42 protein-coding genes and 1 pseudogene are annotated in these 45,007 nt (G+C 67.5%); 28 read left to right on the top strand and 15 right to left on the bottom strand.

Going from position 1 to position 45,007, the window contains the following annotated elements; all coding sequences use genetic code 11:
- Positions 1-137 precede the first annotated feature (137 nt).
- Complete coding sequence (locus tag EX88_RS0116390; RefSeq protein WP_031373074.1) at positions 138-1,091, bottom strand: hypothetical protein; 954 nt, start codon at positions 1,089-1,091, stop codon at positions 138-140.
- A gap of 70 nt (positions 1,092-1,161) precedes the next feature.
- Between EX88_RS0116390 and EX88_RS0116385 the strand changes: the two genes are divergently transcribed.
- The 5 genes and pseudogenes from EX88_RS0116385 (at position 1,162) to EX88_RS0116365 (ending at position 6,761) form a co-directional block, all read left to right on the top strand.
- A complete protein-coding gene (locus EX88_RS0116385) occupies positions 1,162-2,133 on the top strand; it encodes an aldo/keto reductase (protein ID WP_031373073.1) in 972 nt (323 codons plus the stop codon).
- A 271-nt stretch (positions 2,134-2,404) separates the two neighbouring features.
- Positions 2,405-2,512 (top strand): annotated as a pseudogene (hemP, locus tag EX88_RS27165) (hemin uptake protein HemP); the annotation flags it as partial.
- Between the two features lie 350 nt (positions 2,513-2,862).
- Positions 2,863-5,163, top strand: coding sequence for a TonB-dependent hemoglobin/transferrin/lactoferrin family receptor (locus EX88_RS0116375; RefSeq protein WP_430536917.1), 2,301 nt, complete (start codon positions 2,863-2,865; stop codon positions 5,161-5,163).
- Between the two features lie 3 nt (positions 5,164-5,166).
- Entirely contained in the window at positions 5,167-5,739 is a 573-nt protein-coding gene (locus tag EX88_RS0116370; protein WP_051885201.1) for a hypothetical protein, read from the top strand.
- 62 nt (positions 5,740-5,801) lie between these two features.
- Positions 5,802-6,761: a DUF6607 family protein gene (locus tag EX88_RS0116365; protein ID WP_051885200.1), complete on the top strand. Its 960-nt coding sequence runs from the start codon at positions 5,802-5,804 to the stop codon at positions 6,759-6,761.
- Positions 6,762-6,876: 115 nt separating this feature from the next.
- On the opposite strand, the gene EX88_RS0116360 is transcribed toward EX88_RS0116365, so the two are convergent.
- From EX88_RS0116360 to EX88_RS0116350, 3 genes are read right to left on the bottom strand one after another with little or no spacing between them, the layout of a single operon-like run.
- Complete coding sequence (locus EX88_RS0116360) at positions 6,877-8,094, bottom strand: PDZ domain-containing protein (RefSeq protein WP_031373068.1); 1,218 nt, start codon at positions 8,092-8,094, stop codon at positions 6,877-6,879.
- 28 nt (positions 8,095-8,122) lie between these two features.
- A complete protein-coding gene (locus tag EX88_RS24665; RefSeq protein ID WP_051885199.1) occupies positions 8,123-9,154 on the bottom strand; it encodes a hypothetical protein in 1,032 nt (343 codons plus the stop codon).
- Positions 9,147-9,770 (bottom strand): RNA polymerase sigma factor, encoded by a 624-nt coding sequence (locus EX88_RS0116350; protein WP_223619824.1) that lies wholly within the window; start codon positions 9,768-9,770, stop codon positions 9,147-9,149. Before EX88_RS0116350 ends, EX88_RS24665 begins: the two co-directional genes overlap by 8 nt.
- A 108-nt stretch (positions 9,771-9,878) precedes the next feature.
- Between EX88_RS0116350 and EX88_RS0116345 the strand changes: the two genes are divergently transcribed.
- From EX88_RS0116345 to EX88_RS0116310, 7 genes are all read left to right on the top strand, one after another.
- Entirely contained in the window at positions 9,879-10,841 is a 963-nt protein-coding gene (locus EX88_RS0116345) for an SPFH domain-containing protein (protein ID WP_031373065.1), read from the top strand.
- 3 nt (positions 10,842-10,844) lie between these two features.
- Positions 10,845-11,285 carry an NfeD family protein gene (locus EX88_RS0116340; protein WP_031373064.1) on the top strand — a complete coding sequence of 147 codons (441 nt, stop codon included), beginning with the start codon at positions 10,845-10,847 and terminating at the stop codon, positions 11,283-11,285.
- 4 nt (positions 11,286-11,289) lie between these two features.
- Positions 11,290-11,817, top strand: coding sequence for a hypothetical protein (locus tag EX88_RS0116335; protein ID WP_152566314.1), 528 nt, complete (start codon positions 11,290-11,292; stop codon positions 11,815-11,817).
- 319 nt (positions 11,818-12,136) lie between these two features.
- On the top strand, positions 12,137-13,258 hold the full coding sequence (gene gcvT / locus EX88_RS0116330) for a glycine cleavage system aminomethyltransferase GcvT (protein ID WP_031373062.1): 1,122 nt from the start codon (positions 12,137-12,139) through the stop codon (positions 13,256-13,258).
- A 14-nt stretch (positions 13,259-13,272) separates the two neighbouring features.
- Positions 13,273-13,908, top strand: a complete 636-nt coding sequence (locus tag EX88_RS0116325; protein WP_031373061.1) for a 2-hydroxychromene-2-carboxylate isomerase — start codon at positions 13,273-13,275, stop codon at positions 13,906-13,908.
- A 103-nt stretch (positions 13,909-14,011) separates the two neighbouring features.
- Entirely contained in the window at positions 14,012-14,407 is a 396-nt protein-coding gene (gcvH, locus tag EX88_RS0116320) for a glycine cleavage system protein GcvH (RefSeq protein ID WP_031373060.1), read from the top strand.
- Positions 14,408-14,936: 529 nt separating this feature from the next.
- The gene (locus EX88_RS0116310) at positions 14,937-15,227 is read left to right on the top strand and encodes a hypothetical protein (RefSeq protein ID WP_152566313.1); all 291 of its coding nucleotides are present in this window, start codon (positions 14,937-14,939) and stop codon (positions 15,225-15,227) included.
- A 401-nt stretch (positions 15,228-15,628) separates the two neighbouring features.
- Here the strand turns inward: EX88_RS0116310 and EX88_RS0116305 are convergent, their stop codons facing one another.
- The gene (locus EX88_RS0116305) at positions 15,629-15,826 is read right to left on the bottom strand and encodes a hypothetical protein (RefSeq protein WP_057917171.1); all 198 of its coding nucleotides are present in this window, start codon (positions 15,824-15,826) and stop codon (positions 15,629-15,631) included.
- A 267-nt stretch (positions 15,827-16,093) separates the two neighbouring features.
- Here EX88_RS0116305 and EX88_RS0116300 point away from each other — a divergent pair, with 267 nt between their 5' ends.
- Positions 16,094-16,555, top strand: a complete 462-nt coding sequence (locus tag EX88_RS0116300; protein ID WP_031373057.1) for a hypothetical protein — start codon at positions 16,094-16,096, stop codon at positions 16,553-16,555.
- A 551-nt stretch (positions 16,556-17,106) separates the two neighbouring features.
- Complete coding sequence (locus tag EX88_RS0116295; RefSeq protein ID WP_051885197.1) at positions 17,107-17,640, top strand: SRPBCC family protein; 534 nt, start codon at positions 17,107-17,109, stop codon at positions 17,638-17,640.
- Positions 17,641-17,805: 165 nt separating this feature from the next.
- Here the strand turns inward: EX88_RS0116295 and EX88_RS0116290 are convergent, their stop codons facing one another.
- Both EX88_RS0116290 and EX88_RS0116285 read right to left on the bottom strand, forming a co-directional pair.
- A complete protein-coding gene (locus EX88_RS0116290) occupies positions 17,806-19,221 on the bottom strand; it encodes a serine hydrolase domain-containing protein (RefSeq protein WP_051885196.1) in 1,416 nt (471 codons plus the stop codon).
- Between the two features lie 232 nt (positions 19,222-19,453).
- Complete coding sequence (locus EX88_RS0116285) at positions 19,454-21,046, bottom strand: GMC family oxidoreductase (RefSeq protein ID WP_031373054.1); 1,593 nt, start codon at positions 21,044-21,046, stop codon at positions 19,454-19,456.
- Between the two features lie 256 nt (positions 21,047-21,302).
- Here EX88_RS0116285 and EX88_RS0116280 point away from each other — a divergent pair, with 256 nt between their 5' ends.
- On the top strand, positions 21,303-22,691 hold the full coding sequence (locus EX88_RS0116280) for an NTP/NDP exchange transporter (protein WP_051885195.1): 1,389 nt from the start codon (positions 21,303-21,305) through the stop codon (positions 22,689-22,691).
- On the top strand, positions 22,688-23,578 hold the full coding sequence (locus tag EX88_RS0116275) for a metallophosphoesterase (RefSeq protein WP_051885194.1): 891 nt from the start codon (positions 22,688-22,690) through the stop codon (positions 23,576-23,578). Before EX88_RS0116280 ends, EX88_RS0116275 begins: the two co-directional genes overlap by 4 nt.
- Before the next feature lie 142 nt (positions 23,579-23,720).
- On the opposite strand, the gene EX88_RS24660 is transcribed toward EX88_RS0116275, so the two are convergent.
- Positions 23,721-25,067 carry a hypothetical protein gene (locus tag EX88_RS24660; RefSeq protein WP_051885193.1) on the bottom strand — a complete coding sequence of 449 codons (1,347 nt, stop codon included), beginning with the start codon at positions 25,065-25,067 and terminating at the stop codon, positions 23,721-23,723.
- A gap of 11 nt (positions 25,068-25,078) precedes the next feature.
- Positions 25,079-25,753 carry a hypothetical protein gene (locus tag EX88_RS0116265; protein ID WP_031373050.1) on the bottom strand — a complete coding sequence of 225 codons (675 nt, stop codon included), beginning with the start codon at positions 25,751-25,753 and terminating at the stop codon, positions 25,079-25,081.
- 431 nt (positions 25,754-26,184) lie between these two features.
- Here EX88_RS0116265 and EX88_RS0116260 point away from each other — a divergent pair, with 431 nt between their 5' ends.
- The 3 genes from EX88_RS0116260 to EX88_RS0116250 all read left to right on the top strand — a co-directional run bounded on the left by EX88_RS0116260 (position 26,185) and on the right by EX88_RS0116250 (position 29,215).
- The gene (locus tag EX88_RS0116260; RefSeq protein ID WP_031373049.1) at positions 26,185-27,546 is read left to right on the top strand and encodes an NTP/NDP exchange transporter; all 1,362 of its coding nucleotides are present in this window, start codon (positions 26,185-26,187) and stop codon (positions 27,544-27,546) included.
- A complete protein-coding gene (locus EX88_RS0116255; protein ID WP_031373048.1) occupies positions 27,543-28,679 on the top strand; it encodes an NAD-dependent epimerase/dehydratase family protein in 1,137 nt (378 codons plus the stop codon). Before EX88_RS0116260 ends, EX88_RS0116255 begins: the two co-directional genes overlap by 4 nt.
- A 185-nt stretch (positions 28,680-28,864) precedes the next feature.
- The gene (locus EX88_RS0116250) at positions 28,865-29,215 is read left to right on the top strand and encodes a DUF1304 domain-containing protein (RefSeq protein ID WP_031373047.1); all 351 of its coding nucleotides are present in this window, start codon (positions 28,865-28,867) and stop codon (positions 29,213-29,215) included.
- Positions 29,216-29,281: 66 nt separating this feature from the next.
- On the opposite strand, the gene EX88_RS0116245 is transcribed toward EX88_RS0116250, so the two are convergent.
- Positions 29,282-29,941, bottom strand: coding sequence for a polymer-forming cytoskeletal protein (locus EX88_RS0116245; RefSeq protein ID WP_152566312.1), 660 nt, complete (start codon positions 29,939-29,941; stop codon positions 29,282-29,284).
- A 260-nt stretch (positions 29,942-30,201) separates the two neighbouring features.
- Complete coding sequence (locus EX88_RS0116240) at positions 30,202-30,429, bottom strand: hypothetical protein (RefSeq protein ID WP_031373045.1); 228 nt, start codon at positions 30,427-30,429, stop codon at positions 30,202-30,204.
- A 303-nt stretch (positions 30,430-30,732) separates the two neighbouring features.
- Between EX88_RS0116240 and EX88_RS25375 the strand changes: the two genes are divergently transcribed.
- Both EX88_RS25375 and EX88_RS0116230 read left to right on the top strand, forming a co-directional pair.
- Complete coding sequence (locus EX88_RS25375; RefSeq protein WP_081931107.1) at positions 30,733-31,107, top strand: hypothetical protein; 375 nt, start codon at positions 30,733-30,735, stop codon at positions 31,105-31,107.
- Between the two features lie 196 nt (positions 31,108-31,303).
- Positions 31,304-32,386 (top strand): serine hydrolase domain-containing protein, encoded by a 1,083-nt coding sequence (locus tag EX88_RS0116230; protein ID WP_051885192.1) that lies wholly within the window; start codon positions 31,304-31,306, stop codon positions 32,384-32,386.
- Here the strand turns inward: EX88_RS0116230 and EX88_RS0116225 are convergent.
- Positions 32,383-32,592 (bottom strand): hypothetical protein, encoded by a 210-nt coding sequence (locus EX88_RS0116225; RefSeq protein WP_031373043.1) that lies wholly within the window; start codon positions 32,590-32,592, stop codon positions 32,383-32,385. The two genes, EX88_RS0116230 and EX88_RS0116225, sit on opposite strands and share 4 nt — an antisense overlap.
- Positions 32,593-33,031: 439 nt before the next feature.
- Between EX88_RS0116225 and EX88_RS0116220 the strand changes: the two genes are divergently transcribed.
- Complete coding sequence (locus tag EX88_RS0116220) at positions 33,032-34,207, top strand: MFS transporter (RefSeq protein WP_031373042.1); 1,176 nt, start codon at positions 33,032-33,034, stop codon at positions 34,205-34,207.
- A gap of 61 nt (positions 34,208-34,268) precedes the next feature.
- Here EX88_RS0116220 and EX88_RS0116215 read toward each other — a convergent pair whose 3' ends face one another.
- From EX88_RS0116215 to EX88_RS0116205, 3 genes are all read right to left on the bottom strand, one after another.
- Positions 34,269-34,646 carry a hypothetical protein gene (locus EX88_RS0116215; RefSeq protein WP_031373041.1) on the bottom strand — a complete coding sequence of 126 codons (378 nt, stop codon included), beginning with the start codon at positions 34,644-34,646 and terminating at the stop codon, positions 34,269-34,271.
- 77 nt (positions 34,647-34,723) lie between these two features.
- Complete coding sequence (locus tag EX88_RS0116210; protein ID WP_031373040.1) at positions 34,724-35,200, bottom strand: hotdog fold domain-containing protein; 477 nt, start codon at positions 35,198-35,200, stop codon at positions 34,724-34,726.
- Between the two features lie 327 nt (positions 35,201-35,527).
- Positions 35,528-38,008, bottom strand: coding sequence for an acyl-CoA dehydrogenase (locus EX88_RS0116205; protein WP_031373039.1), 2,481 nt, complete (start codon positions 38,006-38,008; stop codon positions 35,528-35,530).
- Between the two features lie 358 nt (positions 38,009-38,366).
- On the opposite strand from EX88_RS0116205, the gene EX88_RS23865 reads away from it, so the two are divergent.
- The 6 genes from EX88_RS23865 to EX88_RS0116175 all read left to right on the top strand — a co-directional run bounded on the left by EX88_RS23865 (position 38,367) and on the right by EX88_RS0116175 (position 44,811).
- Positions 38,367-39,020, top strand: coding sequence for a TetR/AcrR family transcriptional regulator (locus tag EX88_RS23865; RefSeq protein ID WP_051885191.1), 654 nt, complete (start codon positions 38,367-38,369; stop codon positions 39,018-39,020).
- Between the two features lie 57 nt (positions 39,021-39,077).
- Positions 39,078-40,883 (top strand): phosphoenolpyruvate carboxykinase (GTP), encoded by a 1,806-nt coding sequence (locus EX88_RS0116195; RefSeq protein ID WP_235186326.1) that lies wholly within the window; start codon positions 39,078-39,080, stop codon positions 40,881-40,883.
- A gap of 327 nt (positions 40,884-41,210) precedes the next feature.
- Positions 41,211-41,774, top strand: a complete 564-nt coding sequence (locus EX88_RS0116190; RefSeq protein WP_036149175.1) for an RNA polymerase sigma factor — start codon at positions 41,211-41,213, stop codon at positions 41,772-41,774.
- Positions 41,771-42,376: a hypothetical protein gene (locus EX88_RS0116185; protein WP_051885190.1), complete on the top strand. Its 606-nt coding sequence runs from the start codon at positions 41,771-41,773 to the stop codon at positions 42,374-42,376. The genes EX88_RS0116190 and EX88_RS0116185 overlap by 4 nt, the downstream gene beginning before the upstream one ends.
- An 18-nt stretch (positions 42,377-42,394) precedes the next feature.
- Complete coding sequence (locus EX88_RS0116180; protein ID WP_081931105.1) at positions 42,395-43,357, top strand: DUF4097 family beta strand repeat-containing protein; 963 nt, start codon at positions 42,395-42,397, stop codon at positions 43,355-43,357.
- A gap of 191 nt (positions 43,358-43,548) precedes the next feature.
- A complete protein-coding gene (locus EX88_RS0116175; RefSeq protein ID WP_031373033.1) occupies positions 43,549-44,811 on the top strand; it encodes an aspartyl/asparaginyl beta-hydroxylase domain-containing protein in 1,263 nt (420 codons plus the stop codon).
- Positions 44,812-45,007 lie beyond the last annotated feature (196 nt).

Genomic DNA, 45,007 nt, shown 5'->3' with positions numbered 1-45,007 from the left:
AGAAAGTAACCCGCCGCTTTAGTGGCGGAAGCTTTTGGCGTTTGATCTAGATCTTGATTTGGTTAGAGCGATGCGCCCCAAGCCATCGCGGCGCCTATCCATGTCGGCGTCAAATGCACCGACCGCAACAAACGCGGTCACTGCGAACACGGGCTCTCGACGTTCTCGTCCGCATACAACGAGGCGAAGCCGGCCGGCATCACGCGCGGCATGCGTTGCAACGGCGGTTTCAGGGTCGGGAAGTAGTCGCGCTGCCATTGCGCGGCCAGGGCGACGGCGGCCGGTTCCAGCGCGGCATGGCGCGCTTCCGGGCGGTCGGCGGGCTTGCCGGAGAGACGGCCGATCAGCAGGCGCATGGCGCGGGCCTTGGTCGGGTCGTTCGGGATCAGGCCGGTGATCGGCGAGGAGTTGTCGCTGTAGCCGACCATCAGGTCGAACACCGAGGGCAGGTAACCGGCTTCGAACGAGAGCTGCATCATGTTGCCGGCTTCCGCGCGCCAGCGGTCGAACTCGGGCGTGCCCATGCGCGAGTAGTCGATCAGCACCGAGTCGCCGCGGGCGTAGCGGTACATCGCTTCGGGTTCGCCGGCGAGGGCGGCCTGGCGCAGGTAATGGTTGCCTTGTTTCCAGGCATCGGCAGGCGCACTGCGGCATTCGGCGACCATGTGCCGCGCGCGGTTTTCGAGTTTGCTCATGTAGGCGCGTTGCTCGGCCGGCATGTCCGGACGGGCGTTGTCGTCGGCCGCGGCCAGCACCTGCTCGGCGGCGGACAGGTCGGTGCAGCGCAGCAGCTCCATGCCGAGCTGGCAGGAGGCGCGGCTGTCGCCGGCGTCGGCGCGGTTCTTCAGCTCGGCCAGGGCCGGGTTGCGGTAGTCGCCGGCGGCGGGCTGGATCTTGCGCGGCGTGGCGGCGGCCGGTGCGGTGTCGGTCGCCTCGGGCGCGTCGTCGGCGATATCGGCCTGGATGGCGTCGGGTTCGGGCATCGCCGGCGCCGGCGTGCGCAGGCGCCATAGTTGCCAGGCCAACAATGCGACCGCGATCGCGATGAAGATCACGATCAGGCCTCGGGTTTTCAGGTTCGTCGTCGCCACATGCAGTCCTTTGTCGCATCGTCCAGGGGCGTAGCATGACCGCAGTCACCGCTCAGATTGGAGTGCATCCATGCAGTACCGTCGCCTCGGTTCATCCGGCCTCCAGATTTCGGCGCTGTCGTTCGGCGCCTGGGTCACCTTCGGCGCGCAGATCGGCCGCGACACCGCCCGCGAGCTGATCGCCGCGGCCTGGGACCACGGCATCAATTTCTTCGACAACGCCGAAGGCTATGCCAACGGCGAGGCGGAGCGGGTGATGGGCGAGGCGATCGCCGATCTTCGCCTGCCGCGCGACGGCTACTGCGTGTCGAGCAAGGTCATGTTCGGCTCGGTCGAGGAGCCGGGTCCGACCCAGAAGGGATTGTCGCGCAAGCATGTCACCGAAGCCTGCCACGACGCGCTGCGTCGGCTGCGTGTCGAGCATCTCGATCTGTACTACTGCCATCGTCCCGACCCGGACGTGCCGGTCGAGGAAACCGTGTGGGCGATGGATGCGCTGATCCGCCAGGGCAAGGTCTTGTACTGGGGCACTTCGGAATGGCCGGCAGCGCTGATCCGCGAGGCGCACAAGGTCGCCCGCGCTCATCATCTGCATGCGCCGACCATGGAGCAGCCGCAGTACAACCTGCTGCATCGCGAGCGGGTCGAACTGGAATACGCGCCGCTGTATGCGGAACTCGGCCTCGGCACGACGATCTGGTCGCCGCTCGCCTCGGGCTTGCTGACCGGCAAATACCGCGACGGCATTTCCGCGCAAAGCCGGCTCGGCCAGGCCGACCAGCAATGGTTGCAGCGGATCGTGCTCGGCAGCTCGGACCAGCGGCGGCCGCAACGCGCCGACGCCTTCGTCGCGGTCGCGCGCGAGCTCGGCGCGGAGCCGGCGCCGTTGGCGATCGCCTGGTGCCTGCGCAACCCGCACGTCTCCAGCGTGATCCTCGGCGCCAGCCGCACCGAGCAACTGCTGCAGAACCTGCAGGCGCTGGACTGGGTCGATCGCATCGACGAGGCCGGTTGGCAGCGGGTGGAGCGCGCGACGGCCTGACGCGGCTTGAGTTGGGTGAGGGGCGGACCGCGCATGACCGGGGTCGCAGAACCGGCGGTTGGGGTGTTGACTGTCAAATGAGAATCATTATCATTCTTGTCGAGCCCACCCCCAACGAGCCACCGTCATGTCTCTGCGCAATCCGGTGCTGCAATTGAAACCCCGTAGCGATCGTCCCCTGGCTGCCGTCGCGGCGCCCGTCGCCGTGCCCTCCATCGCTTCGGCCTCGGCGGCCTCGGCCGTCGTCGCCGCCGCCCAGGGCGTCCTGGTCGAAAGCACGGCCTTGCTTCGCGGCGCGCGTGAAGTGTTGATCCGCCATGGCGGCGAGGTCTATCGCTTGCGTCACACCCGCAACGACAAGCTGATCCTTACGAAGTAATCCTGCGATGCAGTTCCGCGTAACACCGCGATCGGCGTAATCCAAGTAACCCGGCGATTGGCGCGGTCCAGCCAAGCCCGTCCCGCCCCATCCGTTCTTTGAATGGGAATGGCGGATCGATGTTTGGATCGATGTCTGGACCTATGGGTCCATCGACAGTCCCAGGCCGATCGCAACGCAACGCCCGCGTCATCCGCCATACCGCGCTCCCGGCAGGAGGGCGGTATGGCGCGTCGGCTCCGGCCGACCCGCCAGCACCTTCTCTCTCAAGGCTGCCAGCCCTCCGCTTTGCACAGTCGTTGCAACGGACGCCCGCTTGCCTCGGCCAATCCATTACCGAGTCCGACCGAATGTCCTGCGTTCTTACTACTGCTGTGCCCGCTCGTTCCACTTCCCCGTCCCTGCGCGTACCGGCGCGCTGCGCGCTCGCCCTGGCCTTGTTGCTGGCTCTGCCGGCAGTCGCCGCCGCGGCCGATGCCGCCGACAGCGCCGACGTCAACGAACTCCAGCGCGTCGTGGTCAGCGCTACCCGCACCGAGCGCGCCGTCGAGGACGTGGCGGCGACAGTCAGCGCGATCGACCGCGAACGCATGAACCGCGAGCTGGTCCGCGACCTGAAGGACCTGTTCCGCTACGAACCAGGCATCGAAGTCGGCGCCAACAGCGAGCGCTTCGGCCTCGGCGACATCCGCATCCGCGGCCTCGGCGGCAACCGCGTGCGGGTGTTGGTCGACGGCATCTCGGTGTCCGACAGTTTCTCGATCGGCAGCTTCTCCAACGCCGGGCGCAATTTCGTCGACCTCGATACAGTCAAGGAAGTCGAGGTCGTGCGCGGCCCGAGCAGCGCCCTGCACGGTTCCGACGCGCTCGGTGGCGTGGTGTCGTTCGTGACCAAGGATCCGGCCGACTACCTCAAGGACGGTGCCGGCAGCTACTTCGGCCTCAAGGCCGGTTACGACGGCAAGAACGAAAGCCTGTTCGGCGGCGCCACCGCGGCGTTCGGCGGCGAGCGCTGGTCGGGCCTGGTCGTGCTCAATCATCACCAGGGCGAGGAGACCGGTAACCAGGGCGGAAACGCCGCGCTGGACGCACGCCGCACCCGCCCCAACCCGCAGAGCAACGAAGGCCGCAGCCTGCTGACCAAGCTGGTGTACGCGCCCAGCGACCGCCAGCGCTTCCGCCTGACCGTGGAAGGCAGCGAAGACCAGACCGATACCCAGGTCTTCAGCGCCCGCGGCACCGCCTTGTCGATGCCGGGCGCGCCGCAGGTGCGGGTGTTGTCGCAGACCGGCGACGACCACCAGACCCGCGCACGGGTCGCGTTCGCGCACGAAATCGACAGCCTCGACAGCGTGCTGGCCGATTCGCTGCGCTGGCAGGTCTATCGCCAGGACAGCGAGACCACCCAGCGCACTCGCGAGCAGCGCGTCAGCGTGATCGGCGGTCGCGAAGTCAGCCCGACCCTTCGCCTGCGCGAGTTCGATTTCGACCAACGCGTGTACGGCGCCGAGGCCACCGCGCACAAGGATTTCGCGACCGGCGCCGTCGAGCACACGCTGACCTACGGTTTCGAGTACGAGGACACCGAATTCCGGCAGAAGCGCGACGGCCGCGCGGTCAACCTGACCACCGGCGCGGTCAGCAGCGTGATTTCGCCCGATACCTTCCCGGTGCGCGATTTCCCGGTCAGCAAGACCCGCAACGCCGGCGTGTTCGTGCAGGACGAGATCCGCTTCGCCGACGGCGAGTTCCGCCTGGTGCCGGCGGTGCGCGTGGACCGTTACGAACTGCGTCCGCAGCAGGACCCGATCTGGAACGCCGACAACCCGGGGGTGAAGATCAGCGACCTCAGCAAGACCAGCGTCTCGCCCAAGCTCGGCGCGGTCTGGCACTTCGCCCAGGACTGGTCGCTGTTCGGCGGTTACCAGCGCGGTTTCCGCGCGCCGCCCTACAACGACGTCAACCTGGGCTTCACCAATCTGCAGTTCGGCTACACCGCCATCCCGAACCCGGACCTCAAGCCCGAAACCAGCGACGGCTACGAACTCGGCCTGCGCTTCAGCACCGCGGCCGCCTATGCGCAGTTGTCGGTGTATTCCAACGACTATAAGGACTTCATCGAGTCCAACCGCCAGGTCAGCGCGCCGCCGCAGACGCCGTTGATCGTGTTCCAGTCGCAGAACGTCGCCAAGGCGCGCATCCGCGGCGTCGAGCTGCGCGGCGGCGTCGACTTCGGCCAGCTCTCCGACAGTCTCGCCGGTTGGTCGCTGCGCGGCGCGGCGGCCTGGAGCGAGGGCGAGGACAAGACCGCCGACCGGCCGCTGGAGTCGATCGCGCCATTGACCGCCACGCTCGGCGTGGCCTACGACCGCGAAAGCTGGGGCGTCGAACTCGCCGGGCGTTTCGCCCACCGCAAGACCGACCTGCCGGCACCGAACCGCTTCGCCACGCCCGGTTACGGCGTGCTCGATCTGCTCGCGCACTGGGACTTCGCGCCCGGCGCCAAGTTCAACGTCGGCGTGTTCAATCTTGCCGACAAGAAGTATTGGGACGGCGCCAATCTGCCCGGCCTCAGCGCCGGCAGCGCCATCGTCGACCGCTACACCGCGCCCGGCCGCAACCTCGGCATGAGCGTGGCGGTGAGCTGGTAAGCCATGCGCGCGCCGTCGCCGACCGCCACGCTCGACCGCGCCCGTTTGCCGGCGCCGGAACGTTTGGCGGCGGTCGCGACGGTGTTGTGCGTGTATCCCTCGCGCCATCGCGATGCCCTCGACGGCTGGCTGCAGGCGCACAGTGCCGAGCGGCTGGTCCGTCACGACGGCGAGGCCTCGTGCGAGGCCTTGCTGTTCCGCAACGGCGCCGGCCGCGCCTGCTGGCGTTTGTATCTGCTGCCGGACAGCGATTTCCTGGCCTGGGACGATGCCGCCGCCGACTTGCCGGTGCATCGCGGCGCGGAGGCGCGCAGCGGCCTGTGGCCGCGTCTGCGGCGGCGCTGGTGGCGCCGTCTGCGCGGCCGCTGGTGCGCCGAGGTCCTGCGCCTGCACGTGCTGTACGACGAAGCCGGGCACTGCGTCCTGCTCGCCGATGCGGCCGAGCTGTCGGAGCTCGGGCATGCGCACGCGCGCCGCATCGCCGCCGGCGAGGGTGCGCGCCTGCGCCCACAGGCGCACGTGTGCTGCTGCATGGCGTCGGGCCTGCGCGACGGCACGCCGCCGCAGTACGCCTGAGTCGACCGCTTCGTCTGTTTATTCCGAATCCTTCAGTCAACCGAGAACCATCGAGTTCAGCCATGACCCGACGTCTGTACCCCGCCAGCCTGCTGGCCATCACCGTTCTTGTCAGCCCAGCCGTGCTGGCCTTGTCTCCCGCGCCGGCCGCCGAGGCCTCGACCGAGCGCGACCGCGCTTCGATCCTGGCGATGAAGGGCGAATACATCGTCGACTTCGCCTTCGACGAAACCGTGCTGCTCAAGCCCGGCTATGAGCGCGCGGCGGCGATGCGCAGCGGCGGCAACGAGACCGTCATCGTGGTCGAGGACAGCCCGCGCAAGCTGGTGCTGCAGCACATCCTGGTCGATGCCAAGAGCGGTCACGTGACCAAGCACTGGCGCCAGGACTGGGTCTATGAGGCGCCGCAGCGTTTCGAGTTCAGCGCCGACCAGACTTGGCACGTACGCAAGATTCCGGCCGAACTTAATCGCGGCGCCTGGACCCAGTGCGTGTACGAGGTCAGCGATGCGCCGCGTTATTGCGGCACCGGGCGTTGGGAGTATCGCAACGGCATCGCGACCTGGACCAGCGACGCCAGCTGGCGCCCGCTGCCCCGACGCGAGTACACCAAGCGCAGCGACTACAACGCGGTCTCGGCGGTCAATCGCCACACCATCACGCCGAACGGCTGGACCCACGAGCAGTTCAACACCAAGGTGCTGCGAAAGCCCGACGGCAGCCAGGAAGAGCTGGCGCGCGAGTTCGGCTTCAACGATTACCAGAAGACCGCCGAGGTCGATTTCAAGCCGGCCTATACTTATTGGAAGGCGACCGAAGGTTTCTGGGGCAAGGTCCGGACGCATTGGGACCGTTATCTGCAGCGCGCGCCGGGCGTGCGGCTCAAGACCAAGATCGACGGCATGGCGATGATCATTCCCTTATTCGAGCAGGCCGGAAAACTCGAGGACGGCAAGAGCGTCGGCGACGGCGAGATCGATGCGGTGTTCGCCAAGTGGGTGACCGCCGCGCCTGCGGAGTAAGCGGCGCCGCTCGGCGCGGTGTGCCAGGCCGCGCGGAACGCGGAACACAGAAACGGGAAAGGCCGGGCGGATCGCCCGGCCTTTCTTTTTGCGTCTGCAGGCCGCTTCGCCCGGCTCAGTAGACCCGGTGCACGTGGGTGCCGCGGGCTATCGCCCAGGCCGGCGGTGCGGGCGGCGTCGGAGGCGCCTTGGCCTGCGGAGGCGTCGGCGGGGCAGGCGGTGCGGACGGAGCAGGTGGCAGCGGCGCACGGGGTGCGGCCGGGGCCGGCGGCGGCAGCGGCGGGCGCGGCGGCGTCCACTGCACCGCCTTGGGCACCTTGAGCTTGGTGCTGGCGGTGGCGCGGTCGCGCAGATAGCCGACCTCGACCTGGGCGCCCTCGGCCTGGTTGCGCAGCGCTTCCATGGTTTGCCGCGGGGTGTCGACGCGTCGGCCGTCGATGGTCTGGATCACGTCGCCGGGTTCCAGCCCCTTCAGCTCGGGACCGGTGCTGAGCACCAGCACGCCGCGCTGGGCGCCGAAATAACGCCCGAGCTTGGCGTCGACCGAAGCCAGGTTGAGGCCGTTCCAGCGCAGGGCGTCGCTGATCGTCGGCAGCAAGCAGGGCTTGTCTTTGCAATCCTCCGGGCCGAGGCGAACGATCTCGGTGCGTAGGCGTGGGGCGACCACGGCATCGGCCGGGGTGAATTCCATGCGGTCGCCGGAAACCTCCATCTCGCCGTCGACGGAACGGCGGATCATGACCTGGCCGCTGGTGACGAATTGCGAGCCGTCGCCGCTCTCGAACACCATCACCCGTTCGCCGAGCTGCGGGGTTACCTCGACCGTGACGTCGCGGCCGTCGCGTTGATAACGGATGCGCATCGGTTTGCGCGCTTCGAGCCGGCCGAGCAGCGCACGGGCGTCGGCCAGGCGCGCGTCGCCATCGGCGCCGGCGATGGTCTTGCCGCCGATTGCGAGCAGGCGGTCGCCGCTGCGCAGGCCGGCTTTGACCGCGGCGCTGTCGGGGGTGACCGCGATGATGCGCGCGCCGGCCTTGTCGTCCGGCGCCAGGATCACGCCCAACTGCGGGCCGCGAATCTCGTCGCGGATCAACACCGGCTTGGTCACCGGATCGGGCAGGCCGCGGATCTGTTGGACGACCTGCGGCCGCACCTGGGCGATCACCAGCGGACGTTCGCCGTGCGAGCGGCGCACGATCACCCTCGGGGAGGCGTCGTCCTGCGGTGCCGGCGTATGGGACGTTGCGCCGTTCGGCGTGCCCGCCGGCGCGTAGGCCAGGGCACTGCCGATCGCGGTGGACAGCAGCAGTGCAGTCAGAGTGAAGCGGTGCATAAAGGTCTCCGGTGCCGCATGAAAGGGATCAGTCGACGCGAACCAGGGCGTCGTCGTAGCGTTCGCCGCGAGCGGCGAACCAGCGTTGCGTGCTTTCCACGCCGGCCAGGGTGCGCAGCGCGCCGACGCGCTGCTGCCACAGCGACAGGCGTTGCGCCGCAGGCAGCGAACCGGCGATCAGCGTGGCGTCGATCAGGCGCACGCGTTCGTCGAGTTCGGAGCTCATCACCGTCGCGGAGGCGCTGCCGACCTGCTCGTCGCGGGTCAGTGCGACCAGGGCTTCGAGCTGCGCCGACTCGGCCTGCAGTTCGCCGAGTTCGCGCAGCAGGCGGGCCTCGCCGTCGGCGGAGGCGAGCGCGGTCGCGGCGATGGACGCCGTCTCCAGGGTTGCGGGTGCGGTCGCCACCGTCGTGGCCGCAGCAACCTGGGGCGAGGCGGGATGGGTGGCTGCGCCAGCGTCGTGTGCGGCCGAGCGAGTCGGCGGGTTTTGCGAACGCCGCGGTGCCGGTGTGGACGCGATGCGGTCGGTCGCCGGGCTCGGCGCGCGCACCGGCTTGGTCGCCGTTGTCGGAACCTCCCGTGACGAGGCCTTCGGGGTCGACGCGTCGACGATTCGGGTCGCAGGCGCGGTGGCGCCGTGCCGCGGATCGAGGCCAGCATCGGCGGCGGGCTTCGCGGTCGCTGGTTTCGCCGTCGTTGGAGCGGCGCCGGAATGTGCGACGGCTTCCGCGCCGACGCCGGTTGGGTCCGGGGCGTGACTGCGCAGCGACAGCCACAGACCCAGCGGCAGGGCCGCGGCCAGCATCGCCGCCATCATCCAGCGCTGGCGCGGCCGTGCGTTCGCCGCGGCGCGCCGCGGTTCGACTTGGGCCGAACCGTTCCTTAAAGGCTGCGAGCGGATCGGTTCGGCCGTGGACGATTCGGCCGGCGTCGGCAGGACGCCGCGCTGGGCGAGGGTGGCGGCGATACGCGACCAGCCATCGGCCGGCGGCATCTCCGGCGGCAATTGCGCGAACGCCGACGACCAGTTCTGCGGCGCGGAAGGGGTGCGGTCAGGCATGGGCCTGCTCCAGATCGTTGTGCTTGATGCCCGACTCCAGCAACTGGCGCAGGCGTCGACCGCCACGAGCGAGTTGCGATTTGGAGAAGCTCGGCGTGCGCTGCATCAGCGCCGCGATCTCCTCATGGGTGTAGCCCTCGGCGTGGTACAGCCAGAGCACGCTGCGGGTCGGTGCCGGCAACTGCGCCAGGGCGCGGCCCAGCGCCGCCGCATCGGCCGCCGCGGGCGGGGGCGGGGTGCGGTCGTCGGCGAGGTGTTCGTCCTCCGGCTCGACCGCATGTTCGTGGCGACGCTGGCTGCGCAGACGCATCAGCGATTCGTTGACCGCGATCTGCCGCAGCCAGCCCCAGAACGGGGTGCCGCTGCCGTCGCGGTGGCCGCGGAAGTCGCCGATCCGCGTCAGCACTTTGAGCATGGTGTCCTGCAGCACTTCGGTGGCCTCGTCGCGGTCGCCGGCGATCCGCATCGCCAGGGTGAAAACCGGCCGCTCGAACCAGCGGTAGATCTGCTCGAACGCGGCGCCCTCGCCGGAGCGGGCGCGGCTCAGCAGCGCCTCCGGAACGTCGATGGCGAAGCTCGACAGCGGGCGCGCCGGCTCGGGCGGGATGGACGGCAATGGCGGGGATTCGGTCGGCATTCCAGGACAAGGATGCGCCAGGGGCGTGAAGGGTCGCAGCCGCAGCCAAGGCCTATACTGAGTCAACGGACAGGGAGGAGGGGAGACATGGGACCGACGTTGCTCGCTGCAGTGCTGGTGTTCGCCGGCGTGGTGCTGTTGTTCAAGACCGTGCGCATGGTGCCGCAGGGCTATCAATGGACGGTCGAGCGCTTCGGCCGCTACACCCACACCATGGACCCGGGCCTGCATTTCCTGATCCCGGTGATCTACGGGGTCGGCCGCAAGATCAACATGATGGAGCAGGTCCTGGAAGTGCCGAGCCAGGACGTGATCACCAAGGACAACGCGGTGGTCAAGGTCGACGGCATCGTGTTCTTCCAGGTCCAGGATGCGGCCAAGGCCGCCTACGAGGTCGCGACGCTCGAGATCGCGATCCTGAACCTGGTCATGACCAACATCCGCACCGCGATCGGTTCGATGGACCTGGACGAGTCGCTGTCCAAGCGCGACGAGATCAACACCAAGGTGCTCAACGCGGTCGACGCGGCGACCCATCCCTGGGGTTTGAAGGTCAACCGCATCGAGCTCAAGGACATCCAGCCGCCGCGCGACCTGGTCGACTCGATGGCGCGGCAGATGAAGGCCGAGCGCGAGAAGCGCGCCAACATCCTCGAGGCCGAGGGCTTCCGCCAGGCGGCGATCCTCAAGGCCGAAGGCGAGAAGCAGTCGGTGATCCTCGAAGCCGAAGGCGAGAAGGAAGCCGCGTTCCGCCAGGCCGAAGCGCGCGAGCGCCTGGCCCAGGCCGAAGCCAAGGCGACCGAGGTGGTGTCCAACGCGATCGCCCAGGGCAACGTGCAGGCGATCAACTACTTCATCGCGCAGAAGTACATCGAGGCTTTCAAGTCGCTGGCCGAGGCGCCGAACCAGAAGTTCGTGATGATGCCGATGGAATCGGCCGGCATCATCGGCTCGCTGGCCGGCATCGGCGAGTTGGCCAAGGAAGCGCTGGAGCGCCAGCCCAGCCGCGCACCGGCGACGCCGCCGTTGCCGCCGCGCAGCGGAGGCTGAGCCATGTCGTGGAACTGGCAGACGGTGACCTGGGCCGCGATCGCGTTGCTGCTGTTCGCGGCCGAAGCCATGGCGCCCGGCGCTTTCATGCTCTGGCTCGGCCTGGCCGCGGCGGTCGTATTCGGGCTGGTGCTGGTGTTCCCGGGGCTGACCGTGCTGGCCCAGGTGGCCGCATTCGTGTTGCTCAGCTTCGTTTCGATCCAGGTCTACCGCACCTGGTTCCGCGGCCGCGAGCGCCAGAGCGACCGGCCCTTGCTCAACCGTCGCGCCGAACAACTGGTCGGCCGTGTGGTGACCCTGGAGCGCGGCATCGTCCAGGGCAGCGGGCGGGTGCAGATCGCCGACGCGTACTGGGACGTGACCGGCCCGGAGCTGCCGGCCGGCGCCGCGGTGCGGGTGATCGGCACCGACGGCATGACCCTGCGGGTCGAAGCGGTGACCTGAGGCGATGACGGCTCTGCGCACATCGGCGATGGTCGCGTTGCTGTGCACGGTCGTTCCCTGTCCGGCCGGCGAACCGAACGGCAGCGAGACCTGGATCGGGCGCGTGGTGCCGCCGTTCCCGGACGGCTTCAAGTCCAACACCGGCGGCTGCGTCGGCTCCGGGCGCAGCGCCGAGCAGATCTGCGCGCGCAGCATCGGCACCATCGACGACGCCGAGGACCGCTCGTTGAAGTTCTACGCCGCCGAGTTGGTCGGCCGGATCGGCAACGAGGCGCGCTGGAAGATCACCGACGTGGTGCCGTATCCCAAGCTGCTGCGCGGCGAACGCGTGTCGATTTCGACCTGTGTCATCGATGGCGTCGGCGATCCGGGTGTGATCGCCGTCATCGATACCGCGGTCGAAAACGCCGAAGCGCGCGAGATGTTCGAGGCCTCGCGTTGGGCGGTGCGCCTGGACCGCAATAAAGGTCGCTTCGTCGAAGTCCGGCCGACCGAAGTGAGCTGTTACAACGAAGGCGCCGAAGGGGAATAGAGCCGGCCGCGCAACAGCAGCCACCGCGCGACCGCGAAGTCCGTCGCAGGGCCCCTCAGTTCCCGGCTCCGGCATCAGGTCGCCGCGAACCCTTCGCTGCCTGGCAGCAGCGATGCGAGCCGTGAGTGCGCGCCCTCGATTTTGACCTTCGCGCATAGTCGGCACAGTTTCGCGGTCGCGGCTCGCGCCGCTCCTGCCCACTTCTGAAGCACGCGGCGCGCTTCCATGCGCTTGCGTACCGAAAATACGTTGCCACGGGCGGCGCGCGCTTCTGGGATAATCGCCGGCTCAACCTCCCCAGCAGAGCAGGCAGCGCCCCATGAGCCAGAAGACCATCCTCAACGACGCCCATCGCGCACTCGGCGCCAAGATGGTGGATTTCGGCGGCTGGGACATGCCGATCAGCTACGGCTCGCAGATCGAAGAGCATCACCAGGTGCGTCGCGACGCCGGCATGTTCGACGTCAGCCACATGACCGTGGTCGACCTGCGCGGCGCGCGCGTGCGCGAGTTCCTGCGCCACCTGGTCGCCAATTCGGTCGACAAGCTGCAGAAGTCGGGCAAGGCGCTGTACACCTGCATGCTCAATCCGCAGGGCGGCGTCATCGACGACCTGATCGTGTATTTCCTCGAGGAAGAATTCTTCCGTCTGGTGGTCAACGCCGCCACCCGCGAAAAAGACCTGGCCTGGATCGGCGAGCAGGCCAAGGCCTTCGGCGTCGAGGTCAAGGAGCGTCCGGAACTGGCGATGATCGCGGTGCAGGGCCCGAGCGCGCGCGACAAGCTGATCGGCCTGCTGCGCGAGGAAGACCGCGCCCGCGTTGGCAAGCTCGGCAAGTTCGTCGCCGGGCAGGCCCGGACCGCCGACGGCATCGAGCTGTTCGTCGCCCGCACCGGCTACACCGGCGAAGACGGTTTCGAAGTGGTCGTGCCGGAAGACCGGGCGGTCGCGCTGTGGGATGCGCTGCTCGCCGCTGGCGTGAAGCCGGCCGGTCTCGGCGCGCGCGACACCCTGCGCCTGGAAGCCGGCATGAACCTCTACGGCCAGGACATGGACGACAGCGTGTCGCCGTACGAAGCCGCGTTGGCCTGGACCATCGCCCTCGACGAAGGCCGCGACTTCATCGGCCGCCAGCCGCTCGAGCAGCTCAAGGCCAGCGGCGCCGCGCGCCAGATGATCGGCCTGGTCATGGACGAGAAGGGCGTGCTGCGCCACGGCCAGAAAGTGCTGACCGCGCACGGCGAGGGCGAGATCCTCTCGGGCACCTTCTCGCCGACGCTGAACAAGTCGATCGCGTTCGCGCGCGTGCCGGCCGGAGAGATTCCGCTCGGCAGCGCCGGTAACGTCCGCGTCGACATCCGCGGCAAGGAAGTGCCGGTGCGGGTGGTGAAGTTCCCGTTCGTGCGCGACGGCCAGGCCCAGGACGGCGTGCTGGTCTGACCGACGCCTCGGCCATGGTCTTCGTCGACTACTACTTCAGCCTGATCTCGCCCTATGCCTACCTCGGGCACGCCGCCGTGCTCGAGGCGGCGCAGGCGAGCGGTGCGCGCCTGGTCTACAAGCCGGTGCGCATCTTCGAGCTGTTCGCCGCCAACGGCGGCCTGCCGCTCGGCCAACGCGCGCCGGCCCGGCAGCGTTACCGTCTGTACGAGTTGCAGCGCGCACGCGAGCAGCGCGCGCTGCCCTTGAACCTGGCGCCGAAGTTCTTCCCGGTCGATCCCGGCCTGGCCGATCGCTGCGCGATCGCCCTGGTCGAGGCCGGCGCCGATCCGGCCGCCTACATGGACGCCGCGTTCCGGGCGATCTGGGCGCACGACCAGGACCTGGCCGATCGCGACACGGTCGCGCGCCTGTTGCGCGATCACGGTCACGATGCGGAGGCGACGATCGCCGCCGCCGAGACCGCCGAAGTCGCCGCGCGCTATCGGGATTACACCGCACAGGCGATCGCCGCCGACCTGCCGGGCCTGCCCGGCTACGTGCTGCACGGCGAACCGTTCTGGGGCCAGGATCGCGTCGAGGCGCTGCGCGAGGCGCTGCTCAGCGCTCGCGCGCCGTACCGGATCGGCGACGGCGGGAGGGCGAGTTGAACGCGCCCGTCGCCCTCCCGGCCGCCGCCCCTGTGGCATGTCGCGCCCGCATCGTTAAACTACCCGCCATTACCAGCCGCTCCCGTCACGTTCGAGGCCTGCCATGAGTGAAATCCCCGGCGATCTGAAGTTTATGAAATCCCACGAGTGGGCCCGCGTCGAAGGCGACGGCAAAGTCACGGTCGGTATCTCCGACCATGCCCAAGGCCTGCTCGGCGACCTGGTCTACGTCGAACTGCCGAACATCGGCGACCGCGTCGAAGCCGGCACCGCCTCGGCGGTGGTCGAGTCGGTCAAGGCCGCCTCCGACGTCTATTCGCCTGTCTCCGGCACCGTGACCGCGGTCAACGCCGCGCTGGCGGACAAGCCGGAAACGATCAACGAAGACGCCTACGGCGAGGGCTGGATCTTCACCGTCGAGATCGACGAGCCGGACCAGCTCAACGAACTGCTCGCTCCGGACGACTACGCCGAGCTGCTCGAAGAAGACGACCACTGATCCCAGCCGATCCGGCACCGTCGCCCTGAGGGCGGCGGCAGCGGGGAGCGCAGAACCGGACCGCGATCGCGGCAGCCGGCTCTCCGCTCCCCGTTTTCGTTTTGGGCGGCGCGGTGGCGGCGCGTGCGTTCGACTCCGGCTTCGCCGCGGCGCCCGGCACGCGGCCGACGAGCGGTCGATGTGGAGCGACGAGGCGGCGTTGAGCCGACGGCGAACCGGAGATCGGCCGATGCGTTCCGGTGGCGGTCGACGTCGCGACGCCATCGATGCCGTCGCGCGCGTCGTCGGTTTGCCGGAACCCGGTTGCGCCGTCGCGAACCCGCCCGACGACGGTGCCTCGCCCCGACGCGACGTCCGAGCGCGACGCGTGGACTCGATGTGAAGAGCCCGCCGCTCGCTCGCCGCGAACCTCGCGTCGCCGGCCTTCGCTACCGCTCGCGCCGACTCGCAGCAGCGCGGTCGAGACCGGCGCGATGCGACCCTTACCGTGCTCGTCGAGGCATTGGACCGAGTCCCGCGCGATCGATGCGTGCAACGCCGAAGTGCTGAAAACAAGCGTTTTTTGCGAGCCGGCGAATCGTCGCGGCGGACCGGCGATGCCGTCGGCGAATGCCGGGTGCGGTCGTCGGGTCGGTCGTCGCGGCTGCCGGAAAACGCTTTCCACTTCGCCGCGTTCGCACCGCGTCGAGGCGTGAGCGCGGCGACCTCGGCAGACGAACGGTCGTCGCCGCGCATGCCGGCGTTGCCGTTCGTCGGTGCCGCCGAGGTGCAGGCACACATGCTCGGCGACGTCGTTCGTCGCCGTCGTTCGAGCGAGTGAGTCGTCGCGTCGGCATGCTCGTCGCTCCGACGAGGCGGTCGTCGAACGTCGCCGGAGGCCGAAAACGGTTCGCGCAGTTTCGCGCAATTCGGCTTGTGCGACGCGAAATCCGCGGCCGTCGCGGACCGGAATTTTTTCTTCCGGATTCGCCTTCGCAGATCGCCTTCGATAGCCTCGCGCGGCGATGCGCGTTATCGAAAAAACTCCGCGCGAAAAAACATCGCATCGCCGAAACCCGCGCCACGCTTGGGTTTCAGCGATGTCGAAAGAAACGCATCGCGAATCGGTCGGATGCGCGCGCGCGCACTCGACGAAGGCGTGCGCCGCCGATGCCGCCGCCGTCCGGGCGGGCGGCCCGGAAAAAAAATAGGCTCGGTTGTTGACAGTATGAAAAAGCGTGATTAGGTTTCGCCCAGCAGACGTTTCCTGCAGACGAGAGTGAGAAAACCCAGCGCGACAACATGCAGCACAAAACGGACCTCCGCCCGGACAGTCAAAACGGTGGACGCAGGATTCGCTTCCTCTGCAGAAATGTTGACCGCACTCTCTTCGCCGATGACATCCAAAACCCAGATGACATCGTTGGCGTCCTGTTCCAAGCAACCCGGTTCGCGTTCGGCGGGCCGGGTTTTTGTTTGGCCGCGCCCCTTTGCGGCCCCCTCCGTCCGCCTTCCGGGCGGATGCGCCATCGGTCCCGCCGCGCCTGCGGCCGGATGCGATCCCCGATCCGTTCCGGCGCGCAGTGCGCGTCGGCGGTTGCACGCGGGTCCGACTCCCGCGGCTCTGTCTTCACAGAGTCCCTTTCCACTGGGCTTACCGCACCACCACTGATCAATCCCTGATCACCACTGACGAGGAGCCATACCATGGCCGTTAAGAAAGCTGCTAAGAAGTCCGCCGCCAAGAAGGCGACGAAGAAGGCTGTCAAGAAAGCTGGCGCGAAGAAGGTTGCCAAGAAGGCCACCAAGAAGACCGCCAAGAAGGCAGCCAAGAAGACCGTGAAGAAGGCCGCCAAGAAGACCGCACGCAAGGCCACCAAGAAGACGGCCAAGAAGACTGCGAAGAAGGCGACCAAGAAGACTGCTAAGAAGGCAGCCAAGAAGGCGACCAAGAAGACCGCCAAGAAGGCTGTGAAGAAGGCCGCCAAGAAGACCGCCAAGAAGGCGGCTAAGAAGGCTCCGAAGAAGGCTGCCAAGAAGACTGCCAAGAAGGCCGCCAAGAAGACTGCTAAGAAGGCCGCCAAGAAGGCCCCGAAGAAGGCCGCCAAGAAGGCCCGCAAGTCCAAGGCTGCAGCTGCGTTGCCGGCCACCCCGGCTCCGCTGATCTAAATAAGAAAAACCCCGATTAAGCCGTAATCAAGCTCTCTCCCCGCAGCCCAGGCGGGGGGAGAGTTTTTTTTTGGGGGTGAGGCGAAGCGCTTGCGAGCCACTGGCTCGCGCTTCGACGAACGCCCGAGCGCTGTGCGCGAGGGCCGGGCGGGCGAAAGACTTCCCAGCCACCGGCTCCCGCCTTGGGCCGGGCGGGCGAAAGACTTCCCAGCCATTGGCTCGCGCCTTTGCGAACGCCCGAGCGCTGTGCGCGAGGGCCGGGTGGGCGAAAGACTTCCCAGCCACCGGCTCGCGCCTTTGCGCGTGTTCCCAGCCGTCATCCCCGCGAAGGCGGCGATCCAGAGACTTCAGCGTTCTGCCGAGGGAAGCCCCTGCCGTCGGACTCAGCCAAAGCCAGGCCGAACCCGCCGTCTCGGAGTGACGACCGCTGGGCGGCGCGGCTGCGCTCCCATGCCGCGCCGCGCGCCTCTCGTCGGCGAGCTCGCCGCAACCGCTTCCGATCGCCGCGGCAGCGGTTAGGATCGGGCCTGGTCCAATGCCCGGGAAGCGCCATGAAAGCCTTGCTGAAGGGATTGCTGTATCTCGTCGTACTGCTCGCTCTGGTGTTCGTGGTCGGCGGCTTCCTGCTGCCGGACAAGACCCACGTCGAACGATCGATCGCGATCGACCGGCCGCCCGGCGAAGTCCACGCCATGCTCGATTCCTACAAGCGCTTCAACGAGTGGTCGCCGTGGTACGAGCTGGAGCCGACCGCGAAGTACGTCTACAGCGGTCCCGAAGCCGGTGTCGGCGCGTCGCTTGCCTGGGAGGGCGTGAAGGTCGGCAAGGGCAGCCAGCGCATCGCCGAGTCGGTGCCGCAGCAGAAGGTCGTCAATGCGCTCGACTTCGACGGCACCCAGGCGGTCGGCACCTTCGACCTCAAGGCCGAGGGCGACGGCACCCGCGTGACTTGGTCGCTCGACAGCGCGCACGGCAACAATCTGGTCTCGCGCTGGTTCGGTCTGGTGCTCGACAAGATGGTCGGCAAGGACTACGACAAGGGCCTGGCCAAGCTCAAGCGGGTGCTCGAACAACAGCCGCGCTGACGGCGAGCCTGTGATCGGCGAGCGGCCCGCGTTCGGGCCGCGCCAGCGGGTTTGAAACTCGGTCGCGCCATCGACACGCACCCAGCTCGAAACGCAACGGGCCGCGGCATTGCCTCGGCCCGTTGCGTATCCGGCCACCGGTCGCGCCGGTGGTGCGCTCGCGCCTCAGCGCGGCGCGGCGGTCGATTTCTGCGCGTTGCTGCCGTTGGGATCGCGCTGCTGGGTCGGGTTGGACTCGGCGGCGTACAGACCCGGGTCGTCGAAGCCGACATCGATCCAGCGCTCCGGCGGCAGGCCGATGGCGCGATCAAGGATCGTCGGCAGCAGGCCGGTCGGCAAACCGCTTTCGCTGTTCCACAGCAGGGCGATGCCGAGGTCGCGTTCGGGCAGCAGTGCGACCACGCCGCGATAACCCTGCACCGCGCCGGCATGGAACACCATGCGGTGGCCGGCGTAGTCGTAGACGCGCCAGCCCAGGGCGTAGCCCGCCGAGCTCAGGCGCTGACGGCGCCAGCTCGAACCGCGGATCTCGGTCGGGGTGTCGACCAAGGGCTGGTGCAGCGTCGCCAGCAAGGGCAGCGGCAGCACGTCGGGGCGGTGGCCGGTCTGGGCGATCAGCCACTGCGCCATGTCGCTGGCGCTGGCGTTGACGCCGGCGGCCGGCGGCAGTTGGTAATAGGTCGGCTTCGGCGTCAGCGAGGCCCAGCCGCCGCGAGCGCGCACGTGCGGACGGGCCCAGCGCGCGCTGGCGGTGATGCCTTCCAGGCCGAGACTGGCGTCGTTCATGCCGAGCGGCTTGAACAGGCGGCGCTGCACTTCCTGGCTGTAGAAGTCGCCGGTCGCGGCGAACACGACGTCGCCGATCAGGCTGAAGGCGATGTTCTGGTAGCCGTAGCAGGTGCCCGGCTGGCAGGTCATCGGCGCATAGGCCAGCTTCTGGGTGAGCACGCGGTAGTCGGCGTAGTTTTCCAGATCGCGGTCGTAGGTGTTGTGGGTCAGGCCGACGCGATGGCTGAGCAGGTCGGCGACGGTGATCTGGCGCGCGGCGTTCGGATCGACCAACTGAAAGCTGGGCATGTAATCGACCAGCTTGCTGTCCCAACGCAGGGTGCCGTCGTTGACGAGCAGGCCGGTCAGAGTGCCGGCGAAGCTCTTCGACAGCGAGGCCAGGCGGAACACGGTGTGGGCGTCGATCGGCTCGGCGTTGCGCACGTCGGTGATGCCGTAGCCGCGCGCGCTGAGAACCTGGCCGTTGTGCACGACCGCCATGGCCATGCCCGGAATGCGTTGGTCGGCGACGAGCTGCTGCGCCATCGCCTCGAATTGGCGGACGTCGAAATCGCTGGCGAGCGGCAACACGCGGCCGGCGGGATTCTGCGCCGAGACGATGTGCTGGCCCGGCGCGAGCGTGCCGTCGAAACCTTGCGCGCGCGCGACCGGTGCCTGCGGCTGCGGACTCTGCCAGCGCAGGGAAGTTTGTGCGGTCGAACCCAGGGTCAAGGTCAGCAGGGCAGCGAGCGTGCCGAGGCGCCAGGGATTGAGTGACCGCCGGGGCGAGCCCGGATTCTTGTCGTGTTTCATCGGTCGCAGCGCCTGCGTGAGCCGGGTTACAACGATTCTAGCGCCGATCTCAGGGAATTGGACAACAAGCGCATTCAGGATTCTGATTTTTCAGGCTTTAATGGCCTGATGAACAGGCCTTGCTGCGGCTTGGTTCAGGAACTTGTCGACGCAGGCGACGAGCGGTTGCGGTGGCCCGACTGCAGGCCGCCGCGGTGGTGCCGCGACGCCCCGATTCGCCCGCCACCTTGCCTCAGATGCGCCCGCTGATCAGGTCCGAGGCGCGCTCGGCGATCATCATCGTCGGCGCGTTGGTGTTGCCGCCGATCAGGCTCGGCATGACCGAGGCGTCGACCACGCGCAGCCCTTCGACTCCGCGCACGCGCAGCCGCGAGTCGACCACCGAGGCGTCGTCGTCGCCCATGCGACAGGTGCCGACCGGGTGGTAGACGCTCTCGGCCTTGGCGCGGACGAACTCGACCAACTCGGCGTCGCTGAGGTCGTCGCGGGCCGGGAAGATCGGTGCGCCGCGATACGGGTCGAAGGCCTTCTGCGCGAACACGGTGCGCGAGAGCTTGGCGCACTCGACCATCATCTTCAGGTCGAAGCCTTCCGCATCGCTCAGGTAGTTGGCTTCGATGCGCGCCTTGTCGCCGGCGCTGGCGCTGGCCAGGCCGATGCGGCCGCGACTGCGCGGACGCAGGAAGCAGGCGTGGGCGGTGTAGCCGTCGCCGGGCAGGCGGTGGCGGCCGTGGTCGTCGAGCATGGCCGGGACGAAATGCATCTGGATGTCGGCGCGCTCGTCCGGCGCCAGCGCCGAACGCACGAAGGCGCCGGCTTCGGCGATGTTGCTGCTGCCCGGGCCGCTGTGGCCGCGCAGGTAATAGTCGAAGGCGATGCGCACATCGCTGACGCGGTCGTAGGTCACGCGCCGGGTCGAGTGCTGCAGGGTGCAGATGTCGAGATGGTCCTGCAGGTTCTGCCCGACCTGCGGCGCGTCGTGCAGCACCTCGATGCCGTGCCGGCGCAGTTCCTCGGCCGGGCCGATGCCCGACAGCATCAGCAGCTGCGGCGAATTGATCGCGCCGCCGCTCAGCAGCACCTCGCGCGTCGCGTGCTGATGATAGGCGCGGCCGCCGACGCTGTAGGTCACGCCGGTGGCGCGGCCGCGTTCGATGGTGATGCGGTTGACCAGGGCGCCGGTGACGATGTGCAGGTTGTGGCGTTCGCGCGCCGGGTCCAGGTAGGCGACCGCGCTCGAACAGCGCGCGCCGTTCTTCTGGGTCACCTGGTAAAGACCGAAGCCTTGCTGTTTCGGGCCGTTGAAATCCGGGTTGGCGGCATAGCCGGCCTGTTGTCCGGCTTCGATGAAAACGCCCGACAGCGGATTGGTGTAACGCAGGTCGGAGACGTACAGCGGGCCGTGGCTGCCGTGCAGGGCGCTGTCGCCGCGGCTGTTGCGCTCGGAACGGCGGAAGTAGGGCAGCACGTCGCTCCAGCCCCAACCGCTGGCGCCGGCCGCGGCCCAGTCGTCGTAGTCGCCGGGCACGCCGCGGATGTAGCACATGGCGTTGATCGAGCTGGAACCGCCGAGCACCTTGCCGCGCGGCCACCACAGCACGCGCCGGTTGAGCTGCGCCTCCGGGGCGGTGTCGTAATCCCAGTTCACGCCTTTCTTGCCGACCAGCTTGGCCAGCCCGGCGGGCATGTGGATGAAGGGATGACGGTCGCGCGGACCGGCCTCGATCAACAGCACTCGGGCGTCGGGATCTTCGCTGAGGCGGTTGGCCAGCACGCAACCGGCCGAACCGGCGCCGACGATGATGTAGTCGAACTCTTGGGGCATTCTCGGGCTGCTCTGCATCGGTCGCTTTACCGTGCGGCGAACGTAAGCGCCAAAACTAGAGCATATGCTCCCAATGGCGATGCCGCAGCCGCCAGACGCCGTGCTGGCGGTGTGGGACGCCTTGGGCTACCGTGCCGGCAACGAACGGGGCCGGCGCTTTCCGGCACCGCCAGCGGCGAGGAGACCGGGCCCGGCCCGGCCGCGCCGATGACCCGCCAACCGTCGGCCATGCCGGCAGTCCACACGGAGCGACGGAATGTCGGCAGTCCAAGACGCCAGCCTGCAGACCGGGCGCGTCCACAGCGGGGAATGGCGCGCGGTCGCGTTCTCGCTGGCGTATTTCTTCTGCGTGCTGACCGCGTACTACGTGATCCGCCCGGTCCGCGACCAGCTCAGCGCCGCGGTCGGTTCGACCCAACTGCCCTGGTTCTACGCGGCGACCTTCGTCGCGACGCTGGCGCTGACGCCGGTGTTCTCGGCCCTGGTCTCGCGCTATCCGCGCCGGGTGGTGGTGCCGCTGGTGTATGGCTTCTTCATCGCCTGCCTGCTCGCCTTCGTGCCCTTGTTCAGCGCTCACGGCGTGCTCAGCCCGCGCGCGCTCGGCACCGTGTTCTTCGTCTGGATCAGCGTGTTCAATCTGTTCGTGGTGTCGGTGTTCTGGAGTTTCATGACCGACATCTGGAGCGAGGGCCAGGCGCGGCGTCTGTTCCCGTTGATCGCGGTCGCCGGCACGCTCGGTTCGCTCGCCGGTCCGGTCCTGACCCGGTTGCTGGTCGGTGTGATCGGCGTGGCGCCGCTGCTGATGGTCTCGGCCAGCCTGCTCGGCCTGGCATTGCTGTTCGTCGCTTTGCTAGGGCGCTGGTCGCGCATCCACGGCACTCGCCGCTTCGAGGCCTCGCACGAATCGGCGATCGGCGGCGGCATGCTCGACGGCCTCAAGCAGGTGTTCGCCAATCCCTTCATGCGCTCGATGGCGATCCTGCTGTTGCTCGGCGACTGGATCGGCACGGTCAACTACGGCCTGGTGGTGGACTACTCGAAGGCGACCTTCGTCGATGCGGTCGCGCGCACCCGTTTCGCCGCCGACCTGGACCTGATGACCAACATGATCGCGTTGGCGGCGCAGTTGCTGTTGACGCCTTGGTTGCTGGCGCGACGCGGTGCGGCCACGGTGATCGGGGTGTGGTCGGTGGTGACGGTGTCGATCCTGGCGCTGGTCGCGCTGGTCGCCGACCCGCATGCGCCGCTGACCCAATTGTTCCCGGGCTACGGCGCACTGGTGGCGATGCTGCCGCAGGGCATGGCGGCGATGCTGCTGCCGATGCCGGCGGTGGCGATGGCGCTGGTGATCAGCCGCGGGCTCGCCTACGGCATGGTCGGCCCGGCCCGCGAAAGTCTGTTCAGCAGCGCCGCGCGCACCCTGCGTTACAAGGGCAAGAACGCGGTCGACACCGCCGCCTGGCGCTTCGGCGACGTCGCCGTGGCGACCGCGATGGTCGGCCTGCGCGGCGTCGGTGTGGGTGTCGCCGGCCTGGCCGGCATCAGCGCGGCGGTCGCCGCCGGCGCCGGCTTGATCGGTTGGAACGTCGCGCGCTGGGTGCAGCGTGGCGGCGCCTCAGACACACGAGAGACCTCGAAAGCATGAAACGCGGTTGGCGGCCGTGGCCGCGTCAGTTGTGGCTGCAGCGCTTGTTCGTCGGCGTGGTCCTGTCCGGTGTCGGATGCTTCGCCTGGGGGTTCTTCTGGGAACCGCGGCAACTGGTCGAGCGCGATTACGAATTTCGCCTGCCGCACTGGTCGCGCGACTGCGATGGCCTGCGCATCGACGTGGTCGCCGACCTGCATACCGGCTCGCCGCACAACGGCCTCGACCGGCTAGACCATATCGTCGAGCGGCTGGTCGCGAGCGACGCCCAGGCGGTGTTGATGGCCGGCGATTACGTGATCCTCAGCGTGCTCGGCGGCAGTTACATCTCGGCCGAGCAGATGGCGCCGCATCTGCGGCCCCTGACCCGACGCAAGCCGGTCTATGCGGTGCTCGGCAACCACGACTGGTGGAAGGACGGGGTGCGGGTACGCGCCGCGTTGGAGTCGGCCGGGGTGATCGTGCTCGAAGACCAGGCGCAGGCGGTGCAGCTCGGCGCCTGCCGGGTGTGGGTGGTCGGCATCGGCGACAAATGGGAAGCCGCCCACGACATCGACCGCGCCTTCGCCGGCGTCGCCGACGATGCGCCGGTGCTGGCCCTGACCCACAACCCCGACCTGTTTCCCGAGGTCCCGCCACGCGCATCCTTGACCGTCGCCGGACACACCCACGGCGGCCAGGTGCGCCTGCCGTGGATCGGCACTCCGGTGCTGCCGGCCGACCAACGCTATGCCGGCGGTTACCTGATCGAAGACGGCAAGTCCGTGTTCGTCTCCACCGGCATCGGCACCAGCATCCTGCCGGTCCGCTTCGGCGTGCCGCCGGAGATTTCGCGCTTGACGCTGCGTGCGGCCGTGCCGGGTCGGGAGCGACACGCACCCGATTGAGCCGTTGTCTCAAACTGCAGCTACGGGCTTTCGATAAGCGCCAGCGGCAGCTGAGCAACCGTGTCGTCGAATCGTTCGCCCCGACCAGGCCAGACCAAGCCGGGCCGAAGACGGCACCGGTCCGGATCGAGCGGCTGGCGCTTCAGCGCGCGATGGCCTGCGGTTGCGGATCGTTCGGGCCGCGCAGGTTCTGCGCTTCCTGCGCCTGCGTGGTGTGTGCCTGGAGCTTGCTCAGTCCCTGCGAAACCTGCTCCATCGGTGGGGATTGCGCAGGATCGGCGCTGATATGAAAGCCGGGAGTATGGCCGCCGACCCAGATCTTGCCGCCTACCAGGCCGATCTCGTTCGAGTTCACTTTCGACGGATCGGTCAGGCCGCCTTGCTTGGCCAGCAACATCGCATGCGCCACGGCATTGTCCGGCACGCTGGCCGGCAGCTTGTCGCGCAGCAGTTGGAAGTAGCCGTTGTCCGGGTGGCCGACGTCGCGGAAATCGCGCGAGGCCGCTGCAGGCGCGCTCGCCGCGGTTGGCGTGACCGGTGCCGGGGACTCGGCCGGAGCAGGCAGGGCTGGAGCAGGCACGGCTGGGGTCGGGCGGGCCAGGCTCGGGCTGGTATCGGTAAAGCTCGGCGGCAATCTGAGGCCGGTAAGGCCCAGTTCCTTGAGATTGACCTTGATCTCAGGTGCGGGGTGGCTGGGGTTGCCGACTCTGGCGGCGGCCAGGGTCTCGTTCTCTATCTTGTTGATGAGGGCCAGAGACCGTGGGCCGTAGACCTTCGGGTAGCCGTTGGCCTCGTAGAAATGCTCGCCGATGGCATCGATATTCGCCTTCGTCGCGGCGATCTTGCCGTTCTTGTCGATCGTCAGCCCGGCTTTCGGCGTGTATTTTTCCTTTCCCGGCGTGCCGCCGACATCGAAGTACTGCTCCATCTGGTTGGAGGAGTGAAACAACTTGTCGTAAAGCTGTTCCTTGCTGGCTTTCGGGTTTTCCCTGCGCACGTGCGCGGCTAGCACGTTGAACCCGGCGATCTGGTCGTTCGCCTCGCGCTTGCGGCTCTCGGTGTCGCGGTCTTTGACGAGAGTCGTGTAATCGTGCGGCGACGGACCTTCGGCGATCTTCCGTACCTTGTCCTCGAATGCTTTGTTTCCGTCGGCGATGGCCTGCTTGTTGACGGAATGTTCGATCTCGTGGCCGAACACCAGCCGCAGCGTATTGGCGTTGCGGGGATTGGTATCGGCGCTGTTGAGCATGTCCATCGGCAGTGCGATGGATTTGTCGACCGGATTGAAACCGCCCATGACGCCTCTTGAGCGCAGGGCCGGGTCGAGCGGTTTGATCGTGTCGAGATTGCCGAGTTCGATCGACTTGACGATGCGCGCTTGCAACTCGGGCGTGGTCTTGAGCAGGTCGCGCAGGTTCTTGCCACCGGCTGCGTTGGCACTCTCGAAATCCGTGAGCATCGCTTCCAGTTTTTCGGCGGGCGTGGCCATGGCGGGCTCCTTCAGGCCTGGGTGCTGATGGCGAGACTGGAGATGCAGGCCCGACCTTGCTCAGGGTCCTTATTGCCGTGGGTGTAGATCGCCACTTCGACCTTGCCGCGAACGAAGCTCCGGGGCTCGACCCCGCGGTAGCCGAAGCCGGGGTCGCTACCGTCGCCGCTCGGCAAGCTCTGGGCCTGGAAGCCCGCCGAGGTCAATGCCTGGCTGTAGTCCTTGAAGTCCATGCTGCAAATCGGCGCGATATCGGCGGCGCCTTGGGCCTGGCTCAGGAAGCGGAAATCCAGCCGCGTGGGTTTTTCCCCCTGCCTGTACGACACCGAGGTCAGGCTGTACGACCACGCGTTCGTCAGCGCACCGCCGAAGCCGTACTCGGTGCGGTCCTCGGAATGGATCTCGACCTTGATGCCGGTCTGCTTTTCGATGTTCTCGGGAGAGAGGTCCTGGGCACCGTGAATGCTGTCGATCAGTTTCAGCACGCGCTTGCCGATTTGTTCGGCATCGAGCCGAGCGCTGTCGGCGAGGGTCGTCGATTGCGTGGTCATGGCAGCATTCTCCTTGGCCGATGCCTGGGGCTGGGGCGTGGTGGTGCAGGATGCGATCAGTGCGCAGAACATCAGTGTGCAGAACAGGGTCGGAAGCAGGCCGGCTCGAGCGGCGGTCGCTGCGGTCGCGCGCATGGGCATCCTCCGTTGATGCGATGGGGAATCCGCAGGCTACTGCCGCGGTGCCCCGTGGACAATCGAACCGGCGCCGAAACCGTGTTTTCCGGACAGCCGATTCAGGCATTTCCTACAAATCACCCACATCGGCACGGAAACGACGGTTGGTTTTGCCGGGCTTGTTCAGGCCCAGGGCGTTCGCTCGATCCGTTTCGGAACCGGACTGCGTCCCCGATCACGGCTTGCGTACGCCGAGGCTCGGAGCGTCCCCACCATGCCGAAGGTCGGTATGACCATCCGCAGGGGCCGCGCGCGGGCCCCGCGGCTAGTTTGGGCGGGGGAACCGGAGCAGCGACGATGCGCAAGCCGAGCGGGCACGACGGGGGTGGACGCGTATCCGCGTCGTTCGCCACGCGCTGCGCTCGTGTCGATGCGATCAGGGCACGGACATGAGCACTGCGTCTGCCAATGCGCATCCGAGCCGGCGCCTGTCCTCGAATGCGCCGCTGTGGTGGTCGCTGCTGTATTTCTTCAGCCTGCTCTGCGGCTATTACGTGTTGCGGCCGGTGCGCGATGCGATGGGCGCTTCGGCCGATGCGGCCACGGTGTTTCCGCAGGCGATGATCGCCTGGGCCCAGGCGCACGGTCTGCAGCTCAAGGACTTCGTGCTGCAGGTGTTGTTCACCTGCACCTTCGTGACCATGCTGGCCTTGCAGCCGGTCTACGGCGCCCTGGTCGCGCGATTCCCGCGGCGGGTATTTCTACCGGTGGTGTATGCCTTGTTCATCGCCTGCCTGTTGGCGTTCCATTGGGCGTTCAATGCCGGCGTGCCGGGGCGGGGCATGGTGTTTTTCGTCTGGACCGCGGTGTTCAACCTGTTCGCGGTGACGGTGTTCTGGAGTTACATGGCCGACGTGTTCGACGATGCCCAGGCGCGTCGTTTGTACGGCTATATCGGCGCCGGCGGCACCGCCGGCGCGGTGCTCGGGCCGATCCTGACCCAGTGGCTGGTGCAGCCCTTGGGCGTGGCCAACCTGTTGTTGGTCTCGGTAGCGTTCCTGTCGATCTGCGTGCTGTGTATCGTGCGGCTGCGGCCGTGGGCGATCCGGCGCGAACGCGAGCACGGCCTCGACAGCGGCGAGGGCGCGATGGGCGGCTCGATCTGGGCCGGCCTGAAACTGGTCTGGCAGCGACCGGTGTTGCGGGCGATGGCGATCACCCTGTTCTTCAGCGTCGGCGCGGCGACCTTGCTCTACAACCAGCAGGCGGCGATCGCGCGCGAGTTCTATCCCGGCGCCGAAGCCGCGACGCGCTATTTCGCCCGCATCGACAGCGCGGTCAATCTGCTTGCGATCCTCACTCAGTTGCTGCTGACCCGCTGGCTGTTGAATCGCCACGGCGTCGCCCCGGCCTTGTTGATGCCGGGGCTGACCTTGTTGCTCGGCTTCGGCGTGCTGTTGGCCTCGCCGCTGCCGGCGATGGTCGCGATCGTGCAGGTGCTGCAGCGCGCCGGCGAATTCGCCCTGGCCAAGCCGGCCCGCGAGACCTTGTACACGCGGGTCGACCGGCCCTCGCGCTACAAGGGCAAGGCGGTGATCGATACCGCGGTTTTCCGCGGCACCGATCTGGCCTTCGTCTGGATCCACAAGGGCGTGGCCCTGTTCGGCAGCCAGGCCGTATTCGCGGCCGGCGTGCTCGCCGCCGCCGGCATGACCGCGAGCGCCTGGAGCATCGTGCGCGCCCAGCGCGGCCTGCCGGGCGCGGCTTCGACTCTTCCTTCCGACATCCGCTCTCTACGAGGTGAAGCATGAAAACCAGTCGTCGCGATTTCCTGGCCGCGGGCGCCGCCGGCGCCGGTCTGCTCGCCCTGCCGTCGTTCGCGCGCAGTCTGCGCAAACCGGCGCCGCTGAAGCTGTTGGTGCTCGGCGGCACCGGTTTTCTCGGCCCGCATTTCGTCGAGGCTGCGCGCAAGCATGGCCACAGCCTGACCTTGTTCAATCGCGGCAAGACCAATCCCGGCAAGTTCTCCGGCGAGCAGTTCAGCGACATCGAGCAACTGCACGGCGATCGCAAGACCGACATGAAGGCGCTGGAAGGCGAGCGCCGGTGGGATGCGGTGCTGGACACGTCCGCTTACTTGCCGGCGGACGTGACCCGCTCGGCCAAGTTGCTGGCGCCGAGGGTGAAGCAGTACGTGCTGGTGTCGACGATCTCGGTCTACGCCAAGAACGATGCCCCCAGCGACGAGAATTCGCCGCTCGCGGTGCTGGCCGATCCCAACGTCACCGAGGTCACCGGCGAAACCTACGGCGGCCTCAAGGCCCTGTGCGAGCAAGCCGCTGAACGCGAACTGCCCAAGCGCACCACGGTGGTTCGTCCGGGGCTGATCGTCGGCCCCGGCGATACCACCGATCGTTTCACCTATTGGCCGGCGCGCGCCGACCGCGGCGGCGAGATCCTCGCGCCCGGCAGCGCGCAGGACCCGACTCAGTTCATCGACGTACGCGATCTGGCGGCGTTCCTGCTGGCGACGATCGAGCACGGCCACTTCGGCATCTATAACGCCGATGCCGCCCCCGGCGCCCTGAGCATGGGCGCGGTGCTGGCCGAATCGCAGCGCGCGGCCAAGGCGAAGTCGACCGTTACCTGGGTGCCGGCGGATTTTCTCGAAGCGCAGAAAGTTTCGCCATGGCAGGACATGCCGGCCTGGATTCCCGCGCGCGGCGAGTACGCCGGCTTCGGCCGTACGTCGGTGGCGAAGGCGCGCGCGGCCGGCCTCACCTATCGGCCGCTGCGCGAGACCGTGCGCGACACGCTCGCTTACTGGCAGGGCCTGCCGGCCGAACGCCGCGCCAAGCCCAAGGCCGGGATCGCGCCGCAACGCGAGGCCGAGGTGTTGAAGGCCTGGCATGCGAGCGCAGACGCGACGAAGGGGAAGGAGTAGGAGTAGGAGAAGTGAATGCGGAGGAGTGAGAAGTGAGCGAAAGCCGGTCGCCGGGGGCTTTACTCACTCCTCACTCCTCACTCCTCACTCCTCACTCCTCAGCGCCGACTCCCCCCAGCTGCGCGGCGCCGGGCCGAAGCCTTATGCTGGGGTTCCGACACTCGCCTTAGCCTAGGAGCCAGCCGATGCACTGGATCGCCGTCGCCCTGATCGTTGTGGTCGCGCTGCTGCACCTGTACTTCATGGTCCTGGAGATGTTCCTGTGGACCCGGCCGCTCGGGCTCAAGGTGTTCCGTCAGAGCCTGGAGAAGGCCGAGCAGTCGAAAGTGCTGGCAGCGAACCAGGGCCTGTACAACGGTTTCCTCGCCGCCGGCCTGATCTGGTCGCTGCTGTGCACGCGCCAGGACGTCGCCTTGTTCTTCCTGGCCTGCGTGGTGATCGCCGGCGTGTACGGTGCGGCCACGGTCAATCGCCGCATCTTCTTCATCCAGGCCTTGCCGGCCTTGCTAGGCTTTCTCGCGGTATGGCTGCACTGAGCGCGCTCGCCGCCTGGCGCGACACGGCCTGCCGTCGCAGGGGCAGGCCGAATCCGTTTTGCGGCCTCAGCCGCGCAGGATCGAATCGCCCGCGGCGAGGCGCCTGAGCACGCGGCCTTCGTCGAGCACGACGAACTCGTCGATGTCCTGGCCTTCGCGTTCGTCCGCGTCCAGGCCGTCCCATTCCTCGCGATCGAGCACGCCGTCGTCGACGAGCTCGCTGAGGCTGTGCGGAGGCAAGGGCAGGGGTTGTTCGTCGACGATGACGTAGGCGCTGGTGCGCGCCACGCGCAGGCCGTCGGCGCGGTCCAGGGTCAACCAGCCGGCATCGCCGGACAGCAGCACCGGCGCCCGCACCATGCCGGCGACATGGGCGGTGCTGTCGCCGAGGTCGGCGACCACGGCTTCGCTCGCGATCAGATCGCCGGTGACGACCAAATGGAAATCCTGGGCCACGACCAGGTTGCGGCAGCGCAGGTCGCCGAGCACGATCAGGGCGCCACGATCGTGCTCGCCGGTGCCGATCACCGCGTTGCCGGCGAGGTCGAGCGAGCCTTCGACGATCAAGAAGGCTTGGCTGGGGCGCCAGGCCGCGGCGGACGAGGCCTGGCCCCGGATCGAGGCCCAGTCGACATCCATCGCCAATAGCTCCCGTGCCTGAGCGGCGGCGGCGCCCTCGCCGATCAGCGGCAGGCGTTCGATCAATTCTCGTGCGGGAGACGACATCGTTGCGTTCCTTCGACAGGTGCGGGTCCGTGCGCGGCGGAACTGCATGCCGGGAAGCGGCTGCCGATGCGGCGCCGGAGAAGCGCGCGGTGCCATCGGCGGTACCTGTCGTACTTTACGTACGCAATTGCGTGGCCGACAGGGCCATGGTTTGTCGTAATCGGCCGAAATTGGCCGGAATGGGCTGTAGTCGGCCGTGGGCGGCCACGAGCAGTGAGTTGTCAGTCACACCGCGCTGCCGGCCGCCCGGTGTCGCCCGGTCAACCGTGCAGTTTTCTGGCCACCTCGGCGACTTCGGGGCCTTGATGACATGCTGCGTCGAGTTCGTTATCGCTGGGCTGGCGCGAACCATAACTGCCGGCGATGGTGGCGCTGCCGTAGGGCGCGCCGCCGGTGACTTCGTCCAGGCGCGTCTGCCCCGGGAAACCGTAGTTGAGGCCGACGATCACCACGCCGAAGTGGAGCCGGTGGGGGATGATCGAGAACAAGGGGCGGATTCAACCGGTCGATGCAACATTACGCGGATGATGAAGTGCCATGGAGAGAAGTCGGGGCCCTGGGCTAGCCGGGGAACTGGCCGCGCCCCCACGCTCGCGACGCAAGATGCGAAAGTCAAAGTTGGCGAGCACGGAAGGCCAACAGCGAGGACAGATCGTAGATGCTATTTCCATCAGCGAGCGCCCCTCGGAAATCGAGGATCGGGCCATCCTCGGTCATTGGGAGGTGATCCGATCACAGGGTCCAAAAACACTCACATTGCAACTGTGGTGTAACGGCAATCGCGCTTTACGATGCTTGTGAACGTCAACGGCCGCGACACGGCCAGCGTGGTATCCGCATCGACTCGCCTAGTCGGTAAGCTCCCGATGGAGCTGCGAAGGTCTCTGACCTGGGATCGTGGCGGAGAACTGGCCGGCCACAAGCAGTTCACCATCGCCACCGACGTGAAGGTCTTTCTGCGGCCCTCAAAGTCCTTGGCAACGTGGCACCAACGAAACACCAACGGTTTGCTCGGACAGTACTTCCCGAAGGGGACCGAACTGTCGATCCATTGCCAAGTCGAGCTGACTAGGATTGCCTTGCGCTTAAACCAGCGTCCGAGAAAGACGCTGGGATTCGTGACGCCAGCCTGTAAGCCGAGCGCAGCTGTTGCGTTGACCGGTTGAACCCGCCCCCCTTTTGTTGCAACCTCCCCAAAGCCCATAAGCCAAACCCGCCTCCTGGCATGGCCCCATCCAGCCACAGCCATGAAGATGCGGGTCGCGCTCGGGCCCAAGGATCGAAAGAACGCGTCAGACCCAAAGTGTTCCGTCACCGATCCGGTGGACGGCACCGACACCGCACTCAACGGGGGGCCAATCTGTGCGACGTATCCTGAAGTACCTCGGCATCGCCTTACTTGCCGCCTTGGCGGTATCGCTTGTACTGGGCCTTCGCCCCTTCATCGACCGGGATGCACCCGCCACCCATCCCCTCCCCCTCGCGCAAGCTCCGCTGCCTCCAGAGCAGGCGAAGACGCTCGAGAACTACATAAGGACCGAGGCGGACGGCATCGATGCTTTCGTTGTGCTGCGCGGCGAAACGGTGCTGATGGAGTACGGGGAGGTCGGCACGCCCATGAACCTGGCGTCCGCGCGCAAGAGCATCCTCAGCCTGCTGTTCGGTGTGGCGGTCGACCGCGGGCTGATCGATGTGAACGAGACGCTCGGAGCGCTCGGGATCGACGAGAGCCGGACGCCCCTCACGCAGACGGAGAAGCAAGCCACTATCGAGCACCTCCTTCAAGCCAGGTCAGGCATCTACCTGCCCTCTGGCGCGGAGACGGTAGAAATCAAGGAAGGCCGCCCGCAGCGCGGCCAGTTCGCGCCGGGCGCGAACTACTTCTACAACAACTGGGACTTCAACGTTCTGGGCGCCATCTTCGAACGCAAGACGGGGCTGTCCATTGGCGAGGCCATCGATACCTGGCTGGCCACACCCCTGGGCATGCAGGACTTCAACCGCGAGCACGTGATCTATGACAATCGCGGCTCCGACTCCGATTACAGAACCTATCGCATCCACATGAGCGCGCGCGACCTTGCGCGGCTTGGGGCGCTGGTAGCGCAAGAGGGCCTGTGGAACGGGAAGCGGGTCGTCTCGGCCGAGTGGATAGCCAAGAGCACCACGTCGTATTCCGCCACGCAGAACCCGGTCTACGACGGGTTCGGCTACTCCTGGTGGTTGAACTCCGAGCTCAAGGCCGTGCACGCCGACGGCTGGGGCGGCCAGTACCTGCTGGTGGATCCGGCGCGGGAACTGACGTTGGTGGCGCGACGGGATACGGGGAACTCGATTCTGGGCTACCTGATCTTCAGCCAGTTCCAGAAGCAGGGGCATCCTTCGGACATAAAGAAGTTGTACAAGCTTGTGCGGGATGTGCCGGCGATGAGTGGCGTGCGCTAGTTCGAGCCTGCGGAGAAGAACGGGGATTGGGGCGGTACGCAACTGTCGGCGAGCTCGGCGAGCTCGGCGATCTTCGCGATCGGCGCCTGCTGGTCGAACTTGTAGTGCGACTTGCGTGCGACCTCGTCAGGCACCAGTTCGGGCGCGCGCTTGATGTCGACCTGCGCGCCGGCTTCGCGCGCGCCCTCGGCGACGGCCTGCGCCATCGTCTCGATGTGGCCATAGGCCGAGTGGGGGCACCAGGATCTTCGCCATCGCAGCAGCCTCGTCGCCGAATAGGGCATCGAGCCTAGGCCGGCGCGGTTCGGGGGCGGGTGAGGGGCGGTGGCGCGACGCGACGGCGATCGCGCGGAGCTCGCGACACAGGCCCGACAGCTTGCCGCATCCTTTCGCCGTCGACTAGCGCGCGATCCGGGATTGACAGTCCCGAATCGTCGTTGCCCAGCGAACGCACGCAACGGTGCGGCCTGCGGCCATCGTTCGCTGTCCGGAACGATGAAAGCATGGCGATGCGGTTTATCCGCGCGCCGCGATTTTCTAGATTGGGCCCATGCGCCGCACACGGCGCGCCGCGATCTTTCCTCCTCATCCTTCCGCGCCGGCCCGATCGATCGGGCCGTTGCGTCTTCGTCTCCGGAGTCTGTCGTGCTACTGCCTCTTCTATTGCTGTCGGCGGCCGGTTTTACCGTGCTGACGACCGAATTCATTCTGGTCGGCCTGCTGCCGTCGTTGGCGCGCGATCTCGGCGTCAGCGTGTCGCAGGCCGGCTTGCTGGTGACCTTGTTCGCCTTCGCGGTCGCCGCCAGCGGTCCGTTCCTGACCGCTTACTTTTCGCGCTTCGAACGCAAGCGTTTGTTCATCGTGGTGCTGTTGTTGTTTGCGGCCTCGAACGCAGTCGCGGCGATGGCGCCCAACCTCGGCGTGATGGCGTTGGCGCGCTTGATCCCGGCGCTGGGCGTGCCGGTGTTCTGGGCGCTGGCCAGCGAGACCGCGGTCGACCTGGCCGGCCAGGAGCGTGCCGGCCGCGCGATCTCGGTGATTTCCTTCGGCGTGATCTGCGCCACCGTGATCGGCGTGCCGACCGGTACCCTGATCGCCGATGCCTTCGGCTGGCGCGCGGCCTTCGTCGCCCTGTCGATCGCTTCGCTGTTGAAGGCGACCTTGCTGTTCGTGTTCCTGCCGGACAGCCGCATGGACAAACCGCAAGTGAAGCTGAGCCAGCAGTTCCGGGTGCTGCGCGATCCGCGCGTGAGCGGGCATGTGCTGCTGTCGGTCTTGTTGTTCACCGGCATGTTCACCGCCTACACCTATTTGGCCGACATGTTCGAGCGCCTGGCCGGGTTCAACGGCTCGGTGGTCGGCTGGGCGCTGATGGCGTTCGGCGCGGTTGGCCTGATCGGCAACACCCTCGGCGGCCGCATCGTCGACCGCAATCCGCTGGCCGCCTCGATGATCTTCAGCGTACCGATGGCGCTCGGTCTGGTGCTGGTGGTGCCGTCGATCCACTCGCTGCCGCTGTTCGCCGCCACGCTCGCGCTGTGGGGCGTCACCCAGGCGGCCTTGTTCCCGGTCAGCCATGTGCGGGTGATGAAGTCCGCGCCCGAGGCACCGGCGTTCGCCGCGTCGCTGAACATTTCCGGCGCCAACCTCGGCATCGGCGTCGGCGCCATCGTCGGTGGCCGCGTGATCGATGCGATCGGCGTCGGCGGCCTGGGTTATGCGGCCGCGGCGATCGTGGGGGTGTCGGTGCTGGTGGGGGTAGGGCTTATGTCGATGGGTGCACGGCCGGAGCCGGTCGAAGCGGTCGATGGCGCGATCTGAGCGGCGAGGGGGCGTGCGGTTCGCTTAAGCGAATCGTGCGGTCCCGGTCGTATCGGCCGGCTCAGACGAGCAGGGGCATGGCGAAAATCGTCGCCCCCAGCACGAACAACACGGTCAGCGCGTGCACCATCGGCCGATTGATCCGCAGGAACACGAACTGCTCGATCGTCCGCCCGACCCAGAACAGCGACATGCCGATCAGCAGCGCGCGGCCGAGTGCAGTGGTGTGCAGTTCGTCGGTATAGACGAAGCACAACACCGCGATGCCGAGCAGTATGTAAATCAGGCGCAGGTTGAGGATCTGCAGGATCGCGCGGTCGGCGACGGTGGCGGTCTGCAGGCTGCGGCGCCAGCCGAACAGTTTCCAGAACGCCATGTGGAAGACGGCGAAGGCCAGGCTGTGCAGGCCGCCGAGCCAAATCCAGGCGTTTGCGCTCATGACGAGTCTCCCGGTGCGATTGTTCCCGGTTGGATGCTACGCCGGGTCGCGGCCGCGAGCTGTGCCGGGAGCGCGAATCAGCCGCGCTTGGGCTTGGGCGAGACGCGCATCGCGATGCGGGCGCGAAACACCGCGTCGCCGGTGGGGTCGGTGACGACGACGTCGACCGGCAGGTCGTAGGCCTGGTCGGATTCGACGATGGGCGCGGCCGGGGTGGCGACGGCGCGGACGCTGCCGACCGCCTTCTTGAGGTATTCCACGCTCATGCCGACCGGGATCCAGCGCATCGAGCGCGGGATGCTGACGTCGGTCATGACGCCGCCGGTAAGCTCGGCCAGGTTGCACATGGCGATGGCGTGCACGGTGCCGAGGTGATTGGTGATCTTGCGGCGATGGCGCATGGTCGCGCTGCAGCGGCCGGGTTCGAGCGACTCGAAGCGCGGCGAGATGCTGGCGAAGTAGGGCGCGTTCCAGCAGATGGCGCGCGAGAACAGCCAGTGGCCGGCCGGCCAGCGGGTCATCTTCTTGTACAGCTTCAGGACGTCGGTGCTCATGGGCGATGGCCGGATGGGTGGTGGAAGGGGCGTGCGTTATTGCTTGCCGTTGTCCCCGCGCAGGCGGGGTGAATGGATGCGTTTGCGAGCCACTGGCTCGCGCATCCATGAACGCCAGAGTGCTGTGCGCCCTGGCCGGGCGGCAGAGACTTCAGAGCCATGTCGCGATGGAGCCCTGGATCCTCTCGTTCGCAGGGATGACGGCAGGAAAAGGCGCAGTGCGATCTGGGGCGTCTGAAACCAAGTGACCGATGCCGGAAACCGAAACGGCGGACCCGAGGGCCCGCCGTTTCCATTCATGCCGCGTGTCGCATGCGAGGCCTGCGCTTATGCCGCGGCGCGCGCGTCGCCGTGGTCGGCTGCGTGCTGCGCCTTGTAGCCGGCCGAACGCAGCTCGGCGGCGTCGAAGTCGTCGACGCTGATCGCATCGATGGTCATCTCGCGCAGCTCTTCGAGTTGCTTGCGTTCTTCGGCGGTGATCCAGCCTTCGCGCACGCCCTCGTCGAGCTGGCTCGGGAAGTCCAGCGCTTCGATGTCGCTGTTCTTGAGGGCCTTGAGGAACTTGCGCTCGACCGGCTCGGCCAGGATGACCTTCTGCAGGTAGCTGTTGATGCGGCCGGCCGGGTTGTTCTCGCAGGGGGTGATGAACAGACCCTCGGCGAGACGGTCGCGCGCATCGTTCGGCGACATTAGCAAGGACGCGGCGCGGTGGCCGAGGCGGTCGCTCGGCGCCTGGGCGCGGCGGCCCCAGGGGAAGATCAGCGCCCACAGCAGCCAGCCGACCGGACGGATCGGGAAGTTGCGCAACGCGCCCGACAGCGCCAGCTCGATCTTGTGCACGGCGTCGTGGAAGGCCCAGGCCAGCAGCGGCTGGTCGCCGGCCGGACGGCCCTGGTCTTCGTAACGCTTGAGCATGCTGCTGGCGATGTAGAGCTGGCTCAGCACGTCGCCGAGGCGGCCCGACAGCGATTCCTTGAACTTGAGCTTGCCGCCGAGCAGCAGCATCGAAGTGTCAGCCATCACCGCCAAGGTCGCCGAATAACGGTTGAGCTTGCGGTAGTAGCGGCGGGTGTAAGCGTCGCCCGGGGCGGCGCCGATGCGCGCGGCGGTCAGGCCGTACCACCAGCTGCGCACGGCGTTGGAGATGGCGAAACCGATGTGGCCGAACAGGTTCTTGTCGAACTCGCGCAGGCGCTCGGTCTCGTCGGGCAGCATCGCCGCCTTCATTTCCTTGAGCACCCACGGGTGGCACAGAATCGCGCCCTGGCCGAAGATCATCAGCGAGCGCGTCATGATGTTCGCGCCTTCCACCGTGATCATGATCGGCAGCGCCTGCCAGTTGCGGCCGGCGTAGTTCTTCGGCCCCAGGATGATGCCCTTGCCGCCGTGGATGTCCATGACGTCCTTGGCGACTTCGCGGGCCATCTCGGTGCAGTGGTACTTGGCGATGGTCGAAGGCACGGCCGGGTTTTCGCCGCGCGCGACCGCGGCGGCGGTGGCCTGCGACAAAGCGCTGACCGCGAAGGCATGGCCGGCGATGCGCGCCAGCGCTTCCTCGACGCCTTCGAAGCGGCCGACCGACAGGCCGAACTGCTTGCGGATGCGGGCGTAGGCGCCGGTGACGATGGCGCCCATCTTGGCGCCGCCGCTGCCCGAGGAGGGCAGGGTGATCGAGCGGCCGATCGACAGGCATTCGACCAGCATCTGCCAGCCCTTGCCGGCGTAGGCTTCGCCGCCGATCAGCTGGCTCAGCGGGATGAACACTTCCTTGCCGCGGACCGGGCCGTTCTGGAAGGTGCAATTGAGCGGGAAGTGGCGACGGCCGACTTCGACGCCGGCGGTGTCGCGCGGCAGCAGCGCCAGGGTGATGCCGATGTCGCGCTTGTCGCCGATCAGGCCGTCCGGGTCGTACATGCGGAAGGCCAGGCCGATCAGGGTCGCGACCGGGGCCAGGGTGATATAGCGCTTGTCGAAGGTCAGCTTGACGCCGACCACGCGCGCGCCGTTCCAGTCGCCCATGGTGACGATGCCGAAGTCCGGGATCGAGGTCGCATCCGAACCGGCCCAGGGGCCGGTCAGGCCGAAGCAGGGCACTTCACGGCCGTCGGCGAGGCGCGGCAGGTAGTGATCCTTCTGTTCCTGGGTGCCGTAATGCATCAACAGCTCGGCCGGGCCGAGCGAATTCGGCACGCCGACGGTCGAGCTGACCACGCTGGACACCGAAGCGAGCTTCTGGATCACCTTGTGGTTGGCGAGCGCGGTGAAGCCCAGGCCGCCGTATTCCTTCGGGATGTTGAGGCCGAAGAACTTGTTCTTCTTGATGTAGCCCCACAGCTCCGGCGACAGATCGGCATCGATGTGGGTGATCTGCCAATCGTTGGTCATCTTGCACAGTTCTTCGACCGGGCCGTCGAGGAAGGCTTGTTCCTCGGCGCTCAGCACCGGCTTGGGCTGGGACAGCAGTTGCTGCCAGTCGGGCTTGCCAGAGAACAACTCGCCTTCGAACCCGACCGTGCCGGCCTCGAGCGCGGTGCGCTCGGTTTCCGACAGCGGCGGCAGGATCTTGGTGTAGAAGCCGAGCAGCGGCTTGGTGATCAGCGGCAGGCGGATCGCCGGCACCAGCAGCGGCACCGCGATCAGCGCGACCAGGGCCGCGGCGACGATGGTCGCGACGGGGTTGGCGCCCAGCAGGTAACAGCCCACCAGCACCGTCGCGGTCAGCGCGGCCCAGACCGGCAGGCGCAGGCGGTGATAGGCGGCGATGGCGCCGACCAGAAGGAAGGCAAGGAAGGGGATCGCGATACTCATGGCGGCGCTCCGGAGGATGCGGCTAAGACTCAAGCTGAGATTCAAGCTAATGGGGCATGTGTGATGTCAGTGCGGATAGCGATGCTCCCTGGCGGCAAGCCGATCGGCATTCAAACGCTGGCATCAAACACTTAACATACGGCCGAGTATGGAATCGCCGTTTCGAGCTGTCAACCGAGGCGGGAATCGGGAATCGAGAATCGGCAATCGGCGTTGGGCAGGCAGGCCGGCGCGGATTCTCTGAATTGGGCTGCAGCTCTTTATTTGAACGATTCCCGACTCCCCATTCCCGATTCCCGTCGTTTTTGCTGCACTGCGTACTGTTCCCGACCGTGGCGTATGGTTAAACTTGTCATCCATGAACCAGCCTGCCTCGAACAAGCCCGAGCCGAAGCTCGACACCCCGCCCGCCGTCTCGGCCGCCGACGCCAAGCCGGAGGCCAAGCCTGAGCGCAGCGGCCGCCTCAGCGCCGACGACTGGGCCCAGGCCGCCCTCGACTTGATCGCCGAACAAGGCGTCGCTGCGGTAGCGGTCGAACCGCTCGCGCGCCGTCTCGGCGTCACCAAGGGCAGCTTCTACTGGCACTTCCCGTCGCGCGATGCGTTGCTCGTCGCCGCGCTGGAGCGCTGGGAAAAAGTCGAGCAGGAAACCGTGTTCGGCCAGCTCGAGCCGATTCCCGATCCGCGCCAGCGCCTGCGTTCGCTGTTCCACCTCGTCGCCCACGAGGTCAAGTCGCACATCATCTATTCCGAGTTGCTCAAGGCGCTGGACCATCCCGCCGTGCAGCCGGTGATCGGGCGCGTTTCCGAACGCCGCCTGGATTACCTCACCGCCTCCTTCCGCCAGGCCGGCCTCAGCCGCACCGATGCCCAGCATCGTGCGCGCCTGCTCTATGCCGCCTATGTCGGCTTCCTGCAACTGAACCTGCAGTTGCACCAGACCCGCATGCAACACGACGAATTCGAGGCCTATGTCGAGCACATGATGGCCACGCTGATTCCTTCGTCATGAACCTTGTTTCCACTTGATTCGCTTTTTTTCCCGTTCCCCCGGCTGGAGAGCAATGCCGTGAATGCCAATTTGAAAGACGCCGCCCCCGCGACTGCCGTGCCGGGGAGCGCGGGCAGTCTGCTGGTCGCACTCAACGAATGGGTCGCGCAAGTCGCCGCGCTGACCCGTCCCGACAAGATTCACTGGTGCGATGGCAGCGATGCCGAATACGACGCTCTGGTCGCCCGGATGCTGGCCGACGGCACCCTCGAAACGCTGAATCAGGACACGCACCCGGGCAGCTATCTGCACCGCTCGCATCCCGACGACGTGGCCCGGGTCGAACACCTGACCTTCGTCTGCACCGACGAGCGCGAAGACGCCGGTCCGAACAACCACTGGATGGCGCCGGCGCAGGCGCACGCCCAGATGGACGCCCTGTTCGACGGTTGCATGCGCGGCCGCACCCTGTACGTGATTCCGTACTGCATGGGCCCGATCGATTCGCCGCTGGCGCGTTGCGGCGTGGAGATCACCGACTCGCCGTACGTGGTCGCCAACATGCGCGTGATGACGCGCATGGGCGCGCAGGCGCTGGCCCGCATCGAGCGCGAAGGCAGCTTCGTGCGCGGCCTGCACTCGATCGGCGAGCTCGATCCCGAACGCCGTTTCATCATGCATTTCCCCGACGAACTGGCGATCAAGTCGTTCGGTTCGGGCTATGGTGGTAATGCCTTGCTCGGCAAGAAGTGCCACGCGCTGCGCATCGCCTCGCACCAGGCGCGCAACGAAGGCTGGCTCGCCGAACACATGCTGATCGTCGGCATCGAGAACCCGCTCGGCGAGACCCATTACGTCGCCGCCGCGTTCCCGTCGGCCTGCGGCAAGACCAACCTGGCCATGTTGATTCCGCCGGAAGGCTATCGCCACGCCGGCTGGAAGGTGTGGACGGTCGGCGACGACATCTGCTGGATGCGTCCCGGCGCCGATGGCCGCCTGTACGCGATCAATCCCGAAGCCGGTTATTTCGGCGTCGCGCCCGGCACCTCGGCCAAGTCGAACCCGAACGCGCTCAAGTCGATCCAGAGCAACACCATCTTTACCAACGTCGGCGTGACCGCCGACGGCCAGCCGTGGTGGGAAGGCCTCGACAACGGGCAGACGCCGGTCACCGACTGGCGCGGCAACCCGTATGACGCCGCCAAGGGCCCGGCCGCGCATCCGAACGCACGCTTCACCGTGTCGGCCAAGCAGTGCCCGAGCTACTCGCCGGAAGCGGAAAACCCGGCCGGCGTGCCGATCTCGGCGATCGTGTTCGGCGGCCGCCGCGCATCGCTGGTGCCGCTGGTGTTCGAGGCCCGCGACTGGACCCACGGCGTGCTGGTCGGCGCCGCGATGGGCTCGGAAACCACCGCTGCCGCGACCGGCGCGGTCGGCGTGATGCGCCGCGACCCGATGGCGATGAAGCCGTTCTGCGGCTACAACTTCGCCGACTACTTCAACCACTGGCTGTCGTTCGACCGCGACGGCGCGCAGCTGCCGAAGGTCTTCCACGTCAACTGGTTCCGCAAGGGCGACGACGGCAAGTTCCTGTGGCCGGGCTTCGGCGACAACCTGCGCGTGATCGAGTGGATGATCGGCCGGGTCAAGGGCGAGGCCGGCGCCACCGAAACGCCGATCGGCCACCTGCCGGATGCGCAGGACCTCAATCTCGCCGGCGTCAGCCTCAGCGACGAGGCCTACGCCAAGCTGTTCGGCTTCGACCATGCCGGTTGGAGCGCCGAGTTCGACAGCATCGGCGACTACCTGCGCGAGTATGGCCCGCGCATGCCGCAGGCCCTGCACGACGAGCAGCAGCGGATCGCTGCAGTGCTGAAGGGCTGAGGCCGTAGCCTAGGAACGAGTGGAGAGGAACGAGTAACGAGTGGGCCGCAGTCGAGCCTGCTCGGGGCTCGTTCCTCTTTCGTTTCCGGCTCGGCGGGCGCATCGCTGGGCCAAGCACGGGCTGGCCACGGCGCCTGTCGTTGCCCGTTCCTGGTACCTCGGTCTCCCCCATTTCCGGCTTCCCGGCCGAGGACTTCCGCCGGGCCAGGGGAGGGGGCTGCCCGGCGACGCCCCTCGTTCCTCGTTCCTGATCTCTCGTTCCTGCCTTTAAACCCTGAGCCCCGACTCCGCATCGGACTCAGTATGCTGACCGCCGTGAACGACCACATGCCAGACACCGCAGCCTCGATCGAAGTCGACGACGACCGTGCCCTGGTTGCCGCCGCGGCGGCCGGCGGCGTCGCCGCCTTCGAAGCGCTCTACCGCCGGCACGCCGGTCGGGTCCAGGGTGTGATCGCCCGTCTGGTCGGTTACCACGGCGCCCGCGCCGAGGACCTGACCCAGGAAGCTTTCGTCCGCGCCTGGCAGGCCCTGCCGAACTTCCGCTTCGAATCGGCGTTCGGCACCTGGCTGCACCGGCTGGCGGTCAATACCGCCCTGATGGAGCTGCGCGGACGGCGCAGCCGGCCGTTCGAGGACAGCGACGAGGACGCTTTCGAGCTGATCGGCAGCGTCGACTCGGCCGGTCATGTGATGGCCTTGTCGATGGATCTGGAACGCGCCGTCGCTACGCTGCCGCCCCGCGCCCGTGCCGTGTTGGTGCTGTACGACGTCGAAGGCTGGAAGCATGAGGAGATCGCCGCCGAGCTCGGCATGGCGGTCGGCAGTTCCAAAGCACAGTTGCATCGCGCCCGCAGTCTGCTGCGGTCGCGACTTGGAGAGCAGGCATGAGCGACCACAACCGAACCCCAGAAGCGAACACCCCGGAAGGTGAGCTGCCCGACGCCTTGCGTTGGCAGCTGCGTGCGCTGCGCCGGGATGCGCCGCCGACGCGCGATCTGTGGCCCGGCATCGCCGCGCGCCTCGGCGAGCAGGCCCCGCCGGCCGCCGCGCAGACGCCGGTTGTTGCCGCCGAAGCGCAAGCCACCGCGCCGGTGACCGCCCTGCGAGCGCGTGAAACCACCCGCAACCGTTGGATGGCGCCGTTCGCGCTGGCGGCCAGTGTCGCCGCATTGGCGATCGGCATCGCCGGGCAGTACCGCGCCCAGCCCGAAACGTCGGTGCCGGTCGCCGCTCAGGCCAAGGCGCCTGCCAGCCTGGTCCAGCGCGAAGCCGACGGCATGACCCGCCAATACCAGGCCGCGATCCGCGAGATCGCCCCGGCCACCGAACAAGCGAAAGTGATGCAGCCGGCGTTCGACGAACTCGACCGCAACGCCGCGCTGATTCTCGATGCGCTCGCCCACGACCCCGATTCGCGACTGTTGCTCGAACAACTGCGCCGCACTTACGCCCGCCGCCTCGCGCTCGCACAGCGCGTGGTCTACACCTGATCCACGGAGGACGCCACGATGACCACCGCTCACCCCCGCAACCGCAGCGCTCTCCGCAATCGCCGCCATATCGCTCCCGTGCTCGGCCTGTTGGCATTGGCCCTGGTCGCGGCGATGCCGGCCTGCGCCGCGACGCCGATCAACGAGACCCGTCCGCTCGACCCGATGGGCAGCATCGACATCGACAACGTCAAAGGCCTGATCCAGGTCCGCGCCTGGGACCGACCCGAGGTCAGGATCGAGGGCAGCCTCGGCGAAGGCGTCGAGAAGCTCGAGATCGAAGGCGACCGCGAGCATCTGTCGATCAAGGTTCGCTACCCCAACCGCGGCAGCGGCATGGGCTTCCTGGTCGGCGGCGACAAGAGCGAGCCGACCGAGCTGCGCCTGACCGTGCCGCTGCAGGCCAAGCTGGAGATCGATGCGGTCTCGGCCACCGTCGACGTCAACGGCGTCGCGCCGCGCGACCTCAGCATCGACAGCGTCAGCGGCGATGTGATCGTCGCCGCGGCCCCGCGCGAGGCCGAAATCGAAAGTGTCAGCGGCGACCTGCGCCTGACCCTCAACAGCGCGAAAGTCTCGGCCCAGACCGTCAGCGGCGACCTCAGTCTGCGCGGCCGGCTCAACGGCGAGGTCGACATCGAGACTGTGTCCGGCAAGGTCGACGTGACCACCCGCGAATCGCGCCTGGCCAAGCTGTCGGGCAATTCCGTGTCGGGCGACCTGCGCGTGACCGGGGCCCTCGCCGACGGCGGTGAGATCTCGCTGGAAACGGTCAGCGGCGACGTCCGCCTGTCGCTGCCGCGCGCGCTGTCGGCGACCGTGCGCGGACAGAGCTTCAGCGGCGACCTGAGCGCGCCCGATGCGCAGATCGTCCGGCCCAAGCACGGCCCGGGTTCGAGCTTCGAGCACCGCTACGGCAACGGCAGCGGTTCGATCAAGATCGAGACCTTCTCCGGCGACGCGACGCTGGAGCTGAACTGAGCGCTGTGCACGCGCCGGGATTGCCGGAATCGCCTATTCCTCCGGCTCGCGGGCCGTAACCGCGGCCACTCTGTGCGGCGCAACGCCGCCGGTGTATGTTCCTCGCCTAGGCGCGCCAGCCGCGCCATCGATGCAGTGCCGATCGCGCCCCAGGGACGCGGTCGCAGTTCCGTCCGGCGAGGGAAGCGGTCTTGAACGAACAGGTCAATCAACTCGTCCAGGCCGCCGGCCTGGCCTCGCGCGCGGGCCGCTGGCAGGAAGCCGAAGCGCTCTGGAGCCAGGTGCGCAGCCTCGCGCCGCAGCACCCGCAGGCCCTCTACAGCCTCGGCATCCACGCCCTGCAGCGCGGCGACACCCGCGGCGCGGTCGAACTGCTGCAGGCCGCGCATCGCGCCGCGCCGAACGATCCGATGATCCTGCTCTCGATCGGCATGGTCGAACGCGAACGCGGCGACGCCACCGCCGAGTGGGAGGCGATCAGCGCCGCGCTCGTCGCCGATCCGTATTTCCTGGCCGGCCTGCTGGCCAAGGCCGCCTTCCTCGAACGCACCGGCAAGTCGCGGGCGGCGGCGCAGGCCTATCGCAACGCCTTGACGGTCGCGCTGCCGGAGCCGCATTGGCCGGACATGCTGAAGACCCAGTTGCTCCACGCCAAGAGCAAGGTCCAGCAGTATTCCGACGAGTTCAGCGAGTTTCTCGCCCATCGCGTCGGCGGTCCGCGCGCCGCGCTGGAGGCCGGCGTGCATGGTCGCTGGGACGAGGCCGCCTCGATCATGGTCGGGCGCAGCAAGCCGTATCACTCCGATTGCAACCAACTGTGCATACCGCGGCTGCCGGCGATTCCGTTCTACGACCGCGCCCAGTTCCCCTGGGTGCCCGAACTGGAAGCGCGCACCTACGACATCCAACGCGAGATGCGCGAGGTGCTGCGCAACGAGCAGGCCGAGTTCACGCCCTATATCGAGTACCAGCCCGGCGACCCGGTCAACCAGTGGCAGGAGCTCAACCACTCGCGGCGCTGGAGCACCTACAAACTGTGGAGCTACGCGCAGCCGGTGCACGAGCACTTGGCGCTGTGCCCGCAGACCCGCGCCGCGCTGGAAGCGGTGGAAATGGCCCAGATTGCCGACGTCTGCCCGAACGCGATGTTTTCGGCGTTGGCGCCGCACACCCACATCCCGCCGCACCACGGCGAGACCAATGCGCGCTTGGTCGTGCATCTGCCGCTGATCGTGCCCGAGCGTTGCCGCTACCGGGTCGGTTTCGAGCGGCGCGAGTGGAAGGTCGGCGAAGTGCTGATCTTCGACGACTCGATCGAGCACGAGGCGCACAACGACAGCGACGAACTGCGCGTGGTGTTGATCTTCGACGTCTGGAACCCGCTGCTGTCGTTGGCCGAACGCGACATGGTCGACGCGATGATGCGTGCGCACCGGGATTTCCTGGCGGGCTGACGAGTGATCGCGATGGGGCGGGGCGCCGGGTTGGTGCTTGGCCCGGCTGGGTGCTGTTCCAGTTTCAGATTCGTTGCTAGCCCAGCCTAGCTCTAGCCTTGACCGTGGCCTCGGTATTTGCCGCAGCCGTTGCTGTTGCTGTTGCCGTAATGATTTTGCTGTTGCTGTGCGCCGATTCGCACTAGCGAAGGCAATC

Source organism: Lysobacter antibioticus (genome assembly GCF_000731095.1).
Lineage (GTDB): Bacteria > Pseudomonadota > Gammaproteobacteria > Xanthomonadales > Xanthomonadaceae > Lysobacter > Lysobacter antibioticus_B.
The sequence above is the reverse complement of the archived record's forward strand: the minus strand, read 5'-3'. Positions and strand labels throughout refer to the sequence as shown.

Coding starts and splice junctions, on each gene's coding strand:
- EX88_RS24665 (WP_051885199.1), bottom strand. CDS start 9,154: ATGCCTGACCGCACCCCTTCCGCGCCGCAGAACTGGTCGTCGGCGTTC.
- gcvH (WP_031373060.1), top strand. CDS start 14,012: ATGAGTGAAATCCCCGGCGATCTGAAGTTTATGAAATCCCACGAGTGG.
- EX88_RS0116265 (WP_031373050.1), bottom strand. CDS start 25,753: ATGCGCGCGACCGCAGCGACCGCCGCTCGAGCCGGCCTGCTTCCGACC.
- EX88_RS0116345 (WP_031373065.1), top strand. CDS start 9,879: ATGGGACCGACGTTGCTCGCTGCAGTGCTGGTGTTCGCCGGCGTGGTG.
- EX88_RS0116260 (WP_031373049.1), top strand. CDS start 26,185: ATGAGCACTGCGTCTGCCAATGCGCATCCGAGCCGGCGCCTGTCCTCG.
- EX88_RS0116280 (WP_051885195.1), top strand. CDS start 21,303: ATGTCGGCAGTCCAAGACGCCAGCCTGCAGACCGGGCGCGTCCACAGC.
- EX88_RS24660 (WP_051885193.1), bottom strand. CDS start 25,067: ATGGCCACGCCCGCCGAAAAACTGGAAGCGATGCTCACGGATTTCGAG.
- EX88_RS0116205 (WP_031373039.1), bottom strand. CDS start 38,008: ATGAGTATCGCGATCCCCTTCCTTGCCTTCCTTCTGGTCGGCGCCATC.
- EX88_RS0116325 (WP_031373061.1), top strand. CDS start 13,273: ATGGTCTTCGTCGACTACTACTTCAGCCTGATCTCGCCCTATGCCTAC.
- EX88_RS0116385 (WP_031373073.1), top strand. CDS start 1,162: ATGCAGTACCGTCGCCTCGGTTCATCCGGCCTCCAGATTTCGGCGCTG.
- EX88_RS0116245 (WP_152566312.1), bottom strand. CDS start 29,941: ATGTCGTCTCCCGCACGAGAATTGATCGAACGCCTGCCGCTGATCGGC.
- EX88_RS25375 (WP_081931107.1), top strand. CDS start 30,733: ATGCTTGTGAACGTCAACGGCCGCGACACGGCCAGCGTGGTATCCGCA.
- EX88_RS0116190 (WP_036149175.1), top strand. CDS start 41,211: ATGCCAGACACCGCAGCCTCGATCGAAGTCGACGACGACCGTGCCCTG.
- EX88_RS0116295 (WP_051885197.1), top strand. CDS start 17,107: ATGAAAGCCTTGCTGAAGGGATTGCTGTATCTCGTCGTACTGCTCGCT.
- EX88_RS0116285 (WP_031373054.1), bottom strand. CDS start 21,046: ATGCCCCAAGAGTTCGACTACATCATCGTCGGCGCCGGTTCGGCCGGT.
- EX88_RS0116215 (WP_031373041.1), bottom strand. CDS start 34,646: ATGAGCGCAAACGCCTGGATTTGGCTCGGCGGCCTGCACAGCCTGGCC.
- EX88_RS0116275 (WP_051885194.1), top strand. CDS start 22,688: ATGAAACGCGGTTGGCGGCCGTGGCCGCGTCAGTTGTGGCTGCAGCGC.
- EX88_RS23865 (WP_051885191.1), top strand. CDS start 38,367: ATGAACCAGCCTGCCTCGAACAAGCCCGAGCCGAAGCTCGACACCCCG.
- EX88_RS0116290 (WP_051885196.1), bottom strand. CDS start 19,221: ATGAAACACGACAAGAATCCGGGCTCGCCCCGGCGGTCACTCAATCCC.
- EX88_RS0116370 (WP_051885201.1), top strand. CDS start 5,167: ATGCGCGCGCCGTCGCCGACCGCCACGCTCGACCGCGCCCGTTTGCCG.
- EX88_RS0116340 (WP_031373064.1), top strand. CDS start 10,845: ATGTCGTGGAACTGGCAGACGGTGACCTGGGCCGCGATCGCGTTGCTG.
- EX88_RS0116210 (WP_031373040.1), bottom strand. CDS start 35,200: ATGAGCACCGACGTCCTGAAGCTGTACAAGAAGATGACCCGCTGGCCG.
- EX88_RS0116255 (WP_031373048.1), top strand. CDS start 27,543: ATGAAAACCAGTCGTCGCGATTTCCTGGCCGCGGGCGCCGCCGGCGCC.
- EX88_RS0116250 (WP_031373047.1), top strand. CDS start 28,865: ATGCACTGGATCGCCGTCGCCCTGATCGTTGTGGTCGCGCTGCTGCAC.
- EX88_RS0116365 (WP_051885200.1), top strand. CDS start 5,802: ATGACCCGACGTCTGTACCCCGCCAGCCTGCTGGCCATCACCGTTCTT.
- EX88_RS0116225 (WP_031373043.1), bottom strand. CDS start 32,592: ATGGCGCAGGCCGTCGCCGAGGGCGCGCGCGAAGCCGGCGCGCAGGTC.
- EX88_RS0116180 (WP_081931105.1), top strand. CDS start 42,395: ATGACCACCGCTCACCCCCGCAACCGCAGCGCTCTCCGCAATCGCCGC.
- EX88_RS0116300 (WP_031373057.1), top strand. CDS start 16,094: ATGGCCGTTAAGAAAGCTGCTAAGAAGTCCGCCGCCAAGAAGGCGACG.
- gcvT (WP_031373062.1), top strand. CDS start 12,137: ATGAGCCAGAAGACCATCCTCAACGACGCCCATCGCGCACTCGGCGCC.
- EX88_RS0116375 (WP_430536917.1), top strand. CDS start 2,863: ATGTCCTGCGTTCTTACTACTGCTGTGCCCGCTCGTTCCACTTCCCCG.
- EX88_RS0116185 (WP_051885190.1), top strand. CDS start 41,771: ATGAGCGACCACAACCGAACCCCAGAAGCGAACACCCCGGAAGGTGAG.
- EX88_RS0116360 (WP_031373068.1), bottom strand. CDS start 8,094: ATGCACCGCTTCACTCTGACTGCACTGCTGCTGTCCACCGCGATCGGC.
- EX88_RS0116335 (WP_152566314.1), top strand. CDS start 11,290: ATGACGGCTCTGCGCACATCGGCGATGGTCGCGTTGCTGTGCACGGTC.